We start from the raw sequence: 57671 nt of genomic DNA, 5'->3' as shown, positions 1-57671 counted from the left end.
GGGCGCTGGCGATCTTCCGCCGCGCCGACTACGCGCGCGCGATGGTGCCGATGCTCCCCGTCACGCACGGCGTGGAATACACGCGCTGGCAGATCCTGTTCTACACGGTGCTGCTGGTCGTGGTGACGATCCTGCCGTGGGCCGCGGGCATGAGCGGGCTGTTCTACCTCGGCGGCGCGCTCGTGCTGGGCGTGGTGTTCCTGGGTTACGCATGGCGCCTGATGAACCCGCCGGACGAGATGTACGCGATGAAGGTCTTCAACTATTCCATCGTGTATTTGATGGCGCTGTTCGCCTTCCTGTTGCTGGACCACTGGCTGATGCCGCTGCTGCAGCCGGCGCCGGTGATGGAGTTCCGGCCGCAACCCTGATCCGAACTTCGAAACACGAGACCGCCGAATGACGCGCAACCGCTTCCGCTCCGCCCTGATGTCGTTGTCCGCCGGCCTCGTCGCCGCCACCTCCGGCGCATTCGCGCAGGCACCGCAACTCATCGAACCGGGCGCCCAGGCGGGCGAGGTCGTCGTCACCGCCGATCGCCTGCTCGACGTGCGCAGCGGCCGCATGATCGACCGGCCGCAGGTTCGCGTGCGCGACGGCCGCATCGTGGAGGTCGCGCGTGCCGGCGCCGCATTGCCGCCGAACGCGCGCGTGATCGACCTGCCGGGCATGACGCTGATGCCGGGCCTGATCGACATGCACACGCACCTGGACGCCGATCCCACCTACGGCGGCTACACGGGCCTGCAGTTCAACGACCGCTTCTGGTCGATGATCTCCGTCGGCAACGCGCAGCGCACCTTGCTGGCCGGATTCACGACGATTCGCAACGTCGGCTCGGACGCCTGGAACGACGTCGGCCTGCGCCAGGCGATCGACGAAGGGAAGATCACCGGGCCGCGCATCGTCACGGCGGCGTACTCGTTCGGCGCCACCGGCGGGCATTGCGATTCGACCTTCTTCCCGCCGTCGATGAACCAGAAGAGCCCGTACAACGCCGATTCGCCCGAAGAGGCGCGCCAGCGCGTGCGCGAGCTGCGCAAGTACGGCGCGCAGGTGATCAAGATCTGCGCGACCGGCGGCGTGTTCTCGCGCAACACCGAGCCCGGCCAGCAGCAGATGAGCTACGCCGAGATGAAGGCCGTCGCCGACGAAGCGCACCAGTGGGGGTTGAAGGTCGCCGCGCATGCGCACGGCACGGCGGGCATCAAGGACGCGATCCGCGCCGGCGTGGACACGATCGAGCACGCGAGCCTGATCGACGACGAAGGCATCCGCCTGGCGAAACAGCACGGCGCCTGGCTGTCGATGGACATCTACAACACCGACTACACGCAGGCCGAAGGCAAGAAGAACGGCGTGCTCGAGGACAACCTGCGCAAGGATCGCGAGGTCGCCGACATCCAGCGCGAGAACTTCAAGCGCGCGCATGCGGCCGGCGCGAAGATGGTCTTCGGCACCGACGCCGGTATCTATCCGCACGGCGACAACGCGAAGCAGTTCGCGGTGATGGTGCGCTATGGCATGACGCCGCTGCAGGCGATCCAGTCCGCGACGGTGAACGCTTCGCAGGCGCTGGGCCGAGAAGACGTCGGCGTGGTCGAAGCCAACCGCTGGGCCGACCTCATCGCCGTCGCCGGCGACCCGACGCAGGACGTGACGCTGCTGGAGCGCGTGCCGTTCGTGATGAAGGGCGGCGTGGTGGTGAAGCAGGACGCGATGGCGCGCTGAGTCGCTTGAAACCCGAAGCCCCTCTCCCATCGGGAGAGGGGTTGGGGTGAGGGGCAACGAAGTGGCTGCGCCGGAACTCGCAATGCGGTGAAGCGCTGCGCGGCAGCGAAAGGCGCTGCTTACTGCGCCGCAATCCTCGGCGACAACTCCGCATCGATGAGCGGCGTGGACGACGGCAGGCGCGTCGGGTCGAGCAGCGCGGCCATCGTCGGATCGGCCGGATACGCCGTTCCGTCGAACTCCAGCGCGACCGTGCCGGCTTCATCGCCGCTGCCGACATTCACCAGCAGGTCGTGCCAGCCGCGGCTCGTCCGCGCGCCGATGGCGATCGGGGCGCGCACCGACACCGACTGGCCGACGAGCTTGTAACCGTCCTTCCCGCCGTGGAAGACCAGCAGCGTGCAGCCGTCGGCCTGGCACCAGTTCTGGTCGTCGAGGAGCATCAGCAGATCCTTCTTGCCGTCGCCGTCGAGGTCGGCCATCGCGTCGGTGCGGGCCGGGACCTCGCGGATGCTGCGCGACGCGAGGAAGGTCTCCAGCGCCTTGTCGGCCAGGGCCTTTTCGTTCACCGGCGCCGGAAGCGGCGCGCTCGCCTGCGCATCGCTGCGCGCGTTCGTGCTGCAGCCGGCACACGACAGCGCGACCAGGGCAAGCGCCGTGGCCAACGTGAATGGGGTACGCATGATCAGCTCTCCACCGAAGCTGAGGCGAGCTTGCGCCCGCTTGCGTGGTGGCGGAGTGAGCACGGGAAGCGGCTTGGAGCGGCCGCGGACAGCGTGGGAGCTATCCGCCGTCATTCCCGCGAAGGCGGGAATCCATGCGTCCGATCCCGTTCCGCCATTCGAAGACGGTGACGCACGCAAGCATGGATCCCCGCCTTCGCGGGGATGACGGCAGGGGCGGGAACGACGCGCCGCTGCGGACCGCGTCCGATCACTTCCCCAGCAACACCTGGTCCCAGAACAGCATCGTCGCCGCGTTGAAGTAATCCACGTTGGTCTTCTTCTTGAAGCCGTGGCCTTCGTCGTCGTACAGCAGATACCAGACCGGCTGGCCGTTCGCGCGCACCGCCTTCACGATCTGCTCGGCTTCGGTGTACGGCACGCGCGGGTCGTTCTTGCCCTGCGCAACGAACAGCCTCGATGCGATGCGGTCGGCGTGATTGAGCGGCGAGATCTCGTCGAACACCTTCGCCATCGCGGGATCGCGTTCGTCGCCGTATTCCGCGCGGCGCAGGTCACGGCGATAGCTTTCGGTGTTCTTCAGGAACGTGCCGAAGTGCGAGATGCCCACGATGTCGACGCCGGCCTTGATGCGATCGCTGTAGTGCATCAGCGAGGCGAGCACCATGTAGCCGCCGTAGCTGCCGCCGTACACGCCGACGCGCGAAGCGTCGAGGTCGGACTGCGTCGCGATCCAGTCCAGCAGCGCGCCGATGTCCTTGACCGAATCCTCGCGTTTCGCGGCATTGTCGAGGCTCAGGTACGTCTTGCCGTAGCCCTCAGAACCGCGCACGTTCGGCAGCAGCATCGCGACGCCGAGTTCATTCGCCAGGAACTGCGCGGTCGGATTGAACAGCGGCAGCGATTGGCCTTCCGGTCCGCCGTGGATGTTGATCACGACGGGAATCTTCTTTCCTGCAGGCACGTTCGCCGGGCGGTAGTAGAACGCGGGGATCTCGCGCGGCTTTCCATCGACGGTGTCGAACGTCGGGTAATGCACCAGCGTCGGCGCGACGAACTTCGATGCGTCCAGTCCGCCGACTTCGCTCTGCGTCCAGCGCGCGAGCTTCGCGCCGGCCAGGTCGATCACGTAGACGTCGCTCGGCGAGGTCGCCGAGTTGAGCGTCACCGCAAGGCGTTTGCCGTCAGGCGAGAAGCCGAGGTTCACCACGACGCCGACCGGCAACTGCGGCAGCTTCACCTCGCGATGCGAGGGCAGCGAGAGCACGTGCAGCTTGTAGATGCCGTCCTCGTTCGTCGTGTACGCAAGATGCTTTCCGTCGTCTGCGATCGCCAGATCCGCGACGTCCCACTGCGTGGAGCCGGTAAGCACCTCGAACTTCCCGGTCTTTGGATCGTGATGGCGCAGCGTCAGGAACTCCTGCGGCTTGCCGTCCACCGGTTCGTCGGAGATGTAGTAGACGCCGCGTCCGTCGGGCGCGTATTTGAAGTCCTTCAACGACGCCTTGCCGCCATCGACCGGGAACATCGTCAGCTTGCCGCTGGCCACGTCGACCACACCGGGGTACGACTCGGCGGCGGAGACGTACTTCATCACCAGCAGCTCGCGGCCATCGGGCGAGAAGTCCATCGCGTTCCACTGCCCGCCTTCGGTGACGAGCACGCGCGGCTTGCGCGTGGCGAAATCCATCACCCACACGTCGGTGTCCTTTCCGTTGCGCGCGGTGCTGCTCCACGCGAACTGCCTGCCGTCATGCGAGAACAGCGGTCCCTGGTTGCGCGCCTTGCCGTCGGTGAGCAGCGTGGTTTCGCGCGATGCCAGATCGAACCAATGCAGCTGCCAGAACTCGTTTCCGCCGACGTCCTTGCCGAACACGAAGCCGTCGAGGTTCGAACGCGACGGCGCCGCCTCGATCGCCGCGAGCGGTTCGGGATAGAACGTCAGCTGCTCGCGCATGCCCATCGGCGCGCACACGCGATGCGCCTGCGCGGTCTCGGCGAAGCGCGTGCTGATCAGCAGGCAGTCGTCGCTCCAGCCGGCGAACGTCGCGCCGCGCGTGTTCTGGTAGCGGCTCAGGCGTTCGGTCAGTTCGGGCGGAATCGCGGGGATGTTCTCGCTGGTGCGATTGCCGACCTGTTCGCGTGCCACGGCGGGCGGGGCCGTCTTCTTCTGCGCGATGGCCGGCGTGGCGCAGGCGAGGAGCAGGGCGGACAGGAGCATGGAACCACGTGGCGACATGGGCGTTCCCCGGATGGAAAGCCCGAGCTTAGCCCGCGCCGCCTTTGCCGCGCCGGGCCGCTGTCGCGAATGCGGCCGGCGTCAGGCCGCGCGGCGTGAACGCCGCCAGAGCGCGCGGGCGCCGAACCGCACCGCTGCCGAGAGCCCGGCGAACACCAGCGCGACGATCAGCGGCAGCACGCCGCCGAAGGTGAAGGCCATGCCGGCGACGAAGCCGGCGATGCATTCGGCGCGATACACCGGCGCCAGGATCGCCACGCCGAACAGCCCGGCGAAGAGCGCTTGCGTGATGCCCTCGGCGCCGAGCTTGAAGCCTGTCGCCATCGCCATGCCATACAGGAACGAGACGATCAGGCCGGCCCACATCGCACGCGTGACGCCGCCCAGTCGGCGCGCGCGCCAGCCGAACGCAAGGCCAACCGCCGGCAACGTCAGCAGCCCGAGCCAGTTCGAGATGGCGGGCATGTCCGCGCGGTTGAGCAGGTGGTGGCTCTGCACACCGCCGCCGGACCATTCAAGCGCCAGCTGCACGCAGGCGTAGAGCAGCCCGGCCAGCGCGGGTATGAACAGCAGGTGGGACGAAGACGGCATCGGACACGCTCCCATCAGGATGACGCCACTGTCGCCGTCCGCGATCGTGATCGCCCATGCAGGAAGTGCGGATGACCTTCCGCCCACCCGCGCGTCGTCAGTGGCGACTCAACATCCGCAGCGACAGCAGCTCGCGCAGCTCCTGCTTTTCCGCGTCGACGAGCGACGTCATGCGCGCCTGCAGCGATTCGATGCGCGCCTGCAGCGCCTGCGCATCCAACCGCGCGATGGCGTCCAGGAACGCCTGCTGCCGGCGGTCGGCGTCGTCGAGCACGCGCGCATCCAGCGGCGTCGACGCGGTGGTTTCCACCGCACCGGCGGTGGCGAGTTTGGTCAGCGCCGGCGCTTCGCTGCGATCGGCGAAATGCTCCAGCACCATGCCGGTGGAGATGTCGGGGCGCTGGTGCACCAGTTCGATGATCTCCACCAGCAGGCCGATGCCGGGCTGGTCGAGCGAGGCGAAATGCAGCGACGCCGGCAACGCGAGCGCCACCTGCGGCTGCTGCATCAGCATCGTGATCGCGCTGCGCACCAGCGACGGTTTCGAGCCATGCGGCGCGTTGCCGGCCGCACGCGCGCGCTGCGCGGGAACGTGAGTTTCCGGCGTGCTCGCGCGTGCGCCGACGCCGGTGAGTTCGGTGAGCCGCTGCTTCATCAGGTCGCCGAATGCTCCGTCGGGAATCTGCGCCAGCAGCGGCTTGGCGCGTTCGGCCAGACGGCCCTTGCCTTCGAGCGTGTGCAGGTTGACGTCGCTGGACAGCGAATCGAAGAAGAACTGCGACAGCGGCGTAGCCTGCTTCAGGTGCGCTTCGAAACCCTCGCGGCCTTCGTTGCGCACCAGCGAATCCGGATCCTCGCCGTCGGGCAGGAACAGGAAGAACGCCTGGCGGCCGTCCTTCATGCGCGGCAGCACCGATTCGACCGCCTTCCACGCGGCGCCGCGACCGGCGCGATCGCCGTCGAAACAGAAGTAGACGTCGGGCGCGTTGCGGAACAGCAGCTCCGCGTGGTCGGGCGTCGTCGCGGTGCCGAGCGTGGCGACCGCGGTCTCGAAGCCGTTCTGGAACAGCGCGATCACGTCCATGTAGCCTTCGACGACGATCAGGCGCTCGATCCTGCTGTTCGCCTGGCGCACCTGCCACAGTCCGTAGAGTTCGCGGCCCTTGTGGAAGAGCTCGGTTTCCGGCGAATTGAGGTACTTCGGGCCGTTTTCCTTTTCGAGCACGCGGCCGCCGAACGCGATCGTGCGACCGCGTCGGTCATGGATCGGGAACATCACGCGATCGCGGAACTTGTCGTAGACGTGGCCGCGATCGTTCTTCGAGAACAACCCGCCGCGTTCGAGCAGCTTCATGCGTCGCGGGTCGGTGCCCAGCGCATCGCGCAGCGCGTTGAAACCATCGGGCGCATAGCCGAGCGAGAAACGCGCGCGCGTCTCGGCATCGACGCCGCGGCTGTCGAAATAGCCCAGTGCGCGGCCGTTGCTTGCCAGCTGTTTCTGGAAGAACTTCGACGCCGCATCGAGCGCGCCGTACAGATCCTGGCTGTCGGGATTCGCATTGCGCTGGTGCGTGTCGCGCGGCACTTCCATGCCAAGACGTTTGGCGAGTTCTTCCACCGCGTCGAGGAACTCGAGGCGGTCGTAGTTCATCAGGAAGCTGATCGCGGTGCCGTGCGCGCCGCAGCCGAAGCAGTGGTAGAAGCCCTTCACCGGCGAGACGGTGAAGCTCGGCGAGCGCTCGTCATGGAACGGACAGCGCGCCGAGTATTCCTTGCCCTGGCGCTTGAGCTGCACGCGCGAGCCGATCACCTCGACGAGGTCGGTGCGCGCGAGCAGGTCATCGATGAAAGCGTCGGGGATGCGGGCCATTGGACGGTAAGGATGCCATGCGGCCGTACAACTCCCTCCCCTGCAAAGCAGGGGAGGGTTGGGGAGGGGTGAAGCCACTCGCGAGAAGGTTCGGCGCTTCGCGCCTCTCGACCCCCTCCTAACCTCCCCCTGCAAGCAGGGGGGAGGGGCGCAGCTGCGGCAATCAGTTCGCCAGACGCTTCTTCACCAGCGCCGACACCTGGCCCATGTCGGCCTGGCCGGCGAGCTTGGCCTTCAGCGGGCCCATGAGCTTGCCCATGTCGGCCGGGCCGGTGGCGCCGGTTTCGGCGATGGCGGCGTCGATCGCGGCCAGGATCTCGGCCTCGCCCATCTTCGCGGGGATGTAGCGCTCGATCACGACGATCTCGTCGCGCTCGACCTGCGCCAGGTCCTCGCGGCTGGCGGCTTCGTACTGGGTGACCGAGTCGCGACGCTGCTTGACCATCTTGTCGAGCACGGCGATGACCGCGGCGTCGTCCAGTTCGATGCGCTCGTCCACTTCCTTCTGCTTGATGGCGGCGTTGATCAGGCGGATCACGGCGAGGCTGTGCTTGTCGCCGCCCTTCATCGCGGCCTTCATGTCGTCGGTGAGTCGCTGCTTGAGGCTCATCGGGCTGCTCCTTGGCTGAGGATCGCGCGGCGGGCGCGCGGAATCGGGGTGATGAGGGCCGGACCGGGCATCCGGCGATGGCCCGGGTACAGGGCGGTCATCGTCCGAATCCGAAATCCGGAAACACAAAAAGCCGGCAGCGCAGGGCGCGGCCGGCTTGTGTGATGCGTCCGGGAGCAGGTCGCGCGGTGCGCGGACCCGCTAGGGCGATCAGTACAGGCGCTGACGCTTGGTCACGTCGCGCGAGGCGCGGCGCGCCTGGCGCTTCACCGCGGCTGCGGCCTTGCGCTTGCGTTCCTGGGTCGGCTTCTCGTAGAACTCGCGCTTGCGGGTCTCGGCCAGGACACCGGCCTTCTCGCAGGTGCGCTTGAAGCGACGCAGAGCAAACTCAAAAGGCTCGTTTTCGCGGACTTTGACGCTGGGCATACGTAATCTCGTTTCGGTAACCGGCCCGGGCAGGCCGGGGAAGAGCCGCGCATTATAGCGGCGGCCTTCTTGAAGGTGCAACATAGGGCCCTACTTTGGATGCAGGTCCTTGAATCCACACGCTTCCGGTCCCTCGGAAGCCGCCCTGCGCCCCCTCCCGGAAGTCCATCTTGAAAGTCCTCGGCATCGAAACCAGCTGCGACGAGACCGGTGTGGCCGTCTACGACACCGAATCCGGCCTGCGCGCGCACGCCCTCTACAGCCAGATCGCCCTGCACGCCGAATACGGCGGCGTGGTACCCGAACTGGCCAGCCGCGACCATGTGCGCAAGTTGCTGCCGCTGGTCCGCGAAACCCTGCGCGAAGCCGGCATGACCACCTCCGACCTCGATGGCGTGGCCTACACGGCCGGCCCCGGGCTCGTCGGTGCGCTGCTGGTCGGCGCGGGCGTGGCCCGCTCGATGGCCTGGGCGCTGGACGTCCCGGCCATCGGCGTCCATCACATGGAAGGCCACCTGCTGGCGCCGCTCCTGGAGGACGACCCCGAGCGCGGCCGCCCGGAGCCGCCGTTCGTGGCGCTGCTGGTCTCCGGGGGCCACACGCAGCTGGTGCACGTGGAGGCGATCGGCCGCTACCGGCTGCTCGGCGAAACGCTGGATGACGCGGCCGGCGAGGCCTTCGACAAGACCGCCAAGCTGATGGGCCTTCCGTACCCGGGCGGCCCCCAACTCGCGGCGCTGGCCGAGCAGGGACGCCCCGGCATGTTCAGGTTCGCCCGGCCGATGACCGATCGCCCCGGCCTCGATTTCAGCTTCAGCGGCCTGAAGACGCAGGTCCTGCTGGCGTGGAAGGACAGCGACCAGGGCGACGAGGTCCGCGCCGACATTGCGCGCGGCTTCGAGGATGCGGTGGTCGATACGCTGTCGATCAAGTGCGAACGCGCGCTGGATGCGGCCGGCTGCGACACGCTCGTCGTCGCCGGTGGCGTGGGCGCGAACAAGCGCCTGCGCGCGAAGCTCGACGAGATGACGCGCAAGCGCGGCGGCCGCGTGAGCTTCCCGCGCCCGCAGTTCTGCACTGACAACGGCGCGATGATCGCCTACGCCGGCGCGCTTCGGCTCGCCGCCGGGCAACATGGCGACCTCGCGGTGCGCGTCACGCCGCGCTGGGACATGGCGTCGCTCGAGGCCGTGGTTCATGGTTCGTGATTTGGTGATTCGCGAGCGCAACGGCGCATCGGGTTAAGCTTTCGCTGTTCGAATCACGTATCCCCAATCACGAACCACGGCCTTCCCATGGACCACGTCTTCATCGAAGGCCTCGAAATCGAGGCGCTGATCGGCATCTACGACTGGGAGCGCCGCATCCGTCAGCCGCTCGTGTTCGACATCGAGATGGCCTTCGACAACCGCATTCCGGCGGCGACCGACGCGATTGCCGACACGCTCAACTACAAGGCGGTGAGCAACCGCATCGTCGAGTACGTGTCGCAGTCGAGTTTCGAACTCGTCGAAACACTGGCCGAGCGCGTGGCGCAGATCGTGATCACCGAGTTCGGCGTGCAGCGCGTGCGACTGAAGCTGAGCAAGCCTGGCGCGGTGCGCGGCGCGCGCGCGGTCGGCGTGATGATCGAACGTTCCGCGTCCTGACATCGGCACCGCGTTCCGCATGAGCCGCGCCTACCTGAGCCTGGGCAGCAACGTCGATGCCGTAACGCACCTGCGTGCGGCCGTGCGCGCATTGCGCGAGCGTTTCGGCGAGGTCGTGATGTCGCCGGTGTACCGCACGCGCGCGGTCGGTTTCGACGGGCCCGATTTCCACAACGCCGCGGCGATCATCGAGTCCGACCTCGATCCGCACGCGCTCAACGCCTGGCTGCACGCGCTGGAAGACGCGCACGGCCGGGACAGAAGCGGGCCGCGTTACGGCGACCGCACGCTCGACATCGATATCGTGCTGTTCGACGGACTCACGCTCGAAGGCGCGGGCAATCTGCGCATTCCGCGCCCGGAGCTGAAACACGCGTTCGTGCTGCGTCCGCTGGCGGAGATCGCGCCCGACGTCGTCGTGCCCGGCACTGGTCGCACGTTGGCGCAGCTGTGGGCCGCCCATCCCGAACACGGCGCGACGCTGGAAACGGCGCCGCTCTGAGCGACGCGGACCGCGCCGGCCGTCCGAATTCGCGCGTCGTCCCCTTGCCACCGCGGCCGCACCGGCCCGAGGATGCGCGCTGGTCCATGGGGGACTGGGGAAATTGCGATGTTCGATAAGTTCTCGCGCAGTTGGGAGCTGGTGAAGGCGAGTGCGGCCGTGCTGCGCTCGGACAAGGAGCTGATGGTGTTCCCGGTCGTCTCCGCCGTCGCCACGCTCGTGGTGCTGGCGACGTTCCTGGTGCCGATGATCGGCTGGCGCGTTTTCAGCCAGGGCGCGGCATCGAGCGTGATCTGGGTGTTCCTATTCTATTTCTGCCAGTACACGGTGATCGTGTTCTGCAACAGCGCGCTGGTGGCCGCGGCGATGATCCGCCTGGACGGCGGCGATCCGACGCTGGCCGACGGCTTCAATGCGGCGAAGGCACGCCTGCCGTCGATCCTCGGCTACGCCGCGATCGCGGCGACCGTCGGCGTGCTCCTCAAGCGCATGAAGGACGACGACAACCTGCTGATGCGAATTGTGGGCGGCGGCCTGGGCGCGGCGTGGACGCTGGCGACGTTCCTCGTGGTGCCGGTGCTGGTGCACCAGGAAGTCGGCCCGTTCGAAGCGCTCAAGCGCAGCGCGAATCTGCTCAAGCGCACGTGGGGCGAGAACGCGATCGGCAATGTCGGCATCGGCATGGCGTTCGGCCTGATCTCGTTCGCCATCATCGTGGTGGGCGCGCTGCTGGCGTTCGTGGCCGCGCAGCTGTCCCTGGCGCTGGCGGTGTCGATCGTGGTGTTGTTCGTGATCGGCCTGCTGCTGCTCGGCGTGTACCAGGCGGCGCTGAGCGGCATCTATGCGGCCGCGCTGTACCGCTATGCAATGGAAGGCGAGGCGCCGCCGGCGTTTCGCGCGCTCCAGCTGGAGACGGCGTTCGCGGCGAAGTGATCTCTGGGCGGCGCCGGTGTCATGACCGGCGCCGTCAGTTCTTCCCGGCTGGTGACGAAGGGCCTGTTCGAGCCGACAGTTCCAGAAAAACCGTCATCCCGCCAGCAATCGTCCACCATCCAGATGCAGCACCTGCCCCGTGCTGTAGTGCGCGTCCTGCAGCAGCCAGCGCACGGCTTCGGCGACTTCCTCCGGCGTTCCGGTTCGGGCCAGCGGCGTGCGCGCGAGCATCGCCTGCTGCGCGGCGGTGTCGCTGCGGTCTTCCGGCCAGAGGATCGCGCCCGGCGAGACCGCGTTGACGCGCACGTCGGGGCCGAGTTCCAGCGCGAGCGAGCGCGTCATCATCAGCAGGGCGGCCTTCGCCATGCAGTACAGCGTGTGTTCGCGCAGCGGACGCTCGGCGTAGAGGTCGGCGAGATTCACGATCGCGCCACGCTCGGCACGCAGATGCGGCGCTGCGGCCTGCGCGAGGAAGAACGGCGCGCGTGCGTTGCTGGCGAACAGCGCGTCCCATTGCGCCGGCGTCGCGGTGCCGATCGGCGTCGGCGTGAAGGTCGACGCATTGTTCACCAGCGAATCGAGCCGGCCGAAGCGGCCCACGCATTGCGCGACCAGCTCGGGGAGGCGGTCGAACTCGGCCAGATCGGCCTGGAGCAGCAACGTGCTGCCGGCGCGCGCGCGTTCCAGTTCCGCCGCCAGCGCATTCGCCTCGTCCGACGAGCCACGGTAATGCAGCGCGATGTCGTAGCCCGCGCCGTGCAGGCGACGCACGATCGCGGCGCCGATCCGTCGCGCGGCGCCGGTCACCAGCGCCACGGGCGCGGCGGAGCGGGGCGTGCTCATGAAGATGCGTCCATGACGGGTCTCTCCGGGGCGTGGCGTATCCTGAGCGGCCAGTGTTCCCACGGCGATGCCGCATGTCCACCGATTCCCCTTCGCATCGTCCCGACGCGCAACAGCGCCAGCGCGAAGCCAGCGCCCTGCCGACACCCGACGCCGATGCGCTTGCGCACAGCGCGCGCGTGGACGAGCTGATCCGTGCGCAGATCGCGGGGAACGGCGGCGCGATTCCGTTCTCGCGCTTCATGGAGCTGGCGCTGTACGCGCCGGGGCTCGGCTATTACAGCGCGGGCGCGAGCAAGTTCGGCGAAAGCGGCGATTTCGTCACCGCGCCCGAACTCGGCCCGATCTTCGCCGCGTGCGTGGCCGAGAGCGTCGCACCGGTGTTCCAGCAACTCGGGCCGCAGGCGCGGTTCTTCGAACTCGGCGGCGGTACCGGTGCGTTCGCAGAAGTCGCGCTGAAGCGCTTGATGGAACTGGACGCGCTGCCCGATCGCTATTGCATCCTCGAGCCCAGCGCGCAGCTGCGGCAGCGCCAGCGCGAGCGCCTGCAGGAGCGCCTCGTGCCGCCGCTGTTCGAGCTGGTCGAGTGGCTCGACGGGCCGTTCGACGACGAGTGGGACGGCGTGCTGTTCGCCAACGAAGTCATCGACGCGCTGCCGACGCCGCGCTTCGCCATCGAGGCGGGTGAGGTGTACGAGGAACACGTCGCCGTCGAAGGCGGCGAGCTGAAGCGCGTGCTGCGTCCGGCCGACGCGTTCCTCGGCAACGCAGTGCGTCATCTGGAACGCCAGCTCGGTCGCGAGTTCGAGCACGGCTACCGCTCGGAAGCGTTGCCGCAGCTGCCGTACTGGGTGCAGGCGGTGTCTGGCGGCATGCGCAATGGCGCGATGCTGTTCGTCGACTACGGCTATTCGCGCGGCGAGTTCTACCTGCCCGAACGCAGCGACGGCACGCTGCGCGCGTTCTATCGCCACCGCATGCACGCCGAGCCCCTGCTGTGGCCGGGCCTGCAGGACCTGACCGCGTCGGTCGACTTCACCGCGCTCGCCGAAGCCGGCGTGGCGGCAGGCTTCGACTTCGCCGGCTACTGCTCGCAGGCAAGCTTCCTGCTCGGCAACGGGCTGGCCGGCGTGCTCGAACGCATCGAGCGCATCACCGACGAAGGCGAGCGCATGAAGCGCACGCAGGAGGTGAAGCGCCTCACGCTGCCCAGCGAGATGGGCGAGCGCTTCCAGGTGATGGGTTTCGAGAAGGGCGTCGAATTCGGCGCGGCCTTCCTCGTCGGCGACCTGAGCTTCCGGCTGTGAGCGCGGCGGCGAGCCGGCGCCCCTGGTTGCGCGAATTCCGCTGGCCCGCGCTGTGGGTGGCGATCTGGATCGCGATGATCGCCGCCGTGGTGGCGTCCTCGCTGCTGCCGGCGCACGACCTGCCCGAGGTGCCCGACGGGTTCGACAAGGTCGAGCACTTCGTCGGCTACCTGATCCTCAGCGCCTGGGCGGTGATGCTGTTCGCGCACCGGCGGGCGCAGGCGATCGCGGCGGTGGGGCTGATCGCGCTCGGGGTCGCGCTGGAACTCGCCCAGGGCGCGTGGACGGTGAGCCGCATGGCCGATTCGGCCGACGCGCTGGCCAATTCGCTCGGCGTGCTGGCGGGGCTGATGCTCGGGCCGACGGCGATCGGCGGGTTGCTGGTCTGGGTCGAAGAGAAGATCCGAGGTCGCTAGTGGCTTTCGGCGGCATTCGATCCCGTTCGCAGGTGCTTCGAAGCCGATGCGCGATGTTCGCGACCGGGACGTGCGCCTGGTGAACAGCGTCCGCCTGAGGTGAGATGGCGGTCGCAGTACAAAAGATCGCCATAAAAGCAGATTAGGCAAAACGACGGTAGGTATTGCGCAAAGGTTAAAGGCCGGTTAAAGCTCGGGGCTGGGCTCGACAGGGGGAGTCCGCCCACCCTGAGTAAGGAAACCGCCAATGCTCGTTGCCAACCGACATCGCCTGACCACGGCCGTCCTCGCCGCGCTGTTCTCGACCGTCGTATCGCCCGCCTTCGCACAGGACACCGCGCAGACGCCTCCGGCCCCCGCCGCGGCGCCCGCCGACCGCCAGGAAGCCGTGGACCTCGACAAGCTCGTGGTCACCGGCACGCGCGTGCAGGGCCGCTCGCCCACCGAATCGATGTCCCCGGTCGATGTCTTCCGGCCGGCGGACCTGGAGAAGCAGGCCTCGGCCGACTTCACCGACCAGCTGGCCAACATCGCGCCGTCCTTCAACACCCAGCGCTTCCCGATCGCCGACGGCACCGCGTTCGTGCGCCCGGCCAACCTGCGCAACCTGCCGCCGGACCAGACGCTGGTGCTGATCAACGGCAAGCGCCGGCATCGCTCGGCGCTGGTGAACCTGCAGGTCGAACCGTTCGGCACCGTGAACCAGGGCTCGCAGGCGGTCGACTACAGCCTGATTCCCTCCGCCGCGATCCAGCGCGTGGAAGTGCTGCGCGACGGCTCGTCCGCGCAGTACGGCTCCGACGCCATCGCCGGCGTGATCAACGTGCTGCTCAACGACTATTCCGACGGCGTCCGCATCGACGGCCAGTACGGTTCGACCTACGAGGGCGACGGCGACCGCTGGCGCACCTCGTTCAACGCGGGCGCCGAACTCGGCGATGGCGGCTTCTTCAACATGACGGTGGAGTACTTCGATTCCGACCACACCTCGCGCGGCATCCCGCGGGCGGACGCGGCGGACGTCGGCGCGGCCGTCGGCACGAACCTGGTGCCGTTCGAAGGTTTGGGCCAGCGCTGGGGCGATCCGGACGGCGAAGGCCTGCGCTCGTTCTTCAACGCCGAATACCCGATCAACGAGAACGTCAGCCTGTACGGCTTCGGCAGCTACGCCGACACCGAGTACGAATCCAGCTTCTTCTACCGCACGCCCGTCGGCGTGCCCGGCGTGACGCCGCGCGGCACGCTGATGGTCGACAGCGACGGCAACGGCGTCGCCGATCCAGTCGAGCAGTCGCTGGTGAACGACATCGTCGCGCGCGGGCTCAATCCCGCCGACTACCTCACCGCCGATGCGTCGAGCCCGTCGGGCTGGATCGCGCTCAACCCGATCTACCCGCTGTTCCCGGGCGGCTACACGCCGACCTTCGGCGCGGAGATCACCGACTACGAAGGCGTGTTCGGTGCGAAGGGCGAAACCGCGGGAAGCCTGCGCTGGGACGTCAGCCTTCGCCAGGGCGAGAACCACATGATTTACAAGATGACCAGCTCGATCAATCCGAGCCTGGGCCGCCTGAGCCCGACCAGCTTCGAGCCGGGCGATCTCACCCAGCTCGAGCGCGGCGCCAACGCCGACTTCGTCTGGCCGTGGCAGAACGACGTGTTCGCCACGCCCGTCAACGTCGCCTTCGGCGCCGAGTGGCGCGAGGAGACCTACAAGATCCGCGCGGGCGACACGGCTTCGTGGGAGAACGGCCCGACCGGCGCGTTGTTCGGCGTGGGTTCGGACGGCTTCCAGGGCGACTCGCCGGAAGCGGCGGGCGACTTCAGCCAGTACAGCCGCGCCGCGTACCTCGACCTGGAAACCGACGTGGTCGAAGACTGGACCGTCGGCGTCGCGGGCCGCTACGAGGACACGTCGAACTTCGACAGCACCTTCGACTGGAAGGTCTCCACGCGCTTCGCCTTCACCGACGCCTTCGCCGTGCGCGCCACCGTCAACACCGGCTTCCGCACGCCAACGCCGGGCCAGCTCAACACGCTGGACGTGACCACCACGGCCGACTCGTCGGGCAACCTCGTGCCGCTGGGCACGTTCCCGGTCGCGAGCGAGGCGGCGATCGCGCTCGGCGCCACCCCGGTGACGGCGGAGGAATCGCTGTCGTACTCGGCCGGCTTCGTGTGGTCGCCCAACGACGTCTTCAGCCTCACCCTGGATTACTACAACATCGAGGTCGAAGACCGCATCGCGCTGCAGACGATCAACGTCGCCGAGGGCTCGCCGCAGCAGCAGGCGCTGATCGACGCCGGCGTGCCGGGCGCGGAACTGCTGCGTCAGGTGTCGTACTTCGTCAACGGCTTCGACAGCACGGTGCAGGGCGTCGACCTCGTCGCGGTCTATCGCGCCGACTTCGGCGGCTGGGGCACCGGCGTGTTCGACTTCCGCCACAGCTACAACAAGCAGGAAGTGGACTCGGTGGCGGTGATCCCGGGCACGACGACGCCGGTCATCGACGCCGAACGCGTGGCCGACCTGGAGAACCAGCTGCCGAACAACCGCAGCGTCATCACCTTCGACTGGCGCTCGCCGTGGAACGTGAACTTCACCGCCCGCGCGAACTACTACGACAGCTGGGAGGACTTCACCTTCGGCGAGCAGGGCGAGTTCGGCTCGGAATGGCTGTTCGACCTGTCGGCGACCTTCGCCTTCATGGACGACAAGCTGCACGTGACCGTCGGCGGCAACAACGTCTTCGACAACTACCCCGACCGCGAGACCAACAGCACGCTGACGTTCCTGGGCGCGAAGTACCCGCTGTCCTCGCCGTTCGGCTTCAACGGCGGCGAGTGGTACGTGAAGGCGAGCTACCAGTTCTGATCGACCGGCCGCGCGGTGCGACCGTGTTCACGGTTGCCCGCGCGGTGCGGCCCGGGGCGCATGGGCGTGTGGAATCCTGTGATCGCCGCACGGTTCCTAACGGAAGCTTCACGTATCGTGGCGTCGCGATGCCGCTAAACGGCGGCGCGAAACGCGGACCCCGGTGCCAGGGGGCGAGGGAGCCGCGGTCAGAGGATCAGGAAACGCCGGGCGACTGGGGAGTCGGCCGGCGTTTTTCTTTGGGAGGCTCGGCGTGTCGACGCGGGCGGTACAAGCAACGTCGAAAGCACCGTTGAAAGCCCCGTCATCCCGGCGAAAGCCGGGACCCAGGCCCGTACCGCATGGGCACTCCAACAACGGCCAACCCAGTCTCCGCCGCCATAGCAGCGAAAGCTGGCGCCCACCGTGGTGATCTAGGGCTTCTTCCCCGTAGCCTCCGCGATCGCCCGGATCCTCGCCTTCTTCATCGCCTCGCCGACCTCCGGCCCGCTCAGGCCACGCGCGACGTCCTCCGCGCGCACCGTCAACGCCGCCGCCAGCGCTGCCTTCAGCGCTTCGCCCTGCGGATAGGGCACGTCCTGCAGGCCGGCGCGGCCGCGCTTGTCGGCTTCGCACACGATTGCCATCTGCGCGATGCGCGCCGGCTTGCGGAACCCGTCGCAGCGCGCGAGCAGTTCGTACACCGTGCTCGCGCGCAGTTCGTCGAATCGATGCACGTTGAGGTGTTCGCGGCACACCGCTTCGGCCAGCTGGCGATGTTCGGTCGGCACCTTCAACCGGTCGCAGAGCCCGCGCAATGGAGCAAGGCCGGCGTGTTCATGGCCGAGGTGCTTGGGCAGCACGTGCGAAGGCGTCAGCGCCTTGCCGAGGTCGTGCGTCATCGCGGCGAAGCCGATCAGGTCGTCGCCGGGCGCCAGGCGCGCGGCCATGTCGCAGACCAGTTCGACATGCACGCCGGTATCGACTTCCGGGTGGTACTCCGCGCGCTGCGGCACGCCGTACAGCGCATCCACTTCCGGCAGCACGACGGCGAGCGCCCCTGCGTCGTGCAGCGTCCGCACGAACGCCGACGGCGTCTGGCATGCAAGCGCGCGCCGCGTTTCCTGCCACACGCGCTCGGCGGTGAGTTCGGCCAGTTCGCCGGACGCGGCCATCTCGCGCATCAGCGCCATGGTTTCCGGCGCGACGGTGAAACCCAGCGAAGCGAAGCGCGCCATGAACCGCGCCGCGCGCAGCACGCGCAGCGGATCCTCGGCGAAGGCAGGGCCGACATGACGCAACACGCGCGCCTCGATGTCGCGCGCACCGCCGTAGGGGTCGACCAGCGCGCCGTCTTCGTCCTGCGCGATGGCGTTGATGGTGAAATCGCGACGCTGCAGGTCGTCTTCCAGCGTGACCGACGGATCGGCATCCACCACGAACCCGCGATAGCCGCGGCCGCTCTTTCGTTCGGTGCGCGCGAGCGCGTGTTCCTCGCCGCTCTCGGGATCGAGGAACACCGGGAAGTCGCGCCCGACGGCGCGGAATCCCGCCGCTTCCATCGACGCCTGCGTTTCGCCGACGACGACCCAGTCGTTGTCGCCGTGCGGCAGGCCGAGCAGGCGGTCGCGCACGGCGCCGCCGACGAGGTATCGCTTCATCCAGCGCTGCCTGTCAGCGCGGCGCGTGCTGGGCGAGCAGGGCGAGGATCTCGCGCACGCCGCTGTCGCGGCCGAGCGTGCGGGAGATCGGCGCCGATTGCCCGGACAGCCAGATGCGCAGTTCGGAATCCATGTCGAAATGCCCGGCCGTTTCGACCGAGAACATCACCACGCTGCGATACGGGATGCTCAGGTACTGCACCTTGCTGCCGGTGACGCCCTGCTTGTCGACCAGGATCATGCGGCGGTCGGTGAACACGATCAGGTCGCGGATGAGCCCGAACGCCCGCTCCAGCGTTTCGCCGGGCGCGAGCAGCGGCGCGAATTCCTCGGCGATCTTCTCCACGGGCTTCTCGCCCGCATGGCCGAGCAGGGTGTCGATCAGGCCCATCTGCGTGTCTCCGGAACGGTGCAGGCGCGATGCTAGCGCACCGGCGCGATGCGCTCCGTGTTCGGGCGCTTCAGCAACCGGCGAGGATCTCCGCCAGCTTCGGTTCCACCGGCGTCGGCATGAGGTTCAGGCGGCGAAGGCCGTCTTCCATGCTCACCGAATCCAACTGCAGCGAACGCCAGTTGTCGCGGCTGATCGGCTTCCCGGGCAGCCATTCGCCGACTTCGGCCTGCAGCTTGCCGAGCGACGTTGGCAGCCCGAGCACCACGCGGTGCCGCCCGCGACCGTGCGCGGCGAGCTTCACGATCTGCTTCAGCGTCATCACGTCGGGGCCGACCAGGTCGTAGGACTGGCCGATGCTGCGCGGCTCGTCGAGCGCCTTGGCAAAGGCCTGGACGACGTCGCCTACCCACACAGGCTGGAAGCGCGCGTCGGCACGACCGATCGGCAGCACCGGCGCGAACTTCAGCAGGCCGTCGAAGCGGCAAAAGAGACCGTCGCCGGGGCCGGCGATCACCGACGGACGCAGCAGCGTCCAGTCGAGCCCGGATGCGCGAACGTGTTGTTCGGCACGACCGCGCGCCTGCAGGTAGTGGCTTTCCCCGCGCCCCGCGTTGAGCGCGCTCATCTGCAGCAGCCGGCGTACGCCCATGCGCTGCATCGCGTCGATCAACGCATCGGTGATGCGGACGAACACGCGTTCGAAGCCGTCGCCGCGATCGCCCTTCTCGTTGAGGATGCCGATGAGGTTCACCACCGCATCGGCGTCGTCGAGCACGGCGGCCAGGAAGTCCGCGTCGGCGACGTCGCCTTCGATCAGGCTCGCGCCTTGAGGCTTGAGGCGGCGCTTGGCGGCGTCCACGCCGCGACTGAGCACGGTCACGCGATCGCCGCCCTGCAACAGGCGCGCGACCAGGTGCCGGCCGACGAAGCCGGTGCCGCCGAGGATCACCACGTGACGTTGTGTCATGGCGAAAGTCTAGGCGACGCCGGACTTCAACGCTGTGATCGGGAACTGGATTGTGTCGCCGGTGCTGCCGGCGGTGCCGCGGCCGGCGTCGGGCAGGTGAAGCGTGTGCGGGCACCATCGGTGCGGCCGATCAGGCGATTGCTCAGCCGCAGCGCGTCGCCGTTGAGGCGCCAGTCGTACAGCACGCTGAAGGCCAGCACGCGCGCGACGTACTCGCGCGTTTCCTTGTAGCTGATGGTCTCGATCCAGAACGGCGGCTCCATGCCGGGCCGCTGCGACTGCCAGCGCGCGAGCGGCGCCGGGCCCGCGTTGTAGCCGGCGATGACCTGGTACGGCTGGCCGCCGTACTTGTCCATCAGCTGACGCAGGTAGGCCGTGCCGAGGATGATGTTGGTGTCCGGGTCGTACAGGCTCTCCGCGCCGCCCCAGGGCAGGCCGATGCGGCTGGCGACACCCGAACCGGTGCCGGGCAGGATCTGCATCAGCCCCATCGCGTTGGCCGACGAGCGCGCGCGCGGGTAGAAGATGCTTTCGGCGCGAATCTCCGCCGCGACCCATGCCGGGTCGAGGTTGTTCTTCGCTGCCTCGCGCCGGATCGTCGCCTCGTGGTGCAGCGGGAAGCGCAGGCCGTACAGGCGCGACTCGTCGGGATTCTTCCCGAGCGAGAACACCGCGCGATCGAACCAGCCGTTCCCCTGCGCGACCTCCACCGCGACGCGGCGCTGCTCGTCGTTGAAGCGCGACAGTGCGTCGTCCCATTCGCGCACGGCCCAGCCGATGCGGTCGAGCTGGAACAGGCCCATCGCCCGCACCATCGCCGGATCGCGCGCGATCGCCTGCTGCGCGGCGGAGGTGGTTTCCGGCAGCCACGGGCATAGCGCGTAGGGCAGGTCGAGGCGGTCGGCGGCCAGGAAACCGTGGAAGTCGGGCTTGTTCGCGGCGTCGCGGAATAACCGCTCGGCCTCGGGCTTGCGGCCGGCGATCTCGTTCAAGCGCGCTTCGAAATACATCCAGCGCGAATCGCTGCGCTGCTTGGCGCCCATCTTCTGGATCGCCGCCAGCGCCGCCGGCCAGTCCGAACGCGACAGCGCTTCGCGCACGCGCCACTCGTGCAGGCGTTCGTCGTACGCCGAGGCGGGCACGGCGTTGAGGCGACGCGCCGATTCCGGCTCGTACGACGCCACGGTCCACAGCGCGATCTGGTACAGCACGCGGCCGCGCTGCGCTTCGCTCAGGCCGAGCGCGTCGGCGTACTTCGGCAGGATCGCCTCGGCGCCCGCCGGCGAGGTCTTGCCGTACTTCGCCAAGCCCTGCGATGCGATCTCGCGGCTGCGCTCGGTTTTCGGCCAGTTGAGCGCGCGATCGTGCGGCGTGTCGAGGAAGGCGGCGTAATCGTTGGCGAGCGTCGCCTGGTCGGCAGGCAAACCGCGCGCCGCGGCGCGCATCACGCCGGGCTGCCATTCGGCGGCGGCGAGCTCGATGCGTTCCCAGCGCAGCTCCGGCGTGAGTCCGCCCTGCGCCGCGAGCGCCGTCATCGGCGCGTCGCAGGCATCGGGCAGCGACTTGCCGGTGCGCCAGATCGACTGCGCATCGCGTGTCCATTGCGCGTCGGCGCGGCCGAGCGCCTGCCGCGCGTCGAGCTCGTTGCAGCGCAGCGCGGTGCTCTTGATCGATGGACTCCACGCGGCGAGCACGGACGACCAGTCCTGGCGTCGTGCGGCCGCGGCGATCCACGTCTCGCGGAACGCGTCGGCGACCGCCTTTCCCTGGTTGCGCGACAGGAACCCCTGCGCGACGGCGGGCGACAGGTTGTCGATATCGCGCCGCAGCGATGCGTACTCGATCCATCCGTACAGCGGATGCTGCGCGAGGTCGGAGAACTGCGCCGCGCCGATCGGACCGGTTTCAGCGGCCTGCAATGCGGTGCGCACGCGATCGAGCTTCGGATCGGCGAGCGGCTTCGGCAACGGTGGGATGGAGACGGCGCGCGCGGCCGCGGGCGTCTGCGCACAGGCAGATGCCGCAAGGGCCACGCTGCACGCAGCGAGTACGATGATGAATGGGCGGGGGACCATTGGCGGGACTATAGCCCAGCATCGTGAAGCGGCCGTCTCCATGATCCGCACTGCGGTCAGGCGTCGTTTCGGGTATGACGCATCGTGTGTGGTGCGACGTTCTGGCCGGACGCGCGTGATGTCTGCATCTGTCGCATCGCGTGCCGTGTCGATGCGCGGGAACTCGCAGGGCAAGGTTTCAATCGGGAGCTTCCATGTTGTTGTCACTCTTCGTGTTCCTCGGGCTTGGCGCGATCGCCGGCATCCTCGCCGGACTGCTGGGCGTGGGCGGTGGGCTGGTGCTGGTGGCCGCGCTCGCGTGGCTGCTGCCTGGCATGGGCGTGCCCAAGGAGGCCGCGATGCACGCCGCGCTGGCCAGTTCGCTGGCAAGCATCGTCCTGACGGCCGCGGCTTCGGCACGCGCACACGCGCGGCGCGGCAGCGTGCTGTGGCCGACGGTGGCGTGGATGGTGCCGGGACTGCTCGTCGGCGGCTGGGTGGGCAGCGGCATCGCGGTGCACATCGATGACGACGCGCTGCGCTGGATCGTCGCGGGTTACTGCTTCCTCGCCGCGGCGCAGCTGATCTTCGGCGGTTCGCGCGAGGCGCGCGGCACGGAAGTGCCAGCGCCGCGCGGCGTTCCGATGACCGCCGCCGGCGTCGGTATCGGCGCGTTGTCGGCGGTGGTCGGCATTGGCGGCGGGAGCATGACGGTGCCCTTGCTGGTATGGCGTGGGGTGGTGCCGGTGCGGGCTGTCGGCACATCGTCCGCATGCGGCGTCGCGATCGGACTGGCGGCCGCCATCGGCTACGCGATGCACGCGCCGCCCGGCGCGCTGCCGCAGCATGCGGTCGGCTACGTCTACCTGCCCGCGGCGATCGGCGTGGCGGCCGCGTCGGTGTTCGCCGCACGGTATGGCACGCGTCTGGCGCATTACCTGCGCGGCGACACGCTCAAGCGCGTGTTCGCCGGATTCCTCGTGCTGGTGGGCACCAGCCTGCTGTTCAGCGGCTGACGGCCGCATCACCCGATCGCGTCGCTGGGCGCGTCGCGCAGCGACGAGGCGATGCTGTCGAGTGTCGCGACGATCGCCGCGCGGCGCAGCGCCACGTCGCGCGATGAGTCGTCCGGCGGGGCCATGTGCGCGCCGACCAGCACCAGCGCGCCTTCGATGCGATGCAGGAGTTCGCGCTGCCGCGCGGGATCGCCCGCGTCGATGGCCTCGTCGAGTTCGGCCAGCTCACTGCGACTGATCGCGAGCAGTTCGCCGAGGACGCGCCGGTAGTCCGATTCGTCTTCGTACATCGTCCGCAGGCGATCCAGCCCCGCGGGTTCGCCCCCGACGAACAACGCGTGCGCCGCGCCCGGCGACAGCAGCAGCGAGGAAAGCTTGGCCGCGAGCGCATCCATCTGGATGGGCTTGCCGAGGAAGTCGTCCATGCCGGCATCGCGGCAACGCTGGATCTGCTCCGGAAGGACGCTCGCGGACAGCCCGACGATTGGCAGATGCGTGCCGCCTGTCTCCGACGCGCGTACGGCGCGCGTCAGCGCGTAACCGTCCATCACCGGCATGTGGCAGTCGGTGAGCAGCAGGTCGTAGTGCGCGCGCTGCAACTCCGCGAGCGCCTCCTCGCCATTCGTCGCCATCGCGTAGGCGTAGCCCAGGCTGTCGAGCTGCCGCCCGATCACCGCGCGATTGATCGGGTGGTCTTCGGCGACGAGGATGCGCGCCTCGTGCGTCACGCTCTCGAGCGTTGAGTCCGCGGCGCCTGCGTCCGGCACGACCAGGCCCAGGGCTTCGTGGCATGCGCGAGCGAGTGCGCGCGTGGTCTGGGGATCGCCGGCCATTCGCACGCGGTCGTCGTCCGGCGTGCTCGGGGTGTCGTCGGACGTGACGAGAACCCGCGGGCGGTCCGCAAGTGCGGCGGGAATCGCCATGGCGGCGTCGGCGAACAGCAGGTCCATGTCGCCCGCGTCGAATTCGACCAGGTCCGACGCTTCGGCTTCGATCAGGCTGAAGCCGAATGAGCTCAGGCCGTTGCCGATTTCCTGCGAGCGCAACTCGTCGGCAACGCACACCACCGCCGTGCGTCCCTCGAATTCCGGCCGCCCCTGCAGCGGCTGGACGACCGCCAGCGGCAGTTCAAGCACGGCACGCGTGCCGTCGCCCGGCTCGCTTTCCAGGTGCAGGCTGCCGCCCATCATTTCGGCGAGGCGGCGGCTGATCGACAGGCCCAGCCCGGTGCCGCCGTAACGGCGCGTGGTGGATTCCTCTGCCTGCGTGAACGGCTGGAACAGCCGTGCGAGGTTCTCGCGCGCGATGCCGATGCCGGTATCGACCACTTCGATGCGCAGCTGCTGCCCGCGGTCGGATTCGGCGAGCAGCCGAACCTGCAACGCGACGTGGCCCTGCGCGGTGAACTTGAGCGCGTTGCTGAGCAGGTTCGCGATGATCTGGCGAATGCGCATCGCATCGCCGCGGAAGCGCGTCGCCAATCGCCAGTCGACGATGGAATACAGACGCACGCCGCCTTCTTTCGCGCGCACGCCGAACAGGCCGGCGACGCTGTCGACGAGTTCGCGCAGGTCGAAGTCGGTGTCGCTGATGGCCAGCCGCCCGGATTCGATGCGCGAGTAGTCCAGGATGTCGTCGAGGATCTGCAGCAACGCGCGCGCGGAATCGCGCGCCATCATCGCCATGCCGGACTGCTCATGGTCCAGTCGCGTGTGCGCGAGCAGTTCCATCAGGCCGAGCACGCCGGTCATGGGCGTGCGGATCTCGTGGCTCATCGCGGCCAGGAAAATGCTCTTCGCGGCGACGGCCGATTCCGCCTGCGCCTTGGCTTCGCCCAGCGCCTGCGCCTGCGCGTGAAGTTCGGTCGTGTCGACCCAGTAGCCGCTCCATTCCACCGCGCCATCGTCGAGGCGCCGCGGCGTGCCGCCTTCGGTTCGCAACCACCGCCAGTCATCGCCGATGCGGATGCGGACATCGAAGGCCGGGATGGGCCTGAGCGTTCGCACCGCCGTGTCGATCGCCTGCTCGACGCGCGGCTGGTCGTCGGGATGAAGGCGCGCGAACACGAGCGACTCGCGATGCAGCACTTCGTCCGGCGGAAGCCCGAGCATGCCCGCCGTGTCGCCGGCGACATACGTGAAACGACGCTGTCCGTCCGGCGACACGCGAGCCTGGAACACCGTGCCCGGCATCGCCTGCGTGATGTCGTGCAGTTGCTGTTCGGACGCGCGTGCGCGGGCTTCGGCCTCGCGGATGTCGGTGACCTCCACGATCGTGCCGATCAGGCGCAACGGACCGTCCTCCGCCGCGGCGAGCGGGTGGCGCCACACGATCAGGTGGCGGAGGCCGTCGCGGCCTGCCTGCGCGGGCACGGTGAGTTCGCGCCGCGTGCCCTGTCCGGTCGCCAGCACGTGCATGTCCTCGCCGGTGAGGACGTCGTCGTCGATGCCGCTGGCGTGCGCGCTCTGCCGCGCGGTACGCCCGACGAGCTGTTCCCGCGCGACGCCGAACATCGCCTCGTACGCGCGGTTCACCGTGATGTAGCGGCCCTCGCGATCCTTGACGAACACCGCGTAGGGAATGTTCTCCAGCAGCGCCTGCTGGAAGTGCAGCTGCGCGGCGAGCGCGGCTTCCGCGCGGGCCTGCAGGCGCGATGCGCGCCGCAGTCGCGCATACGCCAGGCCGATCGCCCCGAGCACGAGCAGCGCCGCGACCGTCGCCAGCAGCACCCAGCGCCACGGCAGGCCGTAGACGTAGTCGGTGGTGAGCCAGCGCGCGCGGATCGCCTGGCGCTGGTCTTCCGCCGTGCTGTCCAGCACGCGGTCGATGAGCGGGATCAGCGGTTCGTACTGGCGCTGCACGCCGAACGCGAGCTCGGTATCGAAGCCGGCCGGACCGACGACGCGCAACTCGCCGGCGTAGCGGTTGCGGATCAGCGCGTCGATGGCCGGCAGCGTGCCGATGTAGGCATCGGCACCGCCATTGGCGACAAGCGCGAGGCCGGCTTCGTTGCCGCCGACGGTGCGCAGTTTCGTCTGCGGAAGCAGCGCGTGCAGCGACGCCAGCACGCCGGGTTCGTCGCGGACGGCGACCGTGAGGCCACCCAGATCGGACGGGCTTGCGATGGCCGGTCCGTGCAGCCGTGCGACGATGACCTGCGGAAAGTCTTCGTACGAACGGCTGAACACCATTTCGTCGCCGTCGATGTCGCCCGTGCTGCCCGCGGCGATGAGGTCGATCTCGTTCGCCAGCGCCATGCGCTGCAGGCTGTTCCAGTCCGCGGCGGGTACCAGTTCGACGCGCAGGCCGAGCTTGCGCTGGATCAGTTCAAGGTAGTTCGCCGCAATACCGTCGAAGCCGCTTTCGCGTGCGAGGAAGCTGTAGGGGAAACGATCGACCTCGTAGCCCACGCGCAGTACGGGCAACGAGGCGATCCATTCCCGCTCCGTGCGCGTGAGGCCGACGGCGTGCGACGTTGCCAGCGACGGCACATCGCCCGCACCCCAGCGCAGGCGCATCTGCTCGACTTCGCGCTCGGGAATCGCCGCTTCGGCCTTGCGCAGGATGCTGGCGAGTTCGTTGCGATCGCGACGGACCGCGGGTGCGAGCTCGAACGTCGGAAGGTCCAGCGGCCCGAGGATCGCCACGTCGTCCGCGCGTCGCTGTCGCACCAGCGCGGTCGTGCGCGGCAAGGTGACGCCTAGGTACGCGTCGGCCTGGCCGCGCGCGAGCATGTCCAGCGCTTCGTGGCCGTCGGCGGCGTAGACGAGCGTCGCGCGCGGATGGCGCTCTGCGAACACCTTGGCCGACAGCAGGAAGCGGCGTTCGATCGTGACGCGCGCCGAATCCAGGTCGCGCGCACTGCGGATCTGCACGTCGCCCTTTCGCGCCACCAGCATGATCTGCTGCGACGAGACGAAGGGCCGCAGCATGTGGAAGCGTTCCATGCGCTGGCCAATTACCGGCTGCGCGAGCAGCACATCGTATGGTGGCGCCTGCTTCGACTCGCCGACCGCGATCCCTTCCCAATCGGTGTACGGATGGAACTCGAGCTGCATGCCGGCGCGCGCGGCGAGCATGCGCATGTAATCGACGCCCAGACCCTCCGGACGGCCGCCGCGCCACGCTTCGAACGGCACGAAATCGCCTGCGAACACGCCCACCTGTACGACCGGGTGCGCGCGCCGCCACGCCTGCTCGGACGGCGTGAGCGAAATGCGCAGCGCGGCAGTCGCCTGCGAGCGTCCGGGCGCGGGCTGCGCATGCGCCCATGCGGACAGGAACAGGCTGATCAGGAGCAGACAAGGCCACGCGAGCCGGTGGCGATGCCAGGAGGTGCCCAGGCTCATGGGGGTCTCGTCGTGAAAGGTCGTGCTTCCACCGCAGACTAGGTGGCCCCCGTAGGGGCAACCATCAGACTGGTCTGAATCTGCCTGCTATGCGGACGCAGCGTGTCAAGGCTGCGTGAAATGCTGCGCTTCGCGCACGCCGAACGACCGAGATCAGGCCTTACGTAGCAACGGTGCCACCGCAGTAAGAAACAGTCGCTGGCGAGCCAGGCCTACGCACCTCTTCCGCCGGTGGAACGACACGGCGGAAATCCCCTGCGCCGCGCAATGAAGCCTTTTGAGTGCGCACATGAGCATCCAACTAGCGGTAGGCGATTCGACTCACCGCGGTTGCGTTTCGCCAGATTCCTCTGATTTCCAGCTCTGCGCCTGGGGGCCAGCATGCGCGCCGTCGCCGGGGAGTGGCGAAGTGGGCAGCAACCGAACAACTCCCCTCCGAACGGCGATACCTCCAAACAACAGGACATATGGACGCATGAGCAAGAACCTGATTTCCGCCGCACTCTTCGCGGCCATCGGCATCACGTCGCTGTCGGCCGCCGCCGCGGACGGCAAGATCACCTTCACCGGAAAGATTTCGGATGTCAGCTGCACCATCAAGGGCGGTGACAACACCGACGGCGGCACGTCGAACTTCACCGTCAAGCTCCCGAGCGTCTCGACCACGGCGCTCGCGACGTCCGGCCAGAGCGCGGGCGACACGCCGTTCAGCGTGGTCGTCGGCGGCAACGGCCAGACGGGCTGCACGAACGGCAAGATCGCGAAGATGTGGTTCGAGACCAGCACGCCGACCGTCGATGCCGCGCACGGCGGCCGCTTGAAGAACACCGCCACCGGCGGTGCATCCAACGTGCTCGTCGGCCTGCTGAACAAGGCCGGCGCGACGATCGACCTTTCAAACAACGCAGGCGGCGACGGCTCGGCCGAAACGATCGCCAGCAACACCGCCACGCTCAAGTACACCGCGCAGTACTACGCGATCGGCGCCGCGGGCGCCGGCGACGTCAACACCTACGTGAACTACTCGGTCGTCTACAACTGAGTCGCGCGTGACGCATCTGGGCGGGGTCCGCGCGACCCCGCCGCTTCGGGGAACTCCAGGAACTGTTCATGAAACTGCTCGCACGAGTGGGCTGCGCGTTCGCGTGGATGGCCGCTGGCCTGACGCCTGCGCATGCCGACGTCCAGATCGCCGGCACCCGCGTGATCTATCCGGCCAGCGAATCGCAGATCACGGTCCAGGTGGACAACAACGGGCGGAGTCCGCGCCTGCTCCAGGTCTGGACGGATGCGGGCGATCCGAATGAAACCGCCGCGAACAGCACGGCGCCGTTCCTCGTGACGCCACCGATGTCGCGCCTCGAACCCGGAAAGGGCCAGGCGCTGCGCCTGATGTTCAACGGCGCGGATGTACCGAAGGATCGCGAGTCGGTCTATTGGCTCAACGTGCTGGAAATACCGCCGCGTCCGAAGGGACAGGACGGCGGTGAAAACTTCCTGCAGTTCGCGGTGCGTACGCGCATCAAGATCTTCTACCGCCCGCAAGGCCTGCGCGGTGCGCCGCTGGATTCGATCGCGCAATTGCAGTGGCGGCTCGTGCGTTCGGGCGGCACCACGTCGCTGGAGTGCGCCAATCCCACCGCCTACAACGTCTCCTTCGCGGAGGTCCGCGTCGAGCGCGGAACGAGGGAAGCGATGCCCAAAGGCGGCATGTGTCCGGCGCTCGGCAACGCGACGTTCCCCGTGCAGGGCGAACCCGGAAAAGGCAGCGGAACCGTGCTGCTCACCGCCATCAACGACTACGGCGGCTTCGTCGAAAGCCGCGCGTCCTACACGGACTGAGGCCGCTAGGCCCGGCGTTCGAAATCGACCCTTCCACCCGCCACGGACGCATGAGGCGCGCACGGGGTGTCGCCGCGAGCGCACGCCGACCGCGGGCTGTCAGCAACGCGAGATCGAAACATGCACTCATTTGATTCATGCATCCTCGCGCCAGCCGCGCGAGGCTACAGGCGAAGGCGCATCGTGGTTGTCGTACTGGCCGCGCTGGGGCAGGTGCCGTTCGCCGCAAGTGCATCACCGGATCCCTCGCCATCGCCCGCGCCCGAACCCGCGCCGGATGCCGTCGAGTTCAGCCCGCTGTTCCTGGGCGAAAGCGCCACGTCGACCGACCTGTCGCGATTCGAACACGCCAACGCGGTGGCACCCGGTGAATATCCGGTCGACGTCTACCTCAACGGCTATCGGGTCGCGCGCCGCACGATCGAACTGCACGCGTTTGCGGATCGCGCTGTGCGGCCATGCCTGTCAGGCGAGGCACTGGATGCGCTCGGTGTCGATGCCGCCCGCCTCAAGTCCGATGGCGTGGATGTCTCGCAGACGTGCATCGACGTCGAGCGGGTGATTGCAGACGCGCGTGCAAGCTTCGACATGAACCAGCTGCGCCTGGACCTGTCGATTCCGCAAGTCGCACTCCGCCGCAGCGCGCGCGGCCAGGTCGACCCGGCGCTTTGGGAACGCGGCGTGGATGCGTTGACGCTGGGCTACAACGTCAGCGCCAACCAGGTCGATTACGACAGCGGCGGCCACACGACCGGCGTCTATGCCGGGCTCACAATGGGGTTGAACCTGGGTGGCTGGCGCCTGCGCAACCAGTCGTCCTGGCGCCGGGAAAGCGGCGCAGGCGACGATTTCCAGAACATCCGCAGCTATGCGGAGCACGACGTCACCGCACTGCAATCGCAGTTCACCCTCGGCGATACGTTCACCTCGGGCGAGCTGTTCGACTCGACCGCCCTGCGCGGCATCAAGCTGGCCACCGACGATCGCATGCGGCCGGATTCGATGCGTGGCTACGCACCTGTCGTACGCGGGATCGCCGAGACCAATGCCCGGGTGGTGATTCGCCAGGCGGGCTTCGTGATCCTCGAAACCAACGTCGCACCGGGTGCATTCGAGATCGATGATCTGTACGCGACCGGCTACGGCGGCGACCTGGAAGTCACCGTGATCGAGGCCGACGGCCGCGAGCGTTCGTTCTCGGTGCCGTACGCCGCCGTGCCGCAGCTGCTGCGTCCTGGCGTGTGGCGCTATTCGGCCGCGGCTGGGCAGGTCCGCAATGGCGCGCTCCACGGCGAGGCACCGAACTTCATCGAGGGCACGTTCCAGCGCGGACTGAGCAACCTGCTCACGACGTACGCTGGCGTGCAGGCCACCGACGGCCAGCTCTATCGCAGCCTGCTCGTCGGCGCCGCCTTCAACACACCGGTGGGCGCCGTGTCGCTCGACGTGACCGGATCAAAGACGAAGTTCGCCATTCCCGACGAGGACGCCTCCGGCTACAGCGCGCGCCTGACCTACAGCAAGAGCATCCCGCAGACGAACACCGACTTCGCGCTTGCCGCGTACCGGTATTCCAGTCGTGGCTACCTGTCGCTGGACGATGCGGTCCGCCTTGACGACGAGGTGCGCAATGGCGAGCTGCGCGGCGGCGTGGGCGACGGTGCGGGAAGCCAGCGAAGCCGCTTTCAATTGACGGTGAGCCAGAGCCTGGGCGAGCGCGGCGGATCCTTGTTCGTGAGCGGTTCGCGCAACGACTATTGGGGCGGCTCGCTGCCGGTGGATTCGAGCTATCAGGTTGGCTGGAACCGGCAGTTCGGCAACGTGTCGCTTGGCGTGAATGCCAGCCGGACGCGCATGGCGGGCCGCGGGTACGACAACCAGGCCAACCTGAGCCTGTCGATGCCGCTCGGAAGTTCCGGCTTCCGCAGCACGCCGCCGCAGGTCACGCTCGCCGCGGGCCACGACCACGACGGCAACTCCGTCCAGGCGGGCGTGACCGGTAATGCAGGTGGTCGTCGGCAGTTCAACTACGGCGTGAGCGGCAACTTCAACGATCGCGACACCGATTCGGTCGGCATCAATGCCGGCTGGCGCGCCGCGCTCTCCACATTGGGCATGTCGTACTCGCGCAATGCACAAAGCCGGCAGGCCTCGCTGTCTGCGAGCGGCGGCGTGGTGGTCCATGCAGGTGGCATCACGCTGGCGCCGCAGCTGGGCGACACCATCGCCGTGGTGGAAGCGAAAGGTGCGCAAGGCGCGCGGCTGGGTGTCGACGGCGTCGGTCGCGTCGACCATCGCGGGTACGCGATCGCCGGCAACCTGACGCCGTACCGGTTCAACGACGTCGTGCTCGATCCCGCCGGACTCTCGGTCGATGTGGAACTCGACACGTCCCGGCTGCAGACGGTGCCGCGCGCCGGCGCGGTGGTGCCGTTGAAGTTCGGCACGAACGTGGGTCGCGCGATGCTCATCCATGCGCGGCTGGAGGACGGTGAGCCCGTGCCGTTCGGCGCGCAGGTCGAGGATGCCGATGGCACGCAGATTGGCCTCGTCGGTCAGGGCGGCCAGGCCTTCGTGCGCCGCCGCGGCGAGCACGCCGGACCGCTCCGCGTGACGTGGGGAGAACCCGATCGCGTGTGCCTCATCGATGTCGCCTCGGGCGCGTCGCGTACGACGCCCGCGCGTATGACCGTAGTCGACGCCGTCTGCAGCCAGGCAGCCGGAGCCACGGGGCACGCCTCCGCGAGCGGCTTGCCGCGATCCGCGGCCACGAGCCAGTAGCAGAACACCTTCCCCGCGGATGGCGCATTCAACCCGTAGTCCTTCTCCAGGCGTCGCGACACCGGGCCCCAACCCTTCGAGGTAAGACGATGAAGACGATTCGAATCGCGATGGCACTCGTGGCAGTCGGTTGCCTGTGGCTGATGCAGGTGCCGCTCGCACGAGCCGCTTGCACCGGCTACGCCAGCACGAACAGCCGCCTTACGCTGCCGGCCAGCCTCACTGCGAAACGCAACACGCCGGTGGGTACCGTGATCTACAACTCCGGCTGGATCAGCGACGGAACGCGCGCCGACGTGACCTGCACGGGTTCCTATTCGTGGACGATGGGATTCGTATCGGCGATGACCGCCGTGGCAGGCATGACCGATGTCTATGAAAGCGGCGTTCCGGGGCTTGGCATCCGGATCACCTACGACAACACGTCGCCGCCCGGCGGCGGCATTCCCATGCGCTGGCCGCGCTGGTCGCAGACGCTCAACAGTCCAACGCCGTCGAAATTCCTGCCCTGGGGGTTGTTCCGCGTCGAGTATCTCGTGACCGGTCCGATGAGCTCCGGCACCATGAGCACGCCCAGCCCCACCGCCACGGTCCTTTACGGCGGCGTCCTCGCCAACCAGGTCACCTTCAACAAGACCTTGGTGAACATCGTCAGCACCGGCTGTCGGCTCCTCAACGACGATATCGCCGTGGCGCTGCCCGACATCGCGGCTTCGGCATTCACCTCCGTGGGTACCACGCCGGCCTCGCGGGACTTCAGCATCGATCTGTCCTGCGACGCCGACGTCGCGGTTTCCTACCGCATCGACGCCACGCCACCCTCGGGCATTCCAGCGTCCACGGGCGTGATAGCGGGGGCGTCCGGCGCCGGGCAGGCAACCGGCGTCGGGGTACAGATCAGGAGCGGCAGCTCGATAGTGCCCCTCGGATCCAGGCTGTCGTATCTGCGCACGACGAGCGCGGGCCAGGCGGTCGGGATCCCCCTCACCGGCGCGTACTACGCCACGGCGATGCCGGTGCGGGGCGGCGCACTGACCGCAGTGGCGACGTTCTCCCTGTTTTACGAGTAAAGGGTCGCGGGCGGGGCGATCCGCGGGCAGGCGGGGGCGGTCGGCCCGCAAGCTTTGGCGGCCAGGCCGGCTCATCAGGCAAAGGTGACGGCCAGACTGTGCCGATCGTTGGTCAACGCTTTGCCGCTTGTGGCCGATTCACGAATTGTTTACAACTCTGGGGTGCCGCCCGGGCAGGGGAGGCGGCCGTTGCTGCTGTTCATTCATTCGAGGGAGAGAGTAATGAGAGCCATGCGCCGTCAATCGCTCACGCGAGCGATCCAGCTTTCCTTGTTGTTGACCCTGCCGGGCCTCGCGGCCGCGCAGGACGCCACGCCGGCCCCGCAGGGTTCGGCCACCACGCTCGACACCGTCACGGTGACGGGTTCGCGCATCAAGCAGACCAACGCCGTCACGGCCCAGCCCGTGTTCGTGCTCGACAAGGCCAAGATCGACCAGACCGGCCTGCAGACCGTGGGCGATCTGCTCCAGCAGATGACCTCCAGCGGCAAGGCGCTGAACGCCAAGTTCAACTCCTCCGGCAACTTCGGCTATCCGCCGGACGGCGGCGGCATCGGCGCGGGTTCGGCGCAGGTCGACCTGCGCAACCTCGGCTCGCAGCGCACGCTCGTGCTGGTCGATGGCGTCCGCTGGGTCAATGAATCCTCCGCCTCGGGCGTGAGCGGCAGCGCCGACCTCAACACCATCCCGCTGGCCATCGTCGAACGTGTCGAAGTGCTGGAAGACGGCGCCTCGGCGATCTACGGCTCCGACGCCATCGCCGGCGTGATCAACATCATCACCCGCCGCAATTTCGACGGCGCCGAAGTGCACGCCTACTACGGCGAGTACGAGGACGGTGGCGATACCACCGAGGCCAGCCTGACGCTCGGCGGCAGCGGCGATCGCTGGTCGGCGGTGTTCACCGCCAGCTACTTCGAGCAGCAGGAAATCAGCTCCGGTTCGTGGGAACAGTCGCGCTATCCGACGCCTGGCACCGGCGTGCGCGGCGGCAGCTCGGGCATCCCGCAGGGCCGCTTCTTCTTCTGCGATCCGACGCGCCCGACCACCGGTGTGGGCGGTTGCGATGACGACACCGAGAACTGGTACGACATCACCCTCAACAACGGCACCACCACGCCGGTGTTCGATCCGAACAACCCGAACGGTGGTACGTACAACTCGTTCGACGGCAGCGACCGCTTCAACTTCGCGCCGTACAACCTGCTGCTGACGCCGCAGAAGCGCAAGGCGATCTTCGCCAGCGTCTATTACGACGTGACTGAGAACACCCGCCTGCACGTCAAGGGCCTGTACAACAACCGCACCTCGACCAACCAGGCGGCGCCGGAACCGATCTTCGTCGGCCCGGGCGCGGGTACGGGCGGCATCGCCGACACCATCAGCATCCACGCCGACAACCCGTACAACCCGTTCGGCTACACGCTTGATGCCAACTCGAACTTCCTCGTCGCGACGCGTCGTCCGGTCGAAGTGGGTCCGCGCATCTTCAACCAGGACGTCGACACGCTGTACTTCAACGTCGGCCTGGATGGCACCTTCACGCTGGGCACGAGCAGCTTCGGTTGGGATTTCAACTACGCGCACGCCGACAACAAGGCGACGCAGGAATTCCTCAACGGCTACAACGTCGCCAAGATGAAGCTGGCGCTGGGTGATCCGGCGGTGTGCGCGCAGGTCGCGGGCTGCGTGCCGCTCGACATCTTCGGCGGCCAGGGCCGTCCGATGACGCAGGCGATGATCGACTACATCCGCACGCGCCAGATCGACTCCTCCGAACAGGTGCTCGACCTGTACTCGGCGAACGTCACCGGCGACATGTTCAACATCGGCGATCGCACCGCCGGCTTCGCGACGGGCGTGGAACACCGCCGTTACCGCGGCGACTTCAACCCCGATCCGCTGCGCCAGAGCGGCGAGTCGCAGGACTCCTTCGCCGCGCCGGTGTCGGCCTCGTACGACGTGGACGAGGTGTACGCCGAATTCCAGTTCCCGGTGCTGTCGACCCTGGACCTGCAGGCGGCGATCCGCTACTCCGACTACTCCACCTTCGGCAGCACGACGACCGGCAAGGCCGGCTTCCGCTGGCAGCCGATCGAGGACATCGTGGTCCGCGGTACGTACTCGCAGGGCTTCCGCGCGCCGAACCTGGGCGAGCTGTACGGCCTGACGCAGTTCGGCGCCACGCTGGTCGACCCCTGCGGTTCGACCGGCAGCCCGGGCCCGGCGGATCCGTCCTTCGCGGCGGGTTGCGCGGCGCAGGGCGCGCCGCCGAACTTCGAGCAGGCCAACACGCAGATCACCACCTTCACCGGTGGTAATCCGGACCTGCAGCCGGAAGAGTCCGACAGCTACACCTTCGGCGTGGTGTACGCGCCGAGCTGGGCGAGCGGGCTGGACTGGTCGCAGCGCCTGGACTTCGAGGTGAGCTACTACCACCACAAGATCGACGACGCGATCCAGGCCCGCGACATCCAGGCGCTGCTGGAAACCTGCCTGCGCGAAGGCGGCGTCGGCTCGGTCAACTGCACGCCGTTCACCCGCGGCGCCGGTGGCAACCTCAATCCGCCCGAGAACTTCCTCGACAACCTGGGCCGCATCGAAACCGATGGCGTCGACTTCAAGGTCAACTGGTCGTCGAGCGACTTCAGCTGGGGCCGCCTGAGCGCGTCGCTGCAGTCCACCTACGTCAACGACTACGAGGCCGTCGACGTCGACGGCAACAAGTCGCAGCGCGAAGTGGGCATCGAGGTGAACGACAGCGCGATTCCCGAGTGGCAGACCAACCTGCAGACCAACTGGACGATGGGCCAGTTCAATGTCGGCTGGACGGTGCGCTACATCTCGTCGGTCGACGAGCTGTGCTCGAACGTGCCGGTGTCCGAGGCCCCGGGCTGCATGGGCGGCGTGGAAACCAACAAGCTCGGCTCCACGACCTATCACGACCTCCAGTTCAACTGGGACAACGCGATGGTCGACAAGCTCAAGCTCACCGTCGGCGTGAACAACGTCTTCGGCAAGGAACCGCCGGTGTGCCTGACCTGCTCGCTCAACGGCTACGACGCCGGTACGTACGACCTGCCGGGCGCGTTCTGGTACGTCAGCGCGGATTACCGCTTCTGATCGCCTGATCGTTCCGCAGTCCGAAAAACGAAACGGCCGATGGTTCGCCATCGGCCGTTTCTGTTTGTGGTGTCGTGGAAACCGTTTGTGCCGACGAACGCGAGCCTTCAGCGCAACGCGGCGTCCGGCACGTGCAGGTCGAGCGACAGCGCCAGATGGTCCGACGCCGCCGCCGGGCGCGCCCGTGCGTTCGACGTCTTGAGCCCGTCGCCGACCAGGATGTGGTCGATCGCGCGCTGCGGTCGCCAGCTCGGGAACGTGTGGACTTCGCCGTCGGGTGGCTGCAGGCGCGTGTTGCGGAACAGCGCGCGCATCTCGGGCACGTCGATGGAGCAGTTGAAGTCGCCCATCAACACGGCGTTGGGATGGTCGTGCAGGAGTTCGGCGATGAAACCCAGCTGCGCCGCTCGCGAGTTCGCGCCGAGCGACAGGTGCGCGACCGCGATCAGCAGTCCCTTGTCGCCCTCGCCATAGCGCGCGAGCAGCACGCCGCGCCCGGCGATGCGGCCGGGCAGGGCGTGGTCGATGACTTCCTTCGGTTCCAGCCGGCTTAGCAGGCCGTTCGCGCTGGAGGCGACGCCGCCAACGCGACGGTTCGGCTGGTGGCTCCAGTAGTCGAAGCCGGCGCGCTGGGCGAGGTAATGCGTCTGGTTGGTGAAACCCGACCGCAGGCTGCCCGGATCGCTCTCGTTGAGGCCGACGATGTCGTGCTCGCCGGCGAGCTGCGCGATCGCGTCCAGGCTGCCGCGCTTGTTGCCCGCTGGCAGCACGTGGGACCAGCTGCGCGCGACGTAATCGTGGTAGCCGCGCGTGCTGGACCCCGCCTGGATGTTCGCGCTGAGCAGGCGGAGCCGGCGGGTGTCCATTCGATCGTGCGGAGGCTTACTGGGCGCCGCCGGCGTTGGTCGCACCGCCCTTCGCGGCACGCTCCTGCGCGATCAGGTGATCGGCGATGCGCAGCGTGTCCTCGAAGCCCTTGCCGGTGACCTTGTACTTGCCGTTGATCACCATCGTCGGGGTCGAATCCACGCCGCTGCGGGCGATGAACTGGCCGGCGCGCTTCATCTTTCCTTCGATCGCGAAGCTCGACATCGTGCTGGCGAACTGCTTCCCGTCGACGCCGTACTTCGCGTAGAAGGAGCCGATCTGCTCGTTGGTCGGCAGCGGCTGGACCGGCAGGACCTTGTCGACGTGGATCGCGTTGAAGACCGCTTCGTGCGTCTTGTCGAGCACGCCCATGGTCTGCGCGGTGTAGAACGCGCGGGCATACGGCTCCCAGTAGCCGCCGAACGGGGCGGCCAGGGCGATGAACTTCACGTCGGCCGGCTGCTTGGCCTTCCACGCTTCGACCAGCGGTTCGAAGTGCGCGCAATGCGGGCAGGTGTAGCCGAACACCTCGACCACTTCGATCTTGCCGCCGGTGGGCTCGGAGGGCTGGCCGCCGGCGATTTCAACGTAATCGGTGCCGGCGACGGGGGCCGGACCCTGCGGCGGGGCGGCTTCGGCGGCGGGCGCTGGGGCCGGAGCGGCGGCGGTTTCGGCCGGCGTGGCGGGTGCAGCCGGGGCCGGCGCGGTTTCAGCCGGGGCGGCGGGTGCCGTCGGAGCGGCCGGAGCGGCGGTCTCGGCTGGGGCCGGAGCCTGCTTGGAGCAGGCGGACAGGACCAGCAGTCCGGTCAGGACCACGGCGAGACGGGGCAGACGCGAATTCATGCAGACAATCTCCGCAAAGGTCGGGAAGCGGGGGGCCGCGCGGCGTCGGGCCGCGCGGCGGGGCACAGCCAAGAATACCGGCCGCGCACGGCCGGCGACACTCGACTCAGCGCGTTTTGCCGTCGCGTTCACGCGCGACGAGCTGGTCGGCGATGCGCAGCACGTCGGTGAAGTCGTGGCCGATCACGCGGTAGCGGCCGTTGATCACCAGCGTCGGCGTGCCTTCCACGCCGCTGCGCTTGATGAACTGTTCTGCCTTGGCGACGCGGGCGGCGACGTCCGGACCGTCGTAGGTCGCCAGGAACTTTGCCTGGGCGACGCCGTAACGTGTGTAGAACGGCGCGATCTCGCCCGGCGTGGCGTTGCGCAGTGGCAGCGAGCCGTCCGTGTGCAGCGCCAGGAACATCGCGTCGTGGCTCTTCTCCGCCACGCCCAGGACCTGCGCGGCGTAGTAGGCCTGGGCGTAGGGCTGCCACGAGCCGCCGAACGGCGCCGCCATCGGAATGAAGTTCACGACCTTCGCGTTCTTCTTCGCCCAGGCCGACACCGTGGGCTGGAAGTGCGCGCAGTGCGGGCAGGTGTAGCCGAACACCTCGACGACCTCGACCTTCCCCTTCACCGGCGCGAATGGCGTGCCCCCTTCGATCACCTCGTAATCCGTGCCCTCGACCAGCGCCGGCTGCGGCGTGGCCGCGGCGGCGGCGAAGGGAAGCAGCGCGACGAATACCAGGAGCGATGGGAGCAGCGAACGGAGCAGCGGGCGGCGGGTCATCGGCGTTCTCGAAAGGGTGGGCCGGAAACTAAAGCGCCGGCCGTGGGAACACGGCCGGCGCAGCAGGGATCTGGAAGGTTCCGCCTCGGACCGCGGTCACCGGCGGAAGTTCACCGATCAGGAGCCGGTGGTCGGCTCGGCCGGCGTCGCCGGAGCAGCCGGTGCCGGCGCGGGTGCCGGAGCCGGCGCGGCCGGGGCAGCGGCCGGAGCCGGAGCGGCCGGAGCGTTGGCGACGGCGACGTCGTCGCGGCTCGGGTGCAGGCCCTGCAGGTAGCTCGACAGCGAACCGATTTCCTCGTCGGTCAGCTGCTTGGCGACGGCGGCCATGATGTTGAACAGGTGCGCGTCGCGCTGAACGGTCGTGCCGGCGCGGTATTCCTCCAGGCGGCGCTGCGTGTACGGCGCCTGCTGGCCGGCGATGTGCGGGTAGGCCGGGCCGGGGTTGCCGGCGCCGTCCGGGCCGTGGCACGCCATGCACGCCGGGATGCCGCGCGCCGCGTCGCCCGAACGGAACAGCTGCTGGCCGATCTCGAAGTACTTCTTGCCGGCATTCGCGCCGGTGGCGACGGCCGTGTCGTCGGCGACGCCGGCGCCGGCCTTCTGCGTGGCGAAGTAGGCGCCGATGTCGCGCGCGTCCTGCGCCGACAGCGCATCGGCGAACGGCTTCATCACCGCGGCCATGCCGGTGTTGCGCTCGCCGGTCTTGAACAGGTGGATCTGGTTGGCGATGTAGCGCTCGCTCTGGCCGGCCAGGCGCGGGTACTGCGGATCGGTCGGATTGCCGTCCAGGCCGTGGCACGCGGCGCAGGTGCCCGCCTTGGTCGCGCCGGCCTTCGCATCGCCCCACACGGTCTTTTCCGGCGCGGTGTTCAGCGGCGCCTGCTGGACGGGCGCGTTGTTCGGGACCGGGGTGACGGTGGTCTGGGCATAGGCAACGGCGGCGGCCGCGAGTGCGACGACGCCGACAATGCCGAGGATGCGGGCTTGGCTCATGTAGCTGGGCTCCGGAACACAGATGAGGCGACCGCCGGGCGGACGCCGGAACCGCGGAATTATCGTCGGGCGTTCAGGGGCGGTCAACGCGCGATGCGTGCCGAAAGCGGCCGCAGTCGTCGGTTTGACGCGATCGACGGCGCATTCGCGGTCCCTGCACACATCCGCGGCGGGGTTTCGCGCGCGCCGTGCGATCCTTATGCGATGGCCAATCCCTTCGTCCGCGCCCGCTATCTGCTGTCGGCGCACAACCACAAGCAGCTCCCGCCCGATGGCGCCTTCGAGGTCGCCTTCGCCGGCCGCTCCAACGCGGGCAAGTCCAGTGCGCTCAACGCGCTTTGCCAGCAGAACGCGCTGGCCCGTGTCTCCAAGACGCCCGGCCGCACGCAGCAGCTGGTGTTCTTCGACATGACGCCGCCCGAGGTGGAGCCGCCGCGATACCTCGTCGATTTGCCCGGCTACGGCTACGCGAAGGTGCCGCAGGACCTGCAGGCGCACTGGCAGGCCTTCATCGACCAGTATTTCCGCACGCGCGAGGCGCTCAAGGGCCTGGTGGTGGTGATGGACATCCGCCATCCGCTCAAGGACTACGACCGCCAGATGCTCGGCTACGCGGTAGAACGCGGACTGCCGGCGCACGCGCTGCTGACCAAGGCCGACAAGCTCGGTCGCGGGCAGCAGTCGCAGGCGCTGCATACGGTGAAGCGCGAGCTGTTCAGCGCGTTCGGCGACACGGTCAGCGTGCAGGCGTTCTCGGGCGAGTCCAAGCAGGGCGTGGACGAGGCGCGGGCGGTGGTCGCGGGATGGCTGGGGTTGTCGGTCTAGCGATCTGGCGCGGACGCTGGTGGTTGATGCGCGTTCGCCGGCAAGCACCTGCGCCGTCACCCCGGCGAAGGCCGGGAGCCGGGCCCGTAATTTTTGGGTACCCGATGGCGGGCGCGTACGCCTAAGCCCCTCTCCCATCGGGAGAGGGGTTGGGGTGAGGGGCAACGAAGCCGTATCGGTGAACGAACCTTCCCGCACAGTGCTGCGCGTTGTTGCGCGACGGGCTTCAGGCGCAGAAGCAGGATGGATTCCAGCTTTCGCTGGAATGACGGTGACGTGGTTCAACAAGAAGGGAGTGCCCGAAAGCCGCGGGCCTGGATCCCGGCCTTCGCCGGGATGACGACTTCGGACACGCTCCTGCGAATCCCGAATCCCCAAAAAACAAAACCCCCGCCGATGCACCGGCGGGGGTTTGCGAAGCACCGCGGGAGGGCGGCTTAGAACTTGTAGTTCGCGCCGATCAGGTAGGTGCGGCCCCACTCGATGTACTCCAGCGGGCGATCCTTCGTGCCGGCGTAGGTCTGGTACGGCGAGTTGGTGAGGTTGCTGGCTTCGAACAGCAGCGTCAGGCCGGCCAGGCTGCTCGCCTCGCCGAAGCTGTAGCTGATCTGCGCGTCCAGCTGGTCCTCGCCCACGACGTAGCGCAGCGTGCGGTTGCCGTCGAAGTTGCCGATCTCGCCGATGAAGTCCGAACGCTTGCGCTGGCTCACGCGGGCTTCGAAGCCGGCGCGCTCGTAGTACGCGGTGAAGTTGTACACCTCGTCCGACAGGCCCGGCAGGCTGATCGGATCGCTACCCACGCTGCTGGCGCTTTCCGGATCCAGGATCTCGATGTCGCTGTCGTTGAAGCTCGCGCTGGCGACGATGCCGAAGCCTTCCAGCGGCGCCCACAGCATGTCCAGCGGCAGCGACGCGCTCAGCTCGATGCCCTGCAGCTTGCCGCCCTTGCCGTTGTACGGCGCGGTGAAGTTGCCGATGGTCTGCGTCGGCGGCTCGTTCGGGCCCGGCACGTAGTCGGCAACGAACGCCGAGAAGTCGTAGCTGTCGTTGGTCTGCGTGTAGATGTAGCTGCGCAGGTCCTTGTAGAAGTACGCCGCGGCCACGTAGGCCTTGGTACCGAAGTACTTCTCGTACGAGATGTCGAACGCGTTGGCGCGCCACGGATCCAGTTCCGGGTTGCCGCCGCTCGCGCCCGGACGACCGGTGCTGGTGTCGACGCCGAACTCCAGCGATGCACGCAGCTGGTCCACGCGCGGACGCGCCACCTGGCGCGCGAGCGCCATGCGCAGCGTCTGGTCGTGCGGGAACAGGAACGCGAGGTTCATGCTCGGCAGGTAGTCGGTGTAGGTCTTGCCGTTCTCGTACGGCTGGACCTCGCTGCCCGGGGGCTGCGTGGAATCCCAGAAGTTCGCGCGCGAGGACTGGTCCGCGTGCTGGATCTGCACGCCGACGTTGCCGCGCACGCCGACCGAACCCCACTCGGTGTCGATGTTGCCCTTGATGTAGCCAGTGGTGAGCTTCTCGTCGACCGTCCATGCCTTCGGGATCAGGTAGGACAGGTTGTCCACCGGCTCGAAGCTCATGTAGCGCGAAACCGCCGCCGGCACGTTCCACGCCGGGATGTAGCCCATGCCCGCGAAGCCCAGGTTCACCAGCCCGTACTGCAGGTCGCGCGCGATGGCGGTATCGCCCTGCGCGCCCAGGTTGATGTTGCCTTCCGGCTGGGTCTTCTGCTTCTCGCGATCGGCGTAGTTGATGCCGACGTCGATGTCCGACAGGAAGCCGCTGGCGAACTGCGGCGCGGGCAGCGCGGCGGCGAGCGTGTAGGTCTTCAGCTCATCCTCGACGCGCGGCACCTTGCCGTAGCCGGAGCCGTAGATCGTGTTGGTGAGGAACAGCGTTTCCGGATTGGAGTAATCGCGACCCGGCACCAGCCACGAGAAACCGTCGCTGTTGTACGCAAGGCCGAGGTTGTCCAGCTGCGGACGCGGGATCTGCTGCGTGTTGTTCTCCAGCAGCAGTTCCTCGCGTTCGGCGCGCGACCAGCCGATGTCGGCCTTCACGCGGGCCAGGCCGACGTTGAAGTCGTTCGCCCAACCGAACGCGTCAATCTTGTCCTCGCGCTTGCGGTACATGCCGCGCACCAGCGGATAGACGTTCAGGATCGTGCCGCCGGTGAACGTGCCGTCGCTGTTCACCTGCGGATTGACCATCACCGGCACCGGATCGAAACCGCCGTTGTAGCCGCCCAGGTTCACTTCGAACTGGTTGGCGGTGTCTTCCTGGTCGGCCTTGGTGTGGAACAGGTCGAGCGTGCTGGTCCAGTCGTTCGACGGACGGTACTGCACCGTCGCCATCACGGCATCGCGCTCGATCTCGCCGGTGCGGCGCAGCGCCTTGATGCCGTCGGAGAAGTACACGCCCGACGGCACGCCATTACGCACGCGATCGGTGGTGTTGGTCTGGCTCCACGGCTCGTACAGGCCGACCTGGTTTTCCTGGATCGGCAGTTCGGTATGCGAATAGCCGATCGAGAAGCCCAGCGTGCGGTCCATGAACTGGCCGATGTAGCTGGCGTTGATGCGGTTGCCGTCGCCGTCGGCGTTGGCGGCATCGCCCAGCGAATTGCGCTGGTAGCGGCCGCTCACGGCGATCACCGGCTTGTCGTAGTCGAGCGGACGCACGGTACGCATGTCGATCGTGCCCGACAGGCCTTGGCCAACGAGGCCGGCATCGGGCGTCTTGTACACGGTCACGCCGCTCATCAGCTCGGCGGGATACTGGTCGAACTCGACGCTGCGGTTGTCGCCGGTGGACACCATCTCGCGGCCGTTGAGCAGCGTGGTGGCGAAGTCGGGCGACAGGCCGCGCACGCTGATCACCTGGGCGCGACCGCCCACGCGCTGCGCGGACAGGCCGGGCAGGCGGGCGATGGATTCGGCGATGCTCACGTCCGGCAGCTTGCCGATGTCTTCGGCCGACACGGCTTCGACGATCGAGGTCGATTCCTTCTTGGTGTCGATCGAGGTCTCGATGCCGGCGCGGATGCCGGTGACGACGACCGAATCGAGCGTCCTGGTTTCATCCGTACGCGACGGCTCGCCTTGCGGCGATTGCGTGGCCACCTGGGCCTGCGCGCCGGCGGCGACCAGCATCGTTGCCGACGCGAGCGCCACGCTCAGCAGATTGCGCTTGAGTTGCATCTCCCCTCCCTCTCGAATCCGGTTTCTAATCGTTGTGTGTCGGCCCGCGTACGTCGCGACGGATGCCGCGCTCGCCGGGAGCCCGCGCCAGAGTCGGCAAGAAAAAACCGCTCAGGACGTAGCGGCGATGGTAGTTCGGCCCATCGCTGCACAAATTCCTTTGCATACGTATTCATCGGCTGTATGCGCGGGTAAAACCGCATGCAAGCGTTTTCCCGGCGCACGGAACTCCGCCCGCCGTGCGTGGCGGGAGCGGGTGTTGGGCGCTGGTCCGTCAGCGGCCGAGCAGGAACTGCAGCGGTACGTCGAGCCGGTCGCGCCAGGCGCGCTCGTTGTGCTCTGCGCCGGGGAATTCGCGGCTCATGAAGTCGCGGCCTTCGCGCCATCCCGCCTCGCGCAGGACGGCGTCCATGCGCTGCTGGTAGGGCGCGTAGCTCGCGTCGAGCGTCGCCGTGCCGTGGTCGAAATAGAACCGGTGCGTGCGTCGCGCGGGCAGGTGTGCGGCGAGGTAATCGATCACCGCGCCGTCATTGGCGGGCCAGTGCGTCGACAGTCCGCCGGCCGCGCCGAACACGTCCGGGTATTCGCTCATCGCATAGGCGGATATCAGGCCGCCCAGGCTGGAGCCCATCACCAGCGTGTCCTCGCGCGAGGGCTTCGTGCGATACGCCGCGTCGATCGCCGGCTTGAGTTCGTCGACGATGAAACGCAGGTAGCCGTCCGACAGCAGCTGCGCGCGCTGTTCAGGCGAAATCACGTCGGCGGGAATGGCTTTCGCGGGCCAGTATTCGTTCGAGCGAAGCGGCGTGTTGGAGATCGCCACGACGATGGCCTCGCGCACGCGATGGGCGTCGATGAGCTTCGTCATCGTGCCGTCGACATCCCAGTCGACGCCGGTGAACGACAGCGATGGGTCGAACAGGTTCTGGCCGTCGTGCATGTACAGCACGGGGTAACGGCGCTTGGGATGCGTCGCGTACGACGGCGGCAGCCAGACGTCGACATTGCGCGCGGGAACGTGCGCCGAAGGCACGTCCTGGTAGCTGTCGACGCGACCGGTGGCCTGCAGCGCCGGCGCATTCACCGCATACGCCCAGCGCAGGAACACCGGCAGCATCCGCGCCCACGCCGCCTGTTCATGCTTGCCGCCGGGCAACAGGTAAAGCGACGCGTCCGCACGCGTCGGCCTGGCCGCGTAGTCGTCGGTGGTGCTGTAGCCGAGCTGCTTCAGGCCCTTCATGCCGCCGTTGTCGGCGTTCCAGCCGTCGAGCATGTCGCGCGTGTCGTCCACGGCGTCATCGATGCCGTCGCCGTCGCGATCGGCGGCTTCCTCGGCCGTGCCCACGGCGAAGAACCAGCGCGCGCCGTTGCGCGGCTCGCTCGCGTCCACCATGTGCTGCGCCATGCGCGTGCGCTGCATGCTGGCGTTGTCGGTGGTGTCGGATGCCGGCCAGAACGACGGCGAGAACGCGCCGACGCGGCCGAAGGTTTCCGGATACTGCCAGCCGACGTTGAACGCGTTCAGCCCGCCGAGCGACCAGCCCAGGATCGCGCGCGCATCGGGCGTGGTGCGCGTGCGGTAGCGCGCGTCGATCGCCGGCACGAGCGTGTGCGCCAGCCATTCCGAATACGCGTGCGCGTTCGTGCCGATGCCGCCGTAGCGCGTCTTCGCAACGAGGTTCGCGCCGGCCTTGCGATCGGACAATCCGTACGCGCCCATGCGGTCGGGCGGCATGTCGATGGCGACGACGATAGGCGCGCGGATGTCGCCCGACACGATGAGTTGCTGCAGCGTCTCGCGCAGCTTCACCGCCTGGCGATCCTGCCCGTCGTTGACGTACAGCACGGGATACCGCCGCGTGCCCGTCGCGTAATCCGGCGGGAGGTAGACGGTCGTCTTCATGCCCTGCGGCGCGAACGACGTGGCATCCAGCGCGAGCGGTTCGACGACGACGTCGCCCTGCACGGGCGCCGGCGAAAGCGGTTCCACCGCCGTCGCCGTTTGCGCGATCAGCAGTGCGAACGCGGCGCAGGCGAGGCGAAGGCGCATGGTCTGTCAGTCCACCCGCGCGTAGAAAACGCCGCGCGGCGGAAGGTGCAGCGTTCTGCCCTGCAGTTCACCGGCGCGCAGGCCGTGATCGGTCAGCGGGGTCGGCGTGCCGATCGACGCGGGTACGGCCCACGTCTGCGCGCTCGCGGAAAGATTGAACACGACCAGCAGCGATTCGTCCGCGCCGCGACGCGTGAACGCGAGCACCGGCTCGTCCGCCTCGAGGAAACCGATCTCGCCCGTCACCAGCGCCGGATGCGACTTGCGCCAGCGCAGCAGGTGGCGAACGCCGTTGAGCACGGAGTCCTCGCTCGCATCCTGCGCGGCGACCGTCAACTCGCCGTGTTCGGCCGGCACCGGCAACCACGGGCGCGTCATGCTGAATCCGCCGTGCGGCTGGTCGTTCCACGGCATCGGCGTGCGGCACCCGTCGCGGCCCTTGAAGGTGGGCCAGAACGTGATGCCGTAGGGATCCTGCAGCGCTTCGAACGGTACGTCGGCTTCGGTCAGGCCGAGTTCCTCGCCCTGGTACAGGCACACCGAACCGCGCAGCGAACACACCAGCGCGACGAGCTGTCGCGCGAGGTCCGCATCGTACGCGGCGCCGGGATTCCAGCGCGTCACCGCGCGCTGCACGTCGTGGTTCGAAATGGCCCAGCACGGCCAGCCATCGCGCATCTTCGCTTCGAGGTTCTCGACGGTGCCGCGGATGTACGCCGCGCTGGCGTCGTCGGTCAGCAGTTCGAAGCTGTAGCCCATGTGCAGGCGACGATCGTTGACGTACTCGGCCATCGTCGCCAGCGAGTCTTCCGACGAGATCTCGCCGAGTGTCGTGGCGCCCGGATAACGATCGAGCAACGCGCGCAGCTGTTCGAGGAACGGGATGTTCTCCGGCTGCGTGTTGTTGTACCAGTGGTACTGGAACGCATACGGGTTGTCGGGGCTGAAGCCGCGACCGGTGCGCAGTTCCAGGGGTTTTGCCGGGTTGTCGCGCAGCTGCGCATCGTGGAAGCAGAAGTTGATCGCATCCAGGCGCAGGCCGTCGACGCCGCGGTCGAGCCAGAACTTCACGTTGTCCAGCGTTGCTTCCTGCACCGCGGGATTATGGAAATTCAGGTCCGGCTGCGAGGCCAGGAAGTTGTGCAGGAAGTACTGCTGCCGGCGCGGTTCCCACTGCCACGCGACGCCGCCGAACAGCGACATCCAGTTGTTGGGCGGCGTGCCGTCGGGCTTCGCGTCGGCCCACACGTACCAGTCGGCCTTCGGATTGTCGCGGCTTTCGCGGCTTTCCTTGAACCAGGCGTGCTCGATCGAGGTGTGGCTGAGCACCTGGTCGATCATCACGCGGATGCCGAGCGAGTGCGCCTTGGCGAGCAGGCGGTCGAAGTCGTCCAGCGTGCCGAACAGCGGATCGACGTCGCGGTAATCGGCGATGTCGTAGCCGAAATCGGCCATCGGCGACTTGAAGAAGGGCGAGATCCAGATCGCGTCCACGCCGAGGCTGGCGACGTAATCCAGTCGCGCCTCGATGCCGGGCAGGTCGCCCACGCCATCGCCGTTCGTGTCCAGGAAGCTGCGCGGGTAGATCTGGTAGATCACCGCGCCGCGCCACCAGTTCGTCTGTCCTGCGTTGCTGCCTGCCGCCATCTGCCTTCCGTCCCCGACGCCGTCCTGCGTGTGTCTGCCGTGTCGTCCATGCCGAACCGGACGCGCGCCCCGGGCGCGCGATGGGGTGCACTATTCCACGGTGCGCCATCGCCGCGCATTGCCCCGGACCGCCGTTGGCCATGAATACGTATGCAGCCCGAACCCCCATCGCCCCCGCCGACTACCATGGGCCACCGAGTTGGGGACGCTGCATGAAACAAGCCCGCCCGGCGCCGTCGATGCGCCGCTCGCCACGCCTTGCGCCCGCCATCGCGCTCGCGATCGCCGGTCTGGTCTCGGCCGGAAGTGCGTTCGCCGGCGATGCGGCCTGGCGCGATTCGATCGCGTGGCAGGGCGCCACGGCGCGCATGCAGGCTGCCGGCGATGGCTGGCGATTGCAGCCGAAGGCCGGCGATGCCATCGACATCGCCGCGCAGCTCATGAAGACGGATACCGCTAGTCCGATGTTCGACGGCCTGTTCGCACTCGCGCAGGCGGAACTGTCGAAGGCGCAGGTCGAGGCGATCTCCGACAACGCGTACGACAACGGCCGGCCGATCCCGTGTTCGTGTTTCGAGACCGGCGAGAAATGGCGCTACGTGTGGACGCGCGACCTGTCGTTCGCGGCGGACCTGTCGCTGGCGAAGCTCCGCCCGGAACGCACGCGCAATGCACTGCGATTCAAGCTCTCCGACCTGCGCGTCGGCGCACCGCAGGGTACGTACGTGGTGCAGGACACCGGCTCCGGTGGCAGCTGGCCGATCAGCAGCGATCGCGTGGTGTGGTTCCTCGCCGCGCGCGGGCTGGTCGATGCGCCGTTGGGCGATGCCGACGCGAAGCGCTTCAACGATGAGGTCTGGCACGCGTTGACCGACACGCTGGCGCAGGATCGCGCGTTCGTCTTCGACCGGGAAACGGGCCTGTATCGCGGGGAAACCTCGTTCCTCGACTGGCGCGAGCAGTCGTACCCGCGCTGGACGGCCGACGACGTCGCGTTCATCGCGCAATCGTTCTCTCTGTCCACCAATGTCTTGCACTACGAAGCGCTGCGCCTGGGCGAACGCATGGCGCGCGAGCGCGGCGATGCGCGCGCGGAAGAGTACGCGACGCAGGCGAAGGCGCTCGCCACGCAGATCGAACGTCGCTTCTGGCGGGAGGATCGCGGCCTCTACATGAGCTACATCGGCACGGCGGCGCATCCGGTGCCGTTCGAAGCCTACGACCTGCTCGGACTTTCGCTGCTGATCGACAGCGGCATCGCACCCGAAGCACGTGCGCGTCTTGCACTGGCGACCTATCCGATGCTCGATTCCGGCAGCCCGGTGATCTGGCCGCAGCAGCCGGGCATCGCGATCTACCACAACCGCGCGATCTGGCCGTTCGTCAGCGCGTATTCGCTGCGCGCGGCGCGCAAGGTGAGCGACAGCGCGCGCATCGAGCATGAGGTCCGTTCGATCCTGCGGGGCGCCGCGCTCGCCGGCTCGAACATGGAGAACTACGAGCTCGTTACGCAGGCCGTGCACGTGGACGACGGTGCGCTGAGCGGGCCGGTCGTCAACTCGCCGCGTCAGCTGTGGTCGGTGGCGGGATATTTGGCGATGGTGATGGAGGGCGTGTTCGGCCTGGAGCCAGACGGCAGCATCGCCCCGAAGATCCCGGCGACGCTGGTGCCGATGCTGTTCGGCGAGCGCGACCGGATTTCGCTGAGGCTACCCGATCGCGACATCGTGCTGGTCCGGCCGGCGAAGATCGATGGCGATCTGCTCGTCGCGGGGAAACGCGAACGCGATGGTTCGCGCGAAACGGTGCAGCTCGTGGCGCAACGCAGCGCCACGAAGGCGGCGACGTCGCCGCTCGACGCCGCGGCGTTCGCGCCGGCGTCGCCTGATGCGCCATCGATCGTCCAGTCCGGAAGCCGCTGGACCATCGACGTGCCTGTGAACCACAGCCTCTACATTGATGGCGCATTGCGTTCCGACGCATCGTCACAGGTGCGTACGGTGCAGCTCCCGCAGCAGGACGCGCAGCAATGCGCGAGCCTCACGCGCGTCGAACACGGCATCGAATCGCTGCACTCGCCGACGCGTTGCATCGGTGTGGACATCGCCATAGACGGCGCATGGCCGCGCAGCTGGCGCGCGCCGAAGGCCGGGCGTTATGCCGTCAGCGCCGACTTCACCAACACGCACGGCCCGATCAACACCGGCATCACTGCGGCAGTGAAGACGCTGGTCGCCACGTGCGACGGCGTCGAAGAACAACGCGGCACGCTCGTGATGCCGCACGGCGCGGCGCGTCAGCGCTCCAGCGCGGTCGTCATCGATGTGCCCGCGGCCGCGACGTGCCGCTTCACGTTGCGCGACGGCGTCAACATGTCCTATCTCACCCACAACGCCCGCTACACCGGCGGCGTCGGCGGCATCGACGGTCCGCTGAACGACGCCACCCTCGGGGCGCTGCACGCCGTCCCGCTGCGTGCCGCCCAACAGGAGAAGTCAGCGCGATGAGCACGAAACCGCAGCTGTCGTTCTGGCAGATCTGGAACATGTGCTTCGGCTTCCTCGGCATCCAGTTCGGATTCGCCCTGCAGAACGCCAACGTCAGCCGCATCTTCCAGACGCTGGGCGCGAGCATGGACGACATCCCCATGCTCTGGATCGCCGCGCCGCTGACGGGGCTGATCGTGCAGCCGATTGTCGGCTACCTGTCCGACCGCACGTGGACGCCCCTGGGGCGTCGCCGGCCGTACTTCCTCGTCGGCGCCGTGCTGGCGACGCTGGCGTTGTTCTTCATGCCGAACTCGCCGACGCTGTGGATCGCCGCCGGCCTGCTGTGGGTGCTCGACGCGTCGATCAACATCTCGATGGAACCGTTCCGCGCCTTCGTCGGCGACCAGTTGCCGACGTCGCAGCGCGCAAGCGGCTATGCGATGCAGAGCTTCTTCATCGGCGTGGGTTCGGTGATTGCGAGCCTGCTGCCGTGGATCCTCGCGAAAGCCGGCGTCGGCAACACCGCCGGCCCCGGCGAAGTGCCGGATACCGTGCGCTACGCGTTCTACTTCGGCGGCGCGGTGCTGCTGCTGTCGGTCGGCTGGACGGTGCTTCGCACGCGCGAGTACGCGCCGGGGGAACTGCGCGCGCATGACACGACCGTGCGCATGCCCGCGAACGAGTTCGACGGCGCACGCGCGCGGCTCAGTGGCGCGGCGTGGCTGCTCGCGGGCGTGATCGGCGCGCTGGCCGTGTGGCGGTTCGCGCTCGACAAGCAGCTGTACATCCTCGCCGGACTGCTCGCCGGCTACGGTCTCGCGCTCATCGGCGCCAGCGTCATGCGGCGCGATCGAGCGCTGGCGCAGATCGTCGGCGACCTGCACGACATGCCGGCCGAAATGCGCAAGCTCGCGGTCGTGCAGTTCTTCTCGTGGTTCGCGTTGTTCGCGATGTGGATCTACACCACCGGCGCGGTGACGCAGGTGCATTTCGGCAGCACCGATACCGCGTCGGCCGCATACAACGAAGGTGCGAACTGGGTCGGCGTGCTGTTCGCCGCGTACAACGGCTTTGCCGCGCTCGCCGCAATCGCGATTCCGCTGATGGTGCGGCGCCTCGGCCTGCGCGTGAGCCACCTCATCAACGTGACGCTCGGCGGGCTCGGGCTGCTGTCGTTCCTGGTGATCCGCGATCCTCAGTGGTTGCTGCTGTCGATGGTCGGCGTCGGCTTTGCGTGGGCGTCGATCCTCTCGCTGCCGTACGCGTTGCTGTCCGACAGCGTGCCCGCCGCGAAGATGGGCGTGTTCATGGGCATCTTCAATTTCTTCATCGTCATCCCGCAGCTGGTGGCGGCGAGCCTGCTGGGCTTCCTGCTCAAGCATTTCTTCGGCGGCGCGCCGATCCACGCCTTCACCATCGGCGGCATCAGCCTGATCGTCGCCGGCCTGTGCGTGCTGCGCGTGCAGGAGCCACGCGTGGCGGCTGTCGCCGCCACCGGTCATTGAGGAGTTTCGAATGCGTTTGAAGGTGCCGTTCCGCGTCCGCTTCCGTCGTCGCGCGCTGGCGTTCGCGCTCGCCGCCTCCATCCCCGCCGCGCATGCCGCGCAAGCGCCGGAGTACTACGGCACGCTGGAGCCGTTCGCGAAGGAAGCGGTGTATTTCGTCGTGACCGACCGCTTCGTCAACGGCGATCCGTCGAACGATCATCGCGACCAGGGCGGCCCGGATCCCGCGACGCGCACGTTCGATCGCCCCACCGCGGGCAGCGATGCGGGCGACAACGTCGGTTACCTCGGCGGCGACTTCAAGGGCATCGTCGATCACCTGGACTACATCCGCGGCATGGGCTTCAGCGCGCTGTGGATCACGCCCATCGTCGACAACCCGGACGAAGCCTTCACCGGCGGCAAGCCCGCGCAGAAGGGCGGCTTCCTCACCGACGGCGGCAAGACCGGCTACCACGGCTACTGGGGCGTGAACTTCTACAAGCTCGACGAACACCTGCCGAGCACGGGCCTGGATTTCAAGGGTCTGGCCGATGCAGTGCACGGGCAGGACATGAAGCTGGTGCTCGACATCGTGGGTAACCACGGTTCGCCCGCCTATTCGATGCCGAAGGCGCAGCCGCAGTTCGGGCAGGTGTTCGATCGCGACGGAAAGCTCGTCGCCGATCACCAGAACCTGCCGCCGGCCAAGCTCGATCCCAAGCACAACCCGTTGCATCGCTTCTACAACACGACGCCCGGTCTGGCGGAGCTGTCGGACTTCAACGAGAACGAGCCGGCGGTGATGGACTACCTCGCCGGCGCGTACGCGCAGTGGATCGGGCAGGGCGCCGATGCGTTCCGCATCGACACCATCGGCTGGCTGCCGCATCCGTTCTGGCACGAGTTCGTCGCGCGCATGCGCCGCGAGAAGCCGGGCATGTTCATGTTCGGCGAAGCGTTCGAGTACGACGCGAAGAAGATCGCCGAGCACACCTGGGCGCAGAACGCGAACGTGAGCGTGCTGGATTTCCCGCTGAAGCAGGGGCTGGAGAAGGCCTTCGGCCACGAGCGCGCCGGCTTCGAAGTGCTGGCCGACCGGCTCTATCTCGACGGCGGCCCGTATGCAAACCCGTACGAACTGGCGACGTTCTACGACAACCACGACATGGCGCGGCTGGATGCGACCGACGACGGTTTCATCGACGCGCACAACTGGCTGTTCACCGCGCGTGGCATTCCGGTCGTCTACTACGGATCGGAAATCGGCTTCATGCGCGGCAAGCCGGAGCACGACGGCAACCGCAACTACTTCGGCGCCGAGCGCATCGCGTCGGCCGCATCGCACCCGATCCATCGCAACCTGTCGCGCATCGCGCACGTGCGTGCCGCCTCGCCGGCGTTGCAGCGCGGCCTGCAGGTCAACGTCGAACTGAAGGGCGACCGCGCCGCGTTCTACCGCGTGTACCAGCACGAAGGCGTGTCGCAGATCGCGCTGGTGCTGCTCAACAAGGGCGATGCACCGGCCGCGTTCGACGTGAAGCAGTACGTGCAACCGGGCGCGTGGCGCGCGGCGATCGCCGGCATCGACACGAAGGTACGCGCCGGCGGCTCGCTGAAGGCGACGGTGCCAGCGCATGGCGTCGAAGTGTTCCTGCTCGACGCCCCGGTGACGCAGCCGCAGCTGCGCGCCGAACTGGACCGCTTGATGAAAGTGAAGCGGCCGGAGTAACGAGGCAGTTGGGCCGGCTCAGCCGGCCTTCTGCCCGCCGAGGTGTCGCGCGAGGAACTCGAGCAGGCGCGTGTAGTACTCGCGCCTGTGCTCCTCCGTGTAGAAGCCGTGGCCTTCGGTCGGGAAGTACAACGTCTCCACCGGCGTTCCGGCGGCCTTCAATGCCTTTTCCATCTTCCTGCTGTGGTCGATGGGCGCGATCGTGTCCTTGCCGCCGGCGGCGAGGAACACCGGCACCTTGATGCGGTCGGCGAGGCGGACCGGAGAGCGTTGCGCGAGCGTCGCATCGTCGTCGCCCATCCATTCGTCCGCGAACGTGCTGAGCCATCGCGCGCTGTCGCCCAGGTCCTCGCGGCGTTCCTGCAGGTCGTAGATGCCGACGTATCCCACCGCGCAACGATACAGGCCAGGCTCTTTCGCCACGCCCATGAGCGCGGCATAGCCGCCGTAGCTCGCACCGTAGATGCAGATGCGGCCTGCATCCGCCACGCCCTGTTCCACCGCCCAGCGCGTCGCGTCGGTCAGGTCGTCCTGCATCGCGCCGCCCCATTCGCGCGCGCCGGCGTGCAGGAAGGCGCGGCCATAGTTGCCCGAGCCGCGGTAGTTCACCTGCAGCACCGCGTAGCCTGCGGCGGCCAGCATCTGCGTATGACGGTCGAATGCCCATTCGTCGTAGACGCCGAACGGCCCGCCATGCGGCAGCACGACCATCGGAAGGCCCTTCGCGTTCGATCCCCGCGGCGTCGTCAGGTAGCCGTGCAGCGGCAGGCCGTCGCGCGCGGTGAGTGCGATCGACCGCACCGGCGCTGAACGTGCCGGATCGAACCAGTCCGCACGGCTGAAGACGAGGCTCGCCTCGCGCGTGCCGTGGTCGAACAGGTAGAAGTCGCCGGGGCTGCGGTCGCTGGAGACCAGCAGCAGCGAAAGCCTTCCGTCGCGCGTCGACGACACCATGCGTACGGACTGGTCGGGAAACGCCTTTTCCAGCATGCGCTGCGTGCGCGCCGGCGGCGCGGTCTCGTCGAAGTAGCGACTGACGAGCCGGTCCTTCATGTAGGTGACGCCCACCGGTCGACCGGCGACGTCGCGAATGACCGAGTGCGGGTCGACGGTATCGTCGCGCAGGACGTTGGTGCGCTGGCCGGTGGCGGTGTCCAGCGCGACGATGGCGTCCGGGCCCGTCGACTGCTCCACCTGCAGGTAAGCGGTGCGGTCGTCCGGCGCGAAGCCGAGCGGAATCTCGAGCCGGTACGTATCCGCCTCGTCGTTGATCAGCTTCCAGGCGCTGCCACGCGCGTCGCGGTAGTACAGCTTGCCGACGTTGTCGTTGCCAGAACCGCGCGCGAAACGCACCTCGCCATGCCCGTCGGTCGTGAAGCGGGCACGCCGCACGGGCGCGGTGGCGACGGTCACGCGACGACCGGTAAGGACATGCATGCGGTCGATGCTCGTGACCGGATTGGCCGAGAAGGCCTGCACCGAGATCAGCACGTTGTCGTCATCGGAGGGCAGGTCGTCCTCCAGGAAGCCGGCGTAGAAATCGTCGGTGAACTTGTAGGCGTCGGGCTCGAAGTGACCCATCAGGGTGCGGGCGACCGTGCCGTCGGCGTTGACGGCATGCAGTTCGCCCGTCGCCACGGGGCTTTCGAGCGTGCTCAGTCGCTGCGCCATGCTGACGAGCACGCGCTGGTCGTTGACCCAATGGAAATCCGCGATGTCCGACTGCTTCGGGCCGCCGACCCGCGCGGTGAACTTCTTGTCGGAACGGCGGATCACCGCCAGCACGGTGCGGTCGGCTGTCGGCACGGTAACCGCGTAGTACTCGCCGGTCGGCGAGATCTTGATGTCGCCGTAGACGTCCTCTTTCAGGTACGGCGTGAGGTCCACCTGCGCGACGGCAGGAAAGGCGAGCGCAGCCAGTGCAAGACCCGCGATCGGGCCGGTCCAGTACTTCATCCGTGATTTCCCCGCCGCGCCCCCGCGCGGATCCGGGGCCAGTCTAGCGATGGCGCCGCTCAGGCGCCGCTGGACTTCCGCACCACCAGCGAGGCCGGCAGCGTGATGCTCTGCGTCTGCTCGCCGCCGATCTGGCGCAGCAGCGTTTCGACCAGCAGTTCGCCGGCGCGCTTGGTGTCCTGGAAGACGGTGGTCAGCGGCGGGCTGGTGAAGCGGGCCATCGGCAGATCGTCGAAGCCGACCACGGCGATGTCTTCGGGCACCCGCAGGCCGGCGTCGGCGAGCGCGCGCATCGCGCCGACGGCGATCAGGTCGCTCGCGGCGAACACCGCATCGAATGCCCCGCCGCGCGCCAGCAGTTCGCGCGCCGCGGCGAAGCCGTCTTCCTCCGAGCTTTCGGCGTCGACCTGGAGGATCGCCTCCATCGCACCGCCGACTTCGCGCAACGCGGCATCGCAGCCGCGAAAGCGGTCGAAGAATTCCGGGCAATGGCTCGACGCGCCGCCAAGGAAGGCGATGCGGCGACGGCCCAGGCCGACGAGGTGTTCGCCCGCGATACGGCCGCCGTTGAAGTTGTCGCAGCCGATCGACAGCCCCGGCTGGTCGTGCAGCACCGCGCCCCAGCGCACGAAGCGCGTGCCCTGCGCGACGAGCTTCTCCAGCTTGCCGGTGTAGGCGAGGTAATCGCCGTAGCCCAGCAGGATCAGGCCGTCGGCCTTCATGCTGTCCTCGTAGTCGGCGTGCCAGTCGTCGGAGAGCTGCTGGAACGAGATCAGCAGGTCCTGCCCCTCGCGCGCGCAGGCGCGGGTGATCGAGCCGACCATCGACAGGAAGAACGGGTTGATATGCGACTCGTCCGGCGTCGGATCCTCGAACAGCAGCAGTGCCAGCGTGCCCGAGCGCTGCGTCCGCAGGCTCGATGCGTGGCGATCGACCTTGTAGTTGAGCTCGCGGACGGCGTCCTCGACGCGGCGGCGCGTCTCGGCGTTGACCAGCGGGCTGCCGCGCAGCACGCGCGACACGGTCGCCTGCGACACGCCCGCGCGATGGGCGATGTCCAGCGAGGTGATCTTGGTCTTCTTGCTGCGGCCGAGGTAATGCACTTGCGACATGCCGGCAGTATGTAAGCCCTTGTACGCAAAGGCTTGCCGCAGTGCGGCATCGGCATGCGCCACATCAAGCGAACGGCAGTCGAAACGCGATGGGGTGGGCGAGGTCGACAGACCCCCGGCTGTGTCGACGCCACGAGGGGGTGGCCATTCCGGATTACTGCGTTGCATGGCCGTGGATGGGGTCATTCACGCCGCCTCGCTACACTGGCGTGATCGCCGCCACAGTCTGGGACGTCGTCCCGCTGCAGCCAGTCTCCATTCAAACGAGGTGTGTGTGTCCGGTCCCAGCCAGGTCAAGGATGTTCCAATCGAGGGTCGGGCCCAGCTCGTCGAATACCTCAGCTCCGGCATCCGGACCCGCGAGGACTGGCGCATCGGCACCGAGCACGAGAAGTTCGGGTTCCGCAACGACGACCTGCGACCGCCGACCTTCGACGGTGACCGCGGCATCGAGGCGTTGCTGAAGGGCCTGACCCGCTTCGGCTGGACGCCGGTCACCGAGCACGACCGCGTCATCGCGCTCACCCGCGACCAGGCCTCGGTCTCGCTGGAACCGGCGGGGCAACTGGAGCTGTCCGGCGCGCCGCTGGAGAACCTGCACCAGACCTGTTCGGAAACCAACAGCCACCTGCGCGAAGTGCGCACCGTCGCCGAACCGATGGGGCTGGGCTTCCTGGGCGTCGGGTTCCAGCCGAAGTGGCGTCGCGACGAAATGCCGTGGATGCCCAAGGGCCGTTACAAGATCATGCGCGAGTACATGCCGAAGGTCGGCTCGCTCGGCCTGGACATGATGACGCGCACCTGCACGGTGCAGGTGAACCTCGATGTCGGTTCGGAAGCCGACATGGTGAAGAAGTTCCGCGTGTCGCTCGCGCTGCAGCCGGTCGCCACGGCGATGTTCGCCGATTCGCCGTTCAAGGAAGGCAAGCCGAACGGTTACCTCAGCTACCGCTCGCACATCTGGACCGATACCGACGCTGGCCGCACCGGGCTGCTCGACTTCGTTTTCGACGACGGTTTCGGCTACGAGCGCTACGTCGATTACCTGCTCGACGTGCCGATGTACTTCGTCTACCGCGACGGCAAGTACATCGACGCGTCGGGGCAGTCGTTCCGCGATTACCTCGACGGCAAGTTGCCCGCGTATCCGGGCCACCGCCCGGTGCTGCGCGACTGGGCCGACCACAGCACCACCGCGTTTCCCGAGGTCCGGCTGAAGAAGTACCTGGAAATGCGCGGCGCCGACTCGGGCCCGTGGAACCGCATCTGCGCGCTGCCGGCGTTCTGGGTCGGCCTGCTGTACGACAACACCGCGCTCGATGCCGCCTGGGATCTGGTGAAGGATTTCTCGATCGAAGAACGCCACGCCTTGCGCGACGGCGTGCCGAAGCATGCGCTGAAGTTGCCGTTCCGCAACGGGACGGTGCTCGACCTGGCGCGCCGTGCGCTGGAGATCTCGGCCGAAGGCCTGCGTCGTCGCGCACGTCGCAACGGGAACGGTGCGGACGAGTCGGTGTTCCTGGAGCCGATGATGGAATTCGCCGAAGCCGGCATCACGCCCGCCGAACGCAAGCTCGACCTGTACCACGGTCCGTGGCAGGGCGACATCGATCGGGTGTTCCGGGAGTTCGCGTACTGAAGCTCTTGCCTGTCATTCCCGCGAAGGCGGGAATCCATCGGGCCGCCATCATTCCGGCCTTCGGGGGCGTTGAGGTTTGCAAGCATGGATTCCCGCCTTCGCGGGAATGACAGCAAAAAAGCGGGCGGGCGCACCGCTTCCAGCGCCC

General features: G+C 68.0%; 41 protein-coding genes (1 of these 41 cut by a window edge). 20 read left to right on the top strand and 21 right to left on the bottom strand.

Annotated elements, in window-relative coordinates; genetic code table 11:
• Positions 1 to 371 carry the end of a heme o synthase gene (locus tag DX912_RS08460; protein ID WP_425477920.1) on the top strand. 553 nt of this gene lie to the left of the window's left edge, so the window shows 371 of its 924 coding nt (coding positions 554-924); its start codon lies beyond the left edge, outside the window; its stop codon occupies positions 369 to 371.
• A gap of 28 nt (positions 372 to 399) precedes the next feature.
• On the top strand, positions 400 to 1731 hold the full coding sequence (locus DX912_RS08455) for a Xaa-Pro dipeptidase (RefSeq protein ID WP_325050563.1): 1332 nt from the start codon (positions 400 to 402) through the stop codon (positions 1729 to 1731).
• 119 nt (positions 1732 to 1850) lie between these two features.
• On the opposite strand, the gene DX912_RS08450 is transcribed toward DX912_RS08455, so the two are convergent.
• The 6 genes from DX912_RS08450 to rpsU all read right to left on the bottom strand — a co-directional run bounded on the left by DX912_RS08450 (position 1851) and on the right by rpsU (position 8150).
• Positions 1851 to 2414: a hypothetical protein gene (locus DX912_RS08450; protein WP_147298601.1), complete on the bottom strand. Its 564-nt coding sequence runs from the start codon at positions 2412 to 2414 to the stop codon at positions 1851 to 1853.
• A gap of 250 nt (positions 2415 to 2664) precedes the next feature.
• A complete protein-coding gene (locus tag DX912_RS08445) occupies positions 2665 to 4635 on the bottom strand; it encodes a S9 family peptidase (protein WP_115842041.1) in 1971 nt (656 codons plus the stop codon).
• 99 nt (positions 4636 to 4734) lie between these two features.
• Complete coding sequence (locus DX912_RS08440; RefSeq protein ID WP_115842040.1) at positions 4735 to 5244, bottom strand: hypothetical protein; 510 nt, start codon at positions 5242 to 5244, stop codon at positions 4735 to 4737.
• A gap of 97 nt (positions 5245 to 5341) precedes the next feature.
• The gene (gene dnaG / locus DX912_RS08435; protein ID WP_115842039.1) at positions 5342 to 7114 is read right to left on the bottom strand and encodes a DNA primase; all 1773 of its coding nucleotides are present in this window, start codon (positions 7112 to 7114) and stop codon (positions 5342 to 5344) included.
• Positions 7115 to 7277: 163 nt separating this feature from the next.
• Positions 7278 to 7724: a GatB/YqeY domain-containing protein gene (locus DX912_RS08430; RefSeq protein WP_115842038.1), complete on the bottom strand. Its 447-nt coding sequence runs from the start codon at positions 7722 to 7724 to the stop codon at positions 7278 to 7280.
• 210 nt (positions 7725 to 7934) lie between these two features.
• The gene (gene rpsU / locus DX912_RS08425) at positions 7935 to 8150 is read right to left on the bottom strand and encodes a 30S ribosomal protein S21 (protein ID WP_031371286.1); all 216 of its coding nucleotides are present in this window, start codon (positions 8148 to 8150) and stop codon (positions 7935 to 7937) included.
• Positions 8151 to 8320: 170 nt separating this feature from the next.
• Here rpsU and tsaD point away from each other — a divergent pair, with 170 nt between their 5' ends.
• The 4 genes from tsaD (at position 8321) to DX912_RS08405 (ending at position 11234) form a co-directional block, all read left to right on the top strand.
• Positions 8321 to 9358, top strand: coding sequence for a tRNA (adenosine(37)-N6)-threonylcarbamoyltransferase complex transferase subunit TsaD (tsaD, locus tag DX912_RS08420; protein WP_115842037.1), 1038 nt, complete (start codon positions 8321 to 8323; stop codon positions 9356 to 9358).
• Between the two features lie 87 nt (positions 9359 to 9445).
• Positions 9446 to 9799: a dihydroneopterin aldolase gene (gene folB, locus DX912_RS08415; RefSeq protein ID WP_115842036.1), complete on the top strand. Its 354-nt coding sequence runs from the start codon at positions 9446 to 9448 to the stop codon at positions 9797 to 9799.
• A 19-nt stretch (positions 9800 to 9818) separates the two neighbouring features.
• Positions 9819 to 10301: a 2-amino-4-hydroxy-6-hydroxymethyldihydropteridine diphosphokinase gene (gene folK / locus DX912_RS08410; protein WP_115842035.1), complete on the top strand. Its 483-nt coding sequence runs from the start codon at positions 9819 to 9821 to the stop codon at positions 10299 to 10301.
• A gap of 108 nt (positions 10302 to 10409) precedes the next feature.
• On the top strand, positions 10410 to 11234 hold the full coding sequence (locus DX912_RS08405) for a DUF6159 family protein (protein ID WP_115842034.1): 825 nt from the start codon (positions 10410 to 10412) through the stop codon (positions 11232 to 11234).
• Positions 11235 to 11327: 93 nt separating this feature from the next.
• Here DX912_RS08405 and DX912_RS08400 read toward each other — a convergent pair whose 3' ends face one another.
• Positions 11328 to 12077, bottom strand: a complete 750-nt coding sequence (locus tag DX912_RS08400) for a pteridine reductase (protein WP_115842033.1) — start codon at positions 12075 to 12077, stop codon at positions 11328 to 11330.
• Between the two features lie 74 nt (positions 12078 to 12151).
• Between DX912_RS08400 and DX912_RS08395 the strand changes: the two genes are divergently transcribed.
• From DX912_RS08395 to DX912_RS08385, 3 genes are all read left to right on the top strand, one after another.
• Positions 12152 to 13384, top strand: a complete 1233-nt coding sequence (locus DX912_RS08395; RefSeq protein ID WP_115842032.1) for a class I SAM-dependent methyltransferase — start codon at positions 12152 to 12154, stop codon at positions 13382 to 13384.
• A 26-nt stretch (positions 13385 to 13410) separates the two neighbouring features.
• Positions 13411 to 13800 (top strand): VanZ family protein, encoded by a 390-nt coding sequence (locus tag DX912_RS08390; RefSeq protein ID WP_115842031.1) that lies wholly within the window; start codon positions 13411 to 13413, stop codon positions 13798 to 13800.
• 247 nt (positions 13801 to 14047) lie between these two features.
• Complete coding sequence (locus DX912_RS08385; RefSeq protein ID WP_115842030.1) at positions 14048 to 16675, top strand: TonB-dependent receptor plug domain-containing protein; 2628 nt, start codon at positions 14048 to 14050, stop codon at positions 16673 to 16675.
• A 413-nt stretch (positions 16676 to 17088) separates the two neighbouring features.
• On the opposite strand, the gene DX912_RS08380 is transcribed toward DX912_RS08385, so the two are convergent.
• The 4 genes from DX912_RS08380 to DX912_RS08365 all read right to left on the bottom strand — a co-directional run bounded on the left by DX912_RS08380 (position 17089) and on the right by DX912_RS08365 (position 21751).
• Entirely contained in the window at positions 17089 to 18315 is a 1227-nt protein-coding gene (locus DX912_RS08380; RefSeq protein ID WP_115842029.1) for a multifunctional CCA addition/repair protein, read from the bottom strand.
• A gap of 13 nt (positions 18316 to 18328) precedes the next feature.
• Entirely contained in the window at positions 18329 to 18706 is a 378-nt protein-coding gene (locus tag DX912_RS08375; RefSeq protein WP_115842028.1) for a PH domain-containing protein, read from the bottom strand.
• 70 nt (positions 18707 to 18776) lie between these two features.
• Positions 18777 to 19676: a complex I NDUFA9 subunit family protein gene (locus tag DX912_RS08370; RefSeq protein ID WP_115842027.1), complete on the bottom strand. Its 900-nt coding sequence runs from the start codon at positions 19674 to 19676 to the stop codon at positions 18777 to 18779.
• 26 nt (positions 19677 to 19702) lie between these two features.
• Entirely contained in the window at positions 19703 to 21751 is a 2049-nt protein-coding gene (locus tag DX912_RS08365; protein ID WP_115842026.1) for a transglycosylase SLT domain-containing protein, read from the bottom strand.
• Positions 21752 to 21945: 194 nt separating this feature from the next.
• Here DX912_RS08365 and DX912_RS08360 point away from each other — a divergent pair, with 194 nt between their 5' ends.
• Positions 21946 to 22746: a sulfite exporter TauE/SafE family protein gene (locus DX912_RS08360; RefSeq protein WP_233433535.1), complete on the top strand. Its 801-nt coding sequence runs from the start codon at positions 21946 to 21948 to the stop codon at positions 22744 to 22746.
• Between the two features lie 8 nt (positions 22747 to 22754).
• Here DX912_RS08360 and DX912_RS08355 read toward each other — a convergent pair whose 3' ends face one another.
• Positions 22755 to 27095 carry an ATP-binding protein gene (locus DX912_RS08355; protein WP_115842025.1) on the bottom strand — a complete coding sequence of 1447 codons (4341 nt, stop codon included), beginning with the start codon at positions 27093 to 27095 and terminating at the stop codon, positions 22755 to 22757.
• A 475-nt stretch (positions 27096 to 27570) separates the two neighbouring features.
• On the opposite strand from DX912_RS08355, the gene DX912_RS08350 reads away from it, so the two are divergent.
• The 5 genes from DX912_RS08350 (at position 27571) to DX912_RS08330 (ending at position 35911) form a co-directional block, all read left to right on the top strand.
• Positions 27571 to 28137 (top strand): fimbrial protein, encoded by a 567-nt coding sequence (locus DX912_RS08350; RefSeq protein ID WP_115842024.1) that lies wholly within the window; start codon positions 27571 to 27573, stop codon positions 28135 to 28137.
• A gap of 68 nt (positions 28138 to 28205) precedes the next feature.
• The gene (locus tag DX912_RS08345; RefSeq protein WP_233433533.1) at positions 28206 to 28937 is read left to right on the top strand and encodes a fimbria/pilus periplasmic chaperone; all 732 of its coding nucleotides are present in this window, start codon (positions 28206 to 28208) and stop codon (positions 28935 to 28937) included.
• Positions 28938 to 29120: 183 nt separating this feature from the next.
• The gene (locus DX912_RS08340) at positions 29121 to 31718 is read left to right on the top strand and encodes a fimbria/pilus outer membrane usher protein (protein ID WP_181902765.1); all 2598 of its coding nucleotides are present in this window, start codon (positions 29121 to 29123) and stop codon (positions 31716 to 31718) included.
• An 89-nt stretch (positions 31719 to 31807) separates the two neighbouring features.
• Positions 31808 to 32788, top strand: a complete 981-nt coding sequence (locus DX912_RS08335) for a fimbrial protein (protein ID WP_115842022.1) — start codon at positions 31808 to 31810, stop codon at positions 32786 to 32788.
• A gap of 222 nt (positions 32789 to 33010) precedes the next feature.
• Positions 33011 to 35911, top strand: coding sequence for a TonB-dependent receptor (locus DX912_RS08330; RefSeq protein ID WP_181902764.1), 2901 nt, complete (start codon positions 33011 to 33013; stop codon positions 35909 to 35911).
• A 107-nt stretch (positions 35912 to 36018) separates the two neighbouring features.
• On the opposite strand, the gene DX912_RS08325 is transcribed toward DX912_RS08330, so the two are convergent.
• The 4 genes from DX912_RS08325 to DX912_RS08310 all read right to left on the bottom strand — a co-directional run bounded on the left by DX912_RS08325 (position 36019) and on the right by DX912_RS08310 (position 39386).
• A complete protein-coding gene (locus tag DX912_RS08325; RefSeq protein WP_115842020.1) occupies positions 36019 to 36777 on the bottom strand; it encodes an endonuclease/exonuclease/phosphatase family protein in 759 nt (252 codons plus the stop codon).
• Between the two features lie 16 nt (positions 36778 to 36793).
• Positions 36794 to 37621 carry a thiol:disulfide interchange protein DsbA/DsbL gene (locus tag DX912_RS08320; RefSeq protein ID WP_115842019.1) on the bottom strand — a complete coding sequence of 276 codons (828 nt, stop codon included), beginning with the start codon at positions 37619 to 37621 and terminating at the stop codon, positions 36794 to 36796.
• A 106-nt stretch (positions 37622 to 37727) separates the two neighbouring features.
• Complete coding sequence (locus DX912_RS08315; protein ID WP_115842018.1) at positions 37728 to 38393, bottom strand: thiol:disulfide interchange protein DsbA/DsbL; 666 nt, start codon at positions 38391 to 38393, stop codon at positions 37728 to 37730.
• A 117-nt stretch (positions 38394 to 38510) separates the two neighbouring features.
• Positions 38511 to 39386: a c-type cytochrome gene (locus DX912_RS08310; RefSeq protein ID WP_115842017.1), complete on the bottom strand. Its 876-nt coding sequence runs from the start codon at positions 39384 to 39386 to the stop codon at positions 38511 to 38513.
• Between the two features lie 204 nt (positions 39387 to 39590).
• Between DX912_RS08310 and yihA the strand changes: the two genes are divergently transcribed.
• A complete protein-coding gene (yihA, locus tag DX912_RS08305; RefSeq protein WP_115842091.1) occupies positions 39591 to 40211 on the top strand; it encodes a ribosome biogenesis GTP-binding protein YihA/YsxC in 621 nt (206 codons plus the stop codon).
• A gap of 437 nt (positions 40212 to 40648) precedes the next feature.
• Here yihA and DX912_RS08300 read toward each other — a convergent pair whose 3' ends face one another.
• From DX912_RS08300 to DX912_RS08290, 3 genes are all read right to left on the bottom strand, one after another.
• Positions 40649 to 43414 (bottom strand): TonB-dependent receptor, encoded by a 2766-nt coding sequence (locus DX912_RS08300; protein ID WP_115842016.1) that lies wholly within the window; start codon positions 43412 to 43414, stop codon positions 40649 to 40651.
• A 274-nt stretch (positions 43415 to 43688) separates the two neighbouring features.
• The gene (locus DX912_RS18510; protein WP_220340773.1) at positions 43689 to 45464 is read right to left on the bottom strand and encodes an alpha/beta hydrolase-fold protein; all 1776 of its coding nucleotides are present in this window, start codon (positions 45462 to 45464) and stop codon (positions 43689 to 43691) included.
• Positions 45465 to 45470: 6 nt separating this feature from the next.
• The gene (locus DX912_RS08290; protein WP_115842015.1) at positions 45471 to 47111 is read right to left on the bottom strand and encodes an alpha-glucosidase family protein; all 1641 of its coding nucleotides are present in this window, start codon (positions 47109 to 47111) and stop codon (positions 45471 to 45473) included.
• Between the two features lie 239 nt (positions 47112 to 47350).
• Between DX912_RS08290 and DX912_RS08285 the strand changes: the two genes are divergently transcribed.
• From DX912_RS08285 to DX912_RS08275, 3 genes are read left to right on the top strand one after another with little or no spacing between them, the layout of a single operon-like run.
• Complete coding sequence (locus DX912_RS08285) at positions 47351 to 49618, top strand: glucosidase family protein (RefSeq protein WP_115842014.1); 2268 nt, start codon at positions 47351 to 47353, stop codon at positions 49616 to 49618.
• On the top strand, positions 49615 to 51105 hold the full coding sequence (locus DX912_RS08280; protein WP_115842013.1) for an MFS transporter: 1491 nt from the start codon (positions 49615 to 49617) through the stop codon (positions 51103 to 51105). The genes DX912_RS08285 and DX912_RS08280 overlap by 4 nt, the downstream gene beginning before the upstream one ends.
• A 10-nt stretch (positions 51106 to 51115) precedes the next feature.
• Positions 51116 to 52816: an alpha-amylase family glycosyl hydrolase gene (locus DX912_RS08275; protein ID WP_115842012.1), complete on the top strand. Its 1701-nt coding sequence runs from the start codon at positions 51116 to 51118 to the stop codon at positions 52814 to 52816.
• Positions 52817 to 52834: 18 nt separating this feature from the next.
• On the opposite strand, the gene DX912_RS08270 is transcribed toward DX912_RS08275, so the two are convergent.
• Both DX912_RS08270 and DX912_RS08265 read right to left on the bottom strand, forming a co-directional pair.
• Complete coding sequence (locus DX912_RS08270) at positions 52835 to 54772, bottom strand: alpha/beta hydrolase family protein (protein WP_115842011.1); 1938 nt, start codon at positions 54770 to 54772, stop codon at positions 52835 to 52837.
• A 59-nt stretch (positions 54773 to 54831) separates the two neighbouring features.
• On the bottom strand, positions 54832 to 55884 hold the full coding sequence (locus DX912_RS08265; protein WP_115842010.1) for a LacI family DNA-binding transcriptional regulator: 1053 nt from the start codon (positions 55882 to 55884) through the stop codon (positions 54832 to 54834).
• Positions 55885 to 56158: 274 nt separating this feature from the next.
• On the opposite strand from DX912_RS08265, the gene DX912_RS08260 reads away from it, so the two are divergent.
• Positions 56159 to 57523: a glutamate--cysteine ligase gene (locus DX912_RS08260; RefSeq protein ID WP_115842009.1), complete on the top strand. Its 1365-nt coding sequence runs from the start codon at positions 56159 to 56161 to the stop codon at positions 57521 to 57523.
• Positions 57524 to 57671 lie beyond the last annotated feature (148 nt).

This window comes from Lysobacter soli (genome assembly GCF_003382285.1).
GTDB classification, from domain to species: domain Bacteria; phylum Pseudomonadota; class Gammaproteobacteria; order Xanthomonadales; family Xanthomonadaceae; genus Lysobacter_J; species Lysobacter_J soli.
Note: the sequence above shows the minus strand (reverse complement) of the source record. Positions and strands in the feature narration are given on the sequence as shown.

Excerpts from the sequence above, each read along its gene's own strand:
- DX912_RS08290 (WP_115842015.1), bottom strand. The coding sequence starts at position 47,111 with ATGGCGGCAGGCAGCAACGCAGGACAGACGAACTGGTGGCGCGGCGCG.
- DX912_RS08370 (WP_115842027.1), bottom strand. The coding sequence starts at position 19,676 with ATGACACAACGTCACGTGGTGATCCTCGGCGGCACCGGCTTCGTCGGC.
- DX912_RS08405 (WP_115842034.1), top strand. The coding sequence starts at position 10,410 with ATGTTCGATAAGTTCTCGCGCAGTTGGGAGCTGGTGAAGGCGAGTGCG.
- DX912_RS08320 (WP_115842019.1), bottom strand. The coding sequence starts at position 37,621 with ATGAATTCGCGTCTGCCCCGTCTCGCCGTGGTCCTGACCGGACTGCTG.
- DX912_RS08330 (WP_181902764.1), top strand. The coding sequence starts at position 33,011 with ATGAGAGCCATGCGCCGTCAATCGCTCACGCGAGCGATCCAGCTTTCC.
- DX912_RS08385 (WP_115842030.1), top strand. The coding sequence starts at position 14,048 with ATGCTCGTTGCCAACCGACATCGCCTGACCACGGCCGTCCTCGCCGCG.
- DX912_RS08455 (WP_325050563.1), top strand. The coding sequence starts at position 400 with ATGACGCGCAACCGCTTCCGCTCCGCCCTGATGTCGTTGTCCGCCGGC.
- DX912_RS08325 (WP_115842020.1), bottom strand. The coding sequence starts at position 36,777 with ATGGACACCCGCCGGCTCCGCCTGCTCAGCGCGAACATCCAGGCGGGG.
- DX912_RS08285 (WP_115842014.1), top strand. The coding sequence starts at position 47,351 with ATGCGCCGCTCGCCACGCCTTGCGCCCGCCATCGCGCTCGCGATCGCC.
- folK (WP_115842035.1), top strand. The coding sequence starts at position 9,819 with ATGAGCCGCGCCTACCTGAGCCTGGGCAGCAACGTCGATGCCGTAACG.
- DX912_RS08395 (WP_115842032.1), top strand. The coding sequence starts at position 12,152 with ATGTCCACCGATTCCCCTTCGCATCGTCCCGACGCGCAACAGCGCCAG.
- DX912_RS08380 (WP_115842029.1), bottom strand. The coding sequence starts at position 18,315 with ATGAAGCGATACCTCGTCGGCGGCGCCGTGCGCGACCGCCTGCTCGGC.
- DX912_RS08300 (WP_115842016.1), bottom strand. The coding sequence starts at position 43,414 with ATGCAACTCAAGCGCAATCTGCTGAGCGTGGCGCTCGCGTCGGCAACG.
- DX912_RS08350 (WP_115842024.1), top strand. The coding sequence starts at position 27,571 with ATGAGCAAGAACCTGATTTCCGCCGCACTCTTCGCGGCCATCGGCATC.
- DX912_RS08400 (WP_115842033.1), bottom strand. The coding sequence starts at position 12,077 with ATGAGCACGCCCCGCTCCGCCGCGCCCGTGGCGCTGGTGACCGGCGCC.
- DX912_RS08375 (WP_115842028.1), bottom strand. The coding sequence starts at position 18,706 with ATGGGCCTGATCGACACCCTGCTCGGCCATGCGGGCGAGAAGCCCGTG.
- DX912_RS18510 (WP_220340773.1), bottom strand. The coding sequence starts at position 45,464 with ATGCGCCTTCGCCTCGCCTGCGCCGCGTTCGCACTGCTGATCGCGCAA.
- DX912_RS08365 (WP_115842026.1), bottom strand. The coding sequence starts at position 21,751 with ATGGTCCCCCGCCCATTCATCATCGTACTCGCTGCGTGCAGCGTGGCC.
- DX912_RS08265 (WP_115842010.1), bottom strand. The coding sequence starts at position 55,884 with ATGTCGCAAGTGCATTACCTCGGCCGCAGCAAGAAGACCAAGATCACC.
- DX912_RS08335 (WP_115842022.1), top strand. The coding sequence starts at position 31,808 with ATGAAGACGATTCGAATCGCGATGGCACTCGTGGCAGTCGGTTGCCTG.
- DX912_RS08360 (WP_233433535.1), top strand. The coding sequence starts at position 21,946 with ATGTTGTTGTCACTCTTCGTGTTCCTCGGGCTTGGCGCGATCGCCGGC.
- rpsU (WP_031371286.1), bottom strand. The coding sequence starts at position 8,150 with ATGCCCAGCGTCAAAGTCCGCGAAAACGAGCCTTTTGAGTTTGCTCTG.
- DX912_RS08310 (WP_115842017.1), bottom strand. The coding sequence starts at position 39,386 with ATGAGCCAAGCCCGCATCCTCGGCATTGTCGGCGTCGTCGCACTCGCG.
- DX912_RS08275 (WP_115842012.1), top strand. The coding sequence starts at position 51,116 with ATGCGTTTGAAGGTGCCGTTCCGCGTCCGCTTCCGTCGTCGCGCGCTG.
- DX912_RS08270 (WP_115842011.1), bottom strand. The coding sequence starts at position 54,772 with ATGAAGTACTGGACCGGCCCGATCGCGGGTCTTGCACTGGCTGCGCTC.
- DX912_RS08280 (WP_115842013.1), top strand. The coding sequence starts at position 49,615 with ATGAGCACGAAACCGCAGCTGTCGTTCTGGCAGATCTGGAACATGTGC.
- folB (WP_115842036.1), top strand. The coding sequence starts at position 9,446 with ATGGACCACGTCTTCATCGAAGGCCTCGAAATCGAGGCGCTGATCGGC.
- DX912_RS08440 (WP_115842040.1), bottom strand. The coding sequence starts at position 5,244 with ATGCCGTCTTCGTCCCACCTGCTGTTCATACCCGCGCTGGCCGGGCTG.
- DX912_RS08450 (WP_147298601.1), bottom strand. The coding sequence starts at position 2,414 with ATGCGTACCCCATTCACGTTGGCCACGGCGCTTGCCCTGGTCGCGCTG.
- DX912_RS08445 (WP_115842041.1), bottom strand. The coding sequence starts at position 4,635 with ATGCTCCTGTCCGCCCTGCTCCTCGCCTGCGCCACGCCGGCCATCGCG.
- dnaG (WP_115842039.1), bottom strand. The coding sequence starts at position 7,114 with ATGGCCCGCATCCCCGACGCTTTCATCGATGACCTGCTCGCGCGCACC.
- DX912_RS08430 (WP_115842038.1), bottom strand. The coding sequence starts at position 7,724 with ATGAGCCTCAAGCAGCGACTCACCGACGACATGAAGGCCGCGATGAAG.
- DX912_RS08345 (WP_233433533.1), top strand. The coding sequence starts at position 28,206 with ATGAAACTGCTCGCACGAGTGGGCTGCGCGTTCGCGTGGATGGCCGCT.
- DX912_RS08355 (WP_115842025.1), bottom strand. The coding sequence starts at position 27,095 with ATGAGCCTGGGCACCTCCTGGCATCGCCACCGGCTCGCGTGGCCTTGT.
- yihA (WP_115842091.1), top strand. The coding sequence starts at position 39,591 with ATGGCCAATCCCTTCGTCCGCGCCCGCTATCTGCTGTCGGCGCACAAC.
- DX912_RS08315 (WP_115842018.1), bottom strand. The coding sequence starts at position 38,393 with ATGACCCGCCGCCCGCTGCTCCGTTCGCTGCTCCCATCGCTCCTGGTA.